Below are 46,638 nucleotides of genomic sequence, written 5' to 3' on the forward strand. Positions count from 1 at the left end.
ACGCCATGGGTGCATCTGGACATTGCAGGAACAGCGACAACGAAGAAAGACAGCGAGCTTGGTACAGCAGGGGCAACCGGAGTCATGACCAGAACACTGGCTTTGCTTGTAGAACGTTTTGAAGTGTAAGGAATCAGATTTTTAAAGATGATATAGATCAAGGCTGGCCATTTGGCCAGCCTTTTATTGTGGTTACTTCTTTAAGGATGCCTCCCTGTGCAGCCCACGCCTTTCCAGCATGCCTGGCATTAACTAATAAAGAAATATCAAGACAAATAAAGAGGAGGTTATTCGCGTGGACTACAGATCTTATTACGGTTCTCCCGGATTTGGCAGGAAGCCATATTACTGGGGAGGAGGCGGCGGCTGGGGAGGCGGCTGGGGCGGCTGGGGTCTTGGGGCGCCCTTTTTAGGAGGGCTTGTAGGAGGCCTGCTTGGCAGTGCGGTCTTAAGGCCGAGACCATATCCATATCCATACGCCGCAGGAGCTTTCCCAGCGGCAGGCTATGGGGCATTTGGAGGCTATCCAGGCATTGCGGGGGGCATTGGAGGAACACCGGCAGCCCCTTTTTATTGACATAGCACAGCGCAAGAAGAAAACATCAGCTGAAACAGTAAAAGACCACTCGTGTGAGGGGAAGAAGGGAGCATTCAGAGGATTGCTCCCTAAATACGAGTCGGGATTGAATGCCGGCAGCCTACAGAAAAGAAAACCTGTATCCGTGCGGGTGTGCCAAACCGGGATGGGGGTATAGAAAGAGACAGCTGTCTTGCATGTTCAGACACCCTGTAACTCAATGGAATTTCCATATTTATATATATATTGACAATGAATGGCCCATGCTTTAATGAAGGGGCAGGACCGGGTGGAGGGAGAGGAATGACTGGCAGTGAAGTATGGAATTTACTCAGTGATTATAGTTATGGAGGCTTGTTTTTATATATCTGGCTTGGGGTCATCGCCCTTCCGGTTCCTAATGAGATCATGGTCCTTTCCCTGGCATATGGTGTATCGGCGGGATACTTTTCAGGCGGGGCCGCTTTTTTTACCGCCTATGGCGGGGTTATTGCTGCTTTCATAACGAGCTATATGGCAGGCAGGTACGCCGGACGAGGCGTATTATCAATCGTTCAAGGCAGGGGAAAGGCGAGGGGTCTGTTTGGAAAATCAGAAAGGCTGATCAAGCGGTATCATGCCTTTTCACTCTTCATTGGATGCTTTATCCCTGGATTGAGGCTTGCTGTTCCCTTTCTATCCGGATTGTATCTCCTTTCTTTTAGGAGATTTTTGTTTTATAGCTGTTCAGGGGTTCTGGCATGGCTCTCTATTATATTTTTCGGAGGATACCGATTCGGCGGACTATTTTTAACCGCCTTGAATGAGAATCTGAAAGAAATTGTGATTTTATCTATCTTTTTGGCTTTGAGCTATATTATTCTAAAGATACAGCGTGGGAAGAGGCAGGCAGAAGAAAAGTCGGCCGCCCAAGAGCCGCTTCAGTCTATGGACCAACAGAAAGGATGAAGAATATGAAAGATACGTTAATGGAGTCACTGGGGATATCCATTCTTGAGCAATCCCCTGGATATGTGAAGGCATCTATGCCCGTTGATGAACGGACACGTCAGCCATTCGGCCTGCTGCATGGAGGAGCATCCGTTGCTCTGGCGGAAACAGCCGCCAGCCTTGGCGGCTATGAATTAGTCGATAAAGAAACGGAAGCGGTGGTGGGACTAGAGATCAACGCAAACCATATCCGGGGAAAAAGAGAAGGGACCGTTTATGCGGAAGCCTCTGTTTTGCATAGGGGCAGGACCACCATGGTCTGGGAAATCAAAATCACAGATGAACAAGCTAAGCTGATTTGCATTTCACGATGCACGCTGGCTGTAATTAAAGTGAATAAATAAAGGACTATTCTTTAATAATTTCTGTTCCTGGACAGCCCTGAAGTGATAGAATAGCCAGATCAAACCAGGACGGTGGATTGTACAATCATGAAAAATACATATTTGGCGGGATATTTTCCGTTTATTTCAGTTATATTATTTAGTTTATCCTTTGCCGTTTTTGTTGAGAAAACGTCGCTTAATTGGCTGCAGGCAGCAGGTATCTACGATGGCATGAAAGAGGTCTTCTCAGAGGCAGGTATGAAGCTTGTTCTGCTTTTAGCCTTTTTTCTGGTCTTTTTTATGCTTTTTGCTGCCTTAAAACTGATAGCCGATACGATTCTCGGGATTTCCCTGCTGTTTTTTTCAAAGAATCACAAGCTTGATGTAAGGGAATATCTCCGGCTGTGCTCGGTGATCTATTTTGTCGGCGGAATCCTCTCCATCCTGTGTTCTTCCTGGATGGCGGGAATCTTCTTCAGCTTTTTAGGAGCCGTAATTTCCGCCTTTATCTATTTCATTTATAAGATAAGCCCTGCTTTAACTCTTGCAGGGCTGGTCGGTATTATTTTTTTTCATACGCTGATCTGGTCATCGTTATTGTCTGTAACAGCTTTTTCGATTCTTAAGCTGTATAACAGCATTCTGGCCAGCCTTCCCATCTAAAACCGGCTTAGTTAGATATATCATGAAAAAGGCTGCCTCATTCGAGCAAGACCCTGCCTTCAGGGACCCGTCCGGATGAGGCAGCCTTTGTTATGGTTCCAAAGTATCCTTCCAAATCAATAGGTGTGGAGCTTTGGTTTTTTGGGATTCAATGCTTGAGGGCAGATCTTTCCCGACCCATACCCCTCCAGTGTATTGATCGGTGAGGCCGATAAACCACAAATCCTTGTAATCGTTGGTCGTACCAGTTTTTCCCCCGATAAAGTCTGAGGGAAAATACGCCTTGCGTGCTGTGCCATCCGTCACGGTCTTTTGAAGAAGAATCCTTATTTTTGAAACCGTGCGGCTGCTCCACACTTTGGCGGCCTTGTCATGCCATTTATATAATAGTTCCCCATCTGCTCCGGTTACCTCAAGGATGGCTCTCGGAGGCTGATAGTAGCCATTTTCGAAGGAGGTATAAGCTCCTGTCAGTTCAAGCGGACTCATTCCAAAAGTAAATCCCCCCACAGCCGCTGGAAGACGGTGATCCTCTTTCGTCACTTTGCTAAAGCGGAAGGGGGTGATATAGGAAAAGGCTTTTTCAATTCCGGCAGCATTGAACAGCCTCACTGCAGGTGTGTTATAAGAGTGGGCAAAAGCCTGCTCGAGTGTTACCATCCCATGCTCTTTATTATCATAATTATGCGGGCAGTAGCCTCCGCTGCAAAACTGGTTCGCACTCACCTTCTGCTGGAGGGACGGCTGGCGGGTTTCAATGTACGGCGCGTATACAAGCAAGGGCTTGATCGCTGAACCAGGCTGCCTGAAACTTTGAAATCCGCGGTTAAAAGAATAATTTTTATAATATTTTCCCCCAATCAAAGAGACAAGCTTATGCGTATGATGTTCTATAACTATCACTGATCCTTCTATATTTCTATCAGGGAGATGTGTTCTAATAGATTTCAATGCTTTATCCTGAATTCGGGTATTAAGGGCAGTATGGATGACAATGCCGGAATCAAGCAGTTTCTTTACCCGCCGGTTCAGTCTGGCAGCATACGCATTCCGGACTTCAGTATCCGGGCTCTCTAGAAAACTAGTATATCCTTCTTCCTCAGCTACTAAATCTGTAAATTCCTTTCGGACATAAGACGTGTAATCCGGGTATAGATCCGCTTTTTTTCTTTCAGGCATTAACACGACAGGCGCAGAAATGATGCTCTTATATTCCGCTGCTGAAATCAGCCCCTGGCTGTACATTTGCTTTACCATTCGTTCCTGCCGCTTTTTAGTCAGATTGAAATGAGTGAATGGATCGTACAGCGAAGGATTATTAGGGATAGCTGAAAGGAAAGCCAGCTCAGCTTTAGACAGGCTTCCGGTGCTTTTACCAAAATAAAGCTGTGAGGCAGCTTCAATGCCATAGGCGCCATTTTGAAAATAAATAGTATTGATATATAATTCTAGAATTTTTTGCTTAGAAAAATGTTTCTCAAGAGCTTGCGAATAAAGTAATTCAGCAAGCTTTCTATTAAATGTTTTTTCCTGTGTTAAAAATAAATTCCTGGCGAGCTGCTGAGTGATGGTGCTGCCTCCCTGGCCGCGTGAGCCGGATCTTGAATCGGCAATCACCGCCCTGCTGATACCCATGGCGTCAAAACCATGATGCGTATAAAAATGCCTATCTTCTGTGGCAACAAAAAGCTGCTTAAGAAACACAGGTATCTGCGGGTCAGTTATGTAAATACGGTTTCCAGCTTCGTGAAACTCGGTAAAGATTTTCCCGTCAGCAGCCATCAATTTGCTGTTTTGGGGAAGATTTATATTCTTAATATCCAGCTTTTTCTGGATCTCCTCCTGAGCATGCTGTGTGTCTGTGAAGGCCCTGTCTGCCATGATAAGAAGAAACAGCAGGATAGGCAGAAGCAGAAGGAGAATAAGATAACCTGTAAACGTACGCACATTCAACTTCCTTACTATAAAAAGATAAAGAATATCTTACCATGAGAGAGAGGGATTTACAGCAAATTTTTTGGAAGCACCTGAGCTTCTTTGAAAAAAACATGAGATTCTTAGAAAAACGCCTATATTGATGCTCTAAATTTGTTATAATATTCTAAAAAGTCCGGTATATAAGCATTTTTGTGAAGACATAGAAAATAAAAAAGGAGGGTTGTCAGTGGGAATCGATCATCCATATCTATTTATTGATTTTGAGTTCACCATGCCGGAGGGCAAAGCAAAGCCTGAAGGTTTTTATCCGGAGATTGTTGAAGTAGGTCTTGTATCGGTTGTTAATGAAAAAATCACCCATAAATTTTCCTCATTTGTATCTCCAGAACGTTTTCCCGCTTTAACTGAAAGATGCAAGACATTTCTTAATATATCCCAAGAACAGGTTGATGGGGGGATTTCTTTCAAGGAGCTGGTGGCTTTCCTCCAAAGACTTGAAGCGGAATACCCGCGTGTCACCGTGGTGACATGGGGGAATATGGACATGAAAGTCCTGAAGAATACGTGTGCAAAAGCAAACCTTCCTTTTCCTTTCTGCGGTACCTTACTGGATTTGTCCATGGAGTATAAGCGCTTTTTTGGCGACCAAAACCAGACTGGCTTGTGGAAAGCCGTGCAGGAATACGGCAAACAGGGCACTGGCAAGCACCATCGCGCCCTGGATGACGCTTTAACCACATATAATATCTTTAAGCTGGTAGAAAAGGACAAAAAGTATTTAGATAAGCCCGAGCCTACAACCATAGGGGACCGGATTGATTTATCCAAGGTGTTGGATAAGTTCGCCTAAAAAGCCAAATCTGCATGTTACAGATTTGGCTTTTTAATTGATCTTTAATCAGCATCCGCGCCGTCTTACTTGAAATAATCTGTTTCAAGCTCCTCAAGGGAAGAAAGGCTCTTTTTGCTCCAAGGGTCCTCCTTGTCTTTTAAATCTTTCATCGCCAGTGTAAGGGCAGCCTTTAGAGACTCCGTATAGGAAGGGACTTCTCCAGTAAATTCCTTGACCATGTTATTGGGTACATTGGTCTGCTCTCTGTAGGCAAGAGCCCTCCTTTGATGGAAAAACTGTACGTCCGCCTGCTTGGGGTTGTGGAGATCACCCTGGATGGGGTGCTTTACTACGGCCAAAATTTTGACCAGATAGCCCTGCGGCCGGATATCGGTTATTTCTCCGATATACGTTCCAGTTTTATAAAATGCCTTTACAAGCTTTCCGATAGAAAATGGTTCAGCTGTCATCATTCCATTCCTTTCCTTTTTACATTTGTTGGTTTAGTTTATCATAAAAAAAGCAAAGGGATCTGTCTACCAAACGATTCTTGGGCAATGATAGGGAGGAATAGGTTATTAGTGATTTTTGATGGATATTCATGTAAAGTGAAGGATGGAGGTGTACATTCATGAAGAACATTCTGCTCTTTATTTCCTGTCTGCTGCTTCTAGCAGGATGCGGCGGAAATGGGGATTCAGGCACAAAGACATCAAAAGGCAAAGAAAATGCTCAGCCAAAATCAGAGCAGCCTGTTTCAGCCAAGGATCTCCCTCAGCTTACAGCAGAGGTCCAGGAAAACGAAAAAGTGGTTGAAATGGAAACAAACAAAGGGAATATCAAGATTAAATTATTTCCGAAATATGCTCCAAAAGCGGTAGAAAACTTTATTACGCATAGTGAAAAAGGATATTATGACGGACTTACTTTTCACCGCATCATTAAGGATTTCATGATCCAGGGCGGAGATCCGAAGGGTGATGGCACAGGAGGAGAAAGCATTTGGGGGAAACCCTTCAAAGATGAAATTTCCAATAAGCTGTATCATTTCCGCGGGGCACTTGCCATGGCTAATGCCGGACCCAATACCAATGGAAGCCAATTTTACATTGTCCAGAATAATAAAATAGATCAGAAGCAAGAAGATGGAATGAAAAACGCCGGCTTTCCTGACGCTGTGATTAAAGCGTATAAAGAGAGAGGCGGAGCTCCGTGGCTCGACGGAAAATACACGATTTTCGGACAAGTCATTGAAGGCATGGATACCGTTGACAAGATTGCATCTTTCCCTACCGACAAGCAGGGACGCCCTGATGGGAAGATCAAGATTAACAAAATAACAGTCATTAAGGATTAAGTTTTTTATACGGGGCAGCAGCTGCTGCAAGAAAGGATGCTGTTTATGTTATCTCTACATAGCATGCTAGGCTTATTTCTTTATTTTCCTGACGATAAATCTGAATATATCCCTGCAGCCATTACGTGTATCATCTTTCTTATTGCCGCGTTATTAACCATGCGCCTGATCATCAAGGTCTCTAAGCATGAAGCAGCCAAGGCTAAAGAAATGGAAGACAGCATCATGAAAAAAAGGAAGGCCCAATAATCCCGGCTGTTCCTACATTCTCCTTTTTAGAAAATGGGATGGGCTGCCTCGTGATAAAAGCATAATCTTAGGTCTCTGACGGCAGTTGAACTCAAGGGAAGTCGAGTTTGTCTGCCGTTTTTAATTAGGTCTGTTTTGAAAATGAGGCTGCCTGAGTTCCGTTCCAGGTGCTTCGCTTTCCGCGGGGCGGGTGGTGAGCCTCCTAGGCTTCGCCTGTGGGGTCTCACCTGTCCCGCTAATCCCGCTTAGAAAAGCGGAGAACGGTGCTTTTCAGACCACATAAAAGTTAAGCAGAATGAGCCGCATAATTATTCAAGAGACATTACTCGTTGAAAAGCAGAGGCCTGACAAGCATAAGGCGAGCAGGCCGTGGGAAGCGCTATTCTTCCCATGGCCTGCTTGACTTATGTCTCGAGGGGCTCAGTTCGCAGCTGGATCAATGAGTCTTCACACCTGGAACGTAGCACAGGCAGGAGTGGAAAATTAGTGTGGCAGTATAAGAAATCTCTTTAGGCATACTAAGCAGTCCTATATAAATGAATTTAACTGTGTGGCAAGAAATTTGATTATTTAATCATCGAAAAGAAAAGCATTTCTTCGCTTAAGAAACTTTCTGGCATCTTGTTAATTCATTCCAAAACAGCTAACTTTAAAGATAACAATTAAGGAGTCCATCGTGTCTAAATATAAAATGATGCGACAATTGCTAAGAAATGTTTGGAATTAGTGGGATTTTAATATAAAATCCAACTTAAGTAAACAAGGGAAGGGTGCTTGCAGTGAAGTTCTAATCTTATGATCTGGATGCATTTTTATTAAGGCTTTTACCTGAGGCTGGTGAGAAGCCTGTAAAAAGGATGCTGGAGAAATAGGATTAGTGCTCCCATTTTTAGCCCTTCTATGTGACATTCATGTGAAACCTTGAACAAGGGCGATCTGCGTTATGATTAATCCTTCGAGACCTCTCCGGCATCAGAGAGGTTTTTTGTTTTACAACAAAAGGATTGGAGGGCAAAGTTTATGGCAGTAAAATTGATTCTGGTTGAAGGAATTCCCGGATCAGGGAAAACTACCATTTCAAAACTTATCCATGAAGAACTTAAGCTTCATTCTATACATTCAGTCTAATGTCAGGAGGGGAATCTCGATCACCCCGCAGATAAGGAGTTATGTTCGTGAAAGTATCATCTCAAAAAAGAATACACAGCTAAGACGAGTAAAATCATCAGGATAAAAGCAATGGCAGCCTTATTAAAGAAATCCACCTTGTCACGGGGCATGAAAATTCCTCCTATGTTTTTTCCGTTAGCTTATGTAAGCGTCTGTTTAAAACTCTGGTAAAAAACGGAAAAGTCTTGTGTATGCCCATGCTTGACTGGCATTCACAAGACTTTAAAAATTGAGTTTAGATGATCACATAAATGCCGATCCCGGCTAAAAGTACGAGTGCCAGAATCACATACAGCCATGTCAGTCTGGATAAGTTTCCCCGTGTTGCCGTACTGTAATGTTCATCGCTTTTCCCGCCAAGCATAAAAGTTCCGACCAGGGAAAAGACTCCTATAATAATCACCAATATAAAAGCCAGCTTCATTCGGCCCACTCTCCATATTCACTCGTTTATGAATGTTTTTTTAGTCGGTCAGGGCTGTCTTTAACCGGTTTAAGCCTTCAGTCAGTGTCCCGCGGGGACAGCCGATATTCATGCGGATAAAGCCTTCTCCGCCCGGGCCGAACTTCGTACCCGGATCAAGGGCGAGCTGGCCTTTTTCGATCAGAAGTTTCTGAAGGGCAGTATCGCTCATATGTAAATCTCTGCAATCAATCCATAATAGAAAGGAGGCCTGAGGCGCCATGCAGGATACATGTGGAATCTCGTTCTTAATGAACTCCATTGCAGCTATCGCATTTTCCTGAATGTAGCCGGTTATAGAATCAAGCCAGTGCGCCCCTTTTTGATAGGCTGCTTCCATAGCGGTCAGGGCAAAAATATTTAATCCGTCAAAGCCCCGTGCATCCTGGATATCCTGGAATTTCTGGCGGAGTTCTTCATTCTCTGAAATGACAACAGAAGCTTGAAGGCCAGCGATATTAAAGGTTTTGCTTGGAGCCATGGCAGTGATTGTAATCTCTGAAATTTCCCTGCTTAGAGAAGCAATCGGGATATGAACCCGGTCTCCAAGAGCCAGATCTGCATGAATTTCATCAGAAACGATGATAACCCCATGTTTACGGCATAGCTCCCCGATCCTGTTCAATTCAGCGGCACTCCAAACCCTGCCTCCGGGATTATGGGGACTGCATAAAAGGAAAAGCCTGACACCGGTCTTCAGCTTCTCTTCAAAGTCCTTGAAGTCTATCGCGTACTGGCCGTTCTCATAGATTAGCTGATTGTTTACAAGCTCGCGGTCATTTTTCTTAACCATGTTGAAAAATGGTGCATAAACAGGTGACTGAACTAATACTTTATCTCCCGGCTTAGTCAATGCCTGGATGCAGATACCTAAAGCGGACACTACACCTGCGCTGAACTGGATCCATGAATCTTCAATTTTCCAATTATGGCGTTTTGCCATCCATTCAGTAATAGTCTGGTAGAGTCCTTTCCTTGGCATGGTATATCCGTATACGGGGTGATTCACCCGATGTATTAATGCCTCTGCGATTTCTGCAGGTGCCGGGAAATCCATGTCTGCTACCCACATAGGAAGAAGACTGGAATCGCCGAATCTTTCGCCCACTGCATCCCACTTTAAGGATGAGGTATTTTTTCGTTCTATAATTTCCTGAAAATCGATGTCCAGCATGTATACCACCCCATTAAAAATGATTATTTATTTATGATACTATATAATGGACGTTTATTATTGTTAAAAACACTAAATGGAGTGAATTTTTTGAATAAACAGCCTAAATCCATACAATTAACTCAGTGGTTGGAAGAATGGGATCCATTAAACATCGGGAAAGCCTCTTATGATACAGAAAAGGCAGACATCATGGGGATTCTGTATGTAACGGATAATCCGCGGATCGTAGCCCAGAAAATAAAGGAAACTCTCGACTTCTCATTTGGTGAAGCACCCAGTACGGAAAAGTGCCTGGAAGCCGCCCATACACTTATCCTGTTGAAAAATGATATATCCTGTTCTTTATAAACTTTTCTAATTGATACCTCCATCTATAAACTCTTTTATGCAGGTGAATACTTTTTCCGGTTCTTCTTCTGGTAAAAGATGGCCTGCATGATTAAATACAATCAGCTTTGCATGTGGAAGATCACTCTCCAGGCGCTGGCCGACCCTAAGGGGAACAATCTTGTCCTGCTCTCCCCAAATAAGAAGGCAGGGAGTCTGGATCTGCTTTAAATCCTCTGTGTTAAGATCTTCTTCACGGTCCCTTATCATTTTTGTAAGCCCCTTAAATATTTGGTCATCAAGAAATGGCTCCATATATCCATCAATCATATCCTGGTCGATCATTTCTTGATTGAACACGACACTTCGAAGATTTTCTTCAACGCCTGACTTTTCGAGCCAGCGCTTTACAAGCAGGTGAAAAAAAGGGAGGCGGCTGCTCATTACGAGGAGTCTGCCTAATTTCTGCATATACCCCGAGCTGCACAAAAGGACTGCCCCTTCCACTCTTTCAGAATCCTGCTGCATCATATTCAAGCAGATTTGGCCGCCCATGGAATGGCCTGCCAAAAGTACTTTTTTGATACCCAGGCAGTTTAATAGCTCAAGGGCAAGAAGAGCCTGGTTGCGGCTTGAATACAGATACTTTTGGCTTTTTCCGCTGCTTCCAAAAGGAGGGAGATCCATAGATAGAATATTATATTCCTGCCGGAGGTAAGGGATCAGCCTGCGGAAGCTGAAGGAGGATGATAAAAAACCGTGGATTAGCATGATGGTTGGTGCAGAAGGATTCTGTGGATAGTATTCATAATAAATGTCGTGGCCTAAGATGGTCATCCTCCTGCCCGTGTTTTCCGAAGTTTGTAAGGCTTTCATAGTTACCCCTCCTTGTTTTACAAATATTTTACCCTTCCCGTGATAAAAACTCTCTCTAATAGGCAAGAATGGTTTAATAAAAAAATCCCAGGCGGCCTGCCGGGGACTTCTGCATTTTTGTATTATTCACTTAGCTATTTCTTTTGGTCAAACTTTCTTGAGCCATCCTGACTAAATCCTTTACCATGCTTCCGCCGAGCCTTCCTCCCACTTTACCTGCCTGTTTGGAAGTAAGTCGGCCATTATAGCCCTTTTCTAAAGGTACACCCATTTCTTTAGCTGCTTCGTATTTAGCATTCTCTGGAATATCGGCGTGGACAGTTCTTGCCTTCAAGTCGTCAAGTGCCCGCCGGGCTTCGGGCACAAGAATGCGGTTCCTTCTTCGGGACATCGATTTTCTCCTTTCCTTCTAGTTTTAAAGGCTCTATATAGAGGGTATGGATGAATGACTTCTTAAAAATTTTGAAGTCTTTCATAATGTTCCTTTTGATGATGGAATCATTCTCTCATATAAATTGGAAGAAAAATAAAAAGAAATGGAGCCGAAAGATGAAACTCAAACAAAAATCTCCATTAATCATAGGTCTTGTATTAATGGCAGTTTCCACATTAATTTGGTGTTTTCCTTTTATTGTTCCCTTTTTAGACCTTTCTGGAAGAGGGAAAGCAGGCTTATCGGCGGTTTTGATCGTGACAGCAGAAATTTTGTTTTGGATAGGGGTGCTGCTAGCTGGAAAGGAAGCGGCAAAGTCGTATAAACGCTGGGTTAATCCGGCCAGCTGGTATCAAAAAATAAAAGGGCGGCCTTGAAACCAAAAAAAGGAGGCTGTCTTCCAAGTTCCTTCGCTGGGACCAGCTTCCTGGAATTTTCATTCCAGGTGTCAAATAGACAGAAACTAAAAGAAAGCCTCAAATAAAGGGGGGGAATACTAGAAAGCTAGAAAGCCTTATCACACATTATTTCCAGTTCATCAATATTTATACAAAAAATCTGAAACATTTGAAGAAATTCAGAGGAGAAATATCCTGGATGATTATCGTGAGGCTCATACATAAGGGACCGTGCCGCTTGTGTAAAGCTCACTTGCGGGGATTTCAAGTACATTGGACAATCGTAATAGTGCAAGCAAATCAGGAACCTTTTCTCCCGATTCATATTTTTCCACTACATGAGTCCCAACCTGTATTTTCAAGGCTAACTCCTGTTTCGTTAACTTTCTCATTTCCCTTAAAATTTTTATGTTTTGACCCAGCTGTGACATAGGCATTCCTCCAATATACCAGACGTGTGTACTATTTTATTAGCGGAACCCAGGAAAGGTGCAGTACAATCTAAGATAATTTTGATTAAAGGACGGGCTTGTGTTATAATTTTTAATTGCGTATATAAGGAGAAAAAATATAAATATATAGGAGTGTTTTCATGTCTGAAAAATACGAAGTAGGTTCAGTAGTTAAAGGTAAGGTAACGGGAATTCAATCTTATGGTGCATTTGTTGCACTCGACGATTCTACACAAGGTTTGGTTCATATTTCTGAAATTACTCACGGTTTTGTAAAAGATATCAACGAGCATCTTAAAGTGGGCGATGAAGTAAATGTAAAGGTCCTATCTATTGATGAAAATGCCGGTAAAATCGGCCTTTCCATCCGTGCGACAGAGGAAGCCCCTGAGCGTCCTCAGGTACAGAAAAAAGCACCGAAGAAACGCCAGGCAACAGTTAAGTCTTCAACTGTTGCTGAAAGCACAGAAGGCTTCAACACTCTAAAGGACAAGCTGCAAGAGTGGATTGATCAGTCACAGCGCGAGGACTTGATCAAGAAGTAATAAGCTTACATGAATTCCGGCTGTACAGCACGGGCCATGCTCTAAGGATGGAACGATCCATAGACATGAGTCCTGCTGAAACAGCCGGTTTTTTGTTTGCATCCACATTTTTAAGGATTATGAACGTTACCCACCTTCCGCCTCAATTAAATGAGAAAGGGAATATCAGTCTCTTTTCTATATTCATAAATTGAAAAACATAAATATGCGGCATACCTTTTTATTCCTCGAAAGCGCTTTTAACTTTTGGTTTTTTTATCCCTGATGACCATGTACAATAAAGGAGAAGTTTCGGAATGGAGGAATAAAAGATGACAGTGCAGACGAAGTCAAATCGTGTGATTGAGCAGACTGATAAGTACGGAGCCAACAATTATCATCCCCTGCCGATTGTTATTTCAGAAGCGGAAGGAGTTTGGGTGAAGGATCCGGAAGGAAACAGGTATATGGACATGCTGAGTGCCTACTCCGCGGTTAACCAGGGACACCGCCATCCGAAGATCATCCAGGCGCTGAAGGACCAGGCAGACCGGGTAACCCTGACTTCCCGTGCCTTCCATAATGACCAGCTGGGACCATGGTACGAAAAAATCTGCGGTCTTACAAACAAAGATATGGCCCTTCCGATGAATACCGGGGCAGAAGCAGTGGAAACGGCGATCAAGGCTGCCCGGAGATGGGCTTACGACGTAAAGGGAGTGGGCGATAACCAGGCCGAGATCATTGCCTGTACTGGAAACTTCCATGGACGGACGATGACAGCAGTTTCGCTCTCATCCGAAGAGGAATATAAGCGTGGTTTCGGACCTATGCTTCCCGGAATTAAACTGATTCCATTCGGCGATCTTGATGCTTTAAAGAATGCAATCACTCCTAACACAGCTGCTTTCCTGATTGAACCCATTCAAGGGGAGGCAGGCATCATAATCCCTAAGGAAGGCTTCTTGAAGGCAGCGAGGGATTTATGCCATGAACATAACGTTTTATTCATTGCAGATGAAATTCAAGCCGGTTTAGCGCGATCAGGCAAAATGTTCGCCTGCGAGTGGGAAGATGTCGAGCCGGATATGTATATATTAGGAAAGGCATTGGGAGGAGGAGTGTTTCCGATTTCCTGCGTAGTTGCAGACAAAGACATTCTGGGAGTTTTCAATCCTGGGTCACACGGTTCAACCTTTGGAGGAAATCCTATGGCATGCGCGGTCTCGATTGCGTCACTTGATGTAATTGTCGAGGAAAAGCTTGCAGAGAGATCCCTTGAGCTTGGCGAGTACTTTGCCGGGAAACTAAAAGAAATCAACAACCCGATGATTAAGGAAGTCCGGGGAAGAGGCTTATTCATCGGTGTTGAACTTAGCGGGCCTGCACGGCCTTATTGTGAGCAGTTAAAGGAGGAAGGTCTTCTTTGCAAGGAAACACACGATACGGTCATCCGGTTTGCCCCTCCTTTAATCATCTCCAAAGAAGATTTGGACTGGGCAATCGAGCGAATCAAAAAAGTACTGTCTTAATCCCCAGCCAGGCAAATATTTATGCATTTTAGATAGAATAACAAAACATAGCCCAAATGCTTGGGCTATGTTTTGTTTAAACAAGGCTTTTTTTAACGGGTTGGTCTTGCTTCCGGGTCTCTTGCAGTCCGTTCCTGTGGATCTCGTACAAATAAAAGACCGATATTTACCAGACCAGCAATTCCCACAAGACCATAAATGATCCGGGAAAGTGCTGAATCCTGGCCTCCGAAAATGGCAGCAACAAGGTCAAACTGGAAAAAACCCACCAATCCCCAGTTGATGGCACCTATTATAGTAAGTACTAGGGCAACTCGTTGAATAGCACTCATGTTATACCCTCCTTTAATTGATGGTTCATTTTATAGATTGTATAACATGACGGAAATTATTCTCCTCCACTGAATTTAGAATTTAGAACTGAGAGATCGAAAAACATTCTTTTTTCAATCTAATTTTTTGATATTGTCCCGCAAATTTAGCATAATAAAGAGCGAAGGAGGCTGAAAAATATGTTAAATTTTACTTTTAAAAATCCTGTTAAATTGATATTTGGCAAGGATCAGCTGGATCAGCTCAAAAACGAAGTACCGGCTTACGGAAAAAAAGTTCTTCTTGTGTATGGTGGAGGAAGCATTAAAAAGAGCGGTCTTTACGATAAAGTCATGACGATTCTTAAAGACATCAACGTAGAGGTTCATGAGCTCTCCGGCGTTGAGCCTAATCCCCGGATTACAACGGTCCGGAAAGGTGTAGACATCTGTAAAACTGAAGGAATCGATTTTATCCTCGCTGTTGGCGGAGGAAGTGTAATCGATTGTACGAAAGCCATTGCTGCGGGTGCTAAATATGATGGAGATGCATGGGATATTGTCATTAAAAAGGCAGAAGTAAAAGCGGCCCTTCCATTTGGAACAGTCCTGACTCTTGCGGCTACAGGCTCTGAAATGAATTCAGGATCCGTTATAACGAACTGGGAAACTCAGGAGAAATACGGCTGGGGCAGCCCGCTTACATTCCCGCAATTTTCTATCCTGGATCCGGAAAATACATTTACCGTGCCTAAGAATCATACGATTTATGGTATGGTCGATATGATGTCGCATGTTCTTGAAACTTATTTGCATCAGGGAACGAACACAGTTCTGCAAGACAGAATGTGTGAATCCATCTTGCAGACGGTTATTGAAACTGCACCTGTTTTGCTTGAAAACCTTGAGGATTATGAGGCCCGGGAAACCATTCTTTATTCCGGAACCATTGCATTGAATGGTATGGTTTCTATGGGGATCCGCGGAGATTGGGCTACTCACAATCTGGAGCATGCTGTCTCGGCGGTTTATGACATTCCGCATGCAGGCGGTCTGGCCATTCTGTTCCCTAATTATATCCGCCATGTGATGAATGAAAATGTCGGCAGAGTCAAACAGCTTGCAGTCCGGGTGTTCGGTGTTGATCCGGAAGGTAAATCTGATGAAGAAGCAGCTCTTGAAGGCATCCAGAAGCTCAGCGATTTCTGGAGCAGCTTAGGAGCTCCTTCACGCCTTGCTGACTATGATATTGATGAGTCAAAAATTGAGGTTATGGCAGATAAGGCTATGGCTAACGGGGAATTCGGCAACTTTAAAAAGCTGAACCGTGACGATGTTTTAGCGGTATACAGGGCTTCTTTATAATACAACCGGGTAAGAGCACACATTTTTTATAAAATGTGTGCTTTTTTTAAAACATAAGAATTCGGAAGACTAAACAGGGTAACTTATATTATTAGGGCGGCCATTCAAGACAGCCGTTAAAAGGAGGATTAAGATGGGGCATATAAAATTCGACTATTCAAGCGCACTCTCTTTCTTCGGGGAGCACGAGGTCTCTTATCTAAAGGATGCAGTTAAGACGGCTCACAAAACTCTTCATGAGGGAACAGGTGCGGGAAGTGACTTTTTAGGATGGATTGATCTTCCTGTCGATTATGACAAAGAGGAATTCAGCCGGATTCAGAAAGCAGCGGAAAAAATTAAATCGGATTCCGACATTTTAATCGTGATCGGGATCGGAGGTTCTTATCTGGGTGCACGTGCAGCCGTGGATATGCTTCAGCACAGCTTTTATAATGCATTGCCGAAGGAAAAGAGAAAAACTCCCCAGGTTCTGTTTGCCGGAAACAATATCAGCTCTACATACATGAGAGACTTGATGGACCTGCTGGAAGGAAAGGATTTTTCCATTAATGTGATTTCTAAATCCGGTACGACAACAGAGCCGGCCCTCGCTTTTCGTATTTTCCGCAAGATCCTGGAGGATAAATATGGTGCTGATGAGGCGAAAAAGCGGATCTATGCAACAACGGATAAAGCCCGCGGCGCCCTGAAGACTCTGGCAGATGAGGAAGGCTATGAAAGCTTTGTCATTCCAGATGATGTCGGTGGAAGATATTCTGTCCTTACTGCAGTCGGACTGCTGCCTATTGCCGTAAGCGGAGCCAGCATCGAAGACATGATGAAAGGGGCAGCGGATGCCCGCGAGGAGTTCAGCAAGCCAGATATCGAAGAAAATATGGCGTATCAATATGCCGCCGTGCGAAATATTCTCTATGCCAAAGGCAAAACCATTGAAATGCTTATCAACTATGAACCGGGACTTCAGTACTTCTCTGAATGGTGGAAGCAGCTATTCGGAGAAAGTGAAGGGAAAGACCAAAAAGGCATTTATCCTTCCTCCGCTAACTTTTCAACTGACCTGCATTCGCTTGGTCAATATGTCCAGGAAGGACGCAGAGATTTATTTGAAACGGTCATTAAGGTGGAAGAGCCACGTCACTCCCTTAATATCGAAAAAGAGGAAAATGACCTGGATGGCCTGAATTACCTTGCAGGGCAGACGGTGAATTTTGTAAACAATAAGGCATTCCAGGGCACCCTGCTTGCCCATACGGATGGCGGAGTTCCAAACCTTGTTGTTACCATCCCTGCGATGGACGCTTATACATTCGGGTATCTGGTTTATTTCTTTGAAAAAGCCTGCGGCATCAGCGGCTATCTGCTTGGAGTCAATCCATTCGATCAGCCAGGTGTGGAAGCTTATAAAGTCAACATGTTTGCTCTCCTTGGCAAACCTGGATTTGAAGAGAAAAAGGCAGAACTTGAGAAGCGCCTGTAGTCTGATAAAAAGCCCGCGGGATTCTACCTGAGATCCAGCTGGTGTGATAGAGAGAGTTCGGAATGTTCTCGTTCCGGGCTCTTTTTATTGTCCGTTTGTGGGAAAACTGGCTAGAATAAACACCACAGTAAGCACAGATAATCCAGTCCCTTGGGGTATCCTAAGATTAACCTGGAACAAGGGGTGTGTTCTATGATAAAAATTGCTTCCCGAATTGAAGGGGAAATATTTTCGCTTTTCGATTTAGAACAAAGCCTGAAGCCTATAGGTTATACAATCGGCGGAAATTGGGATTACGAACACGGATATTTTGATTATAAAATTGACGATAGTCATGGATATCAATTTTTAAGGGTTCCTTTCCGTACCAAGAGCGGGCAGCTGGACTCAAGGGGAGCCGCGGTTGAAATGGAAAGGCCCTTCCTGCTTGCCCATAGATATGAAGGTGGACTTGATGATCATTCCAACATTGGGAATGTATCTGCCGCATTTAATCAATTCCAGGAACCTGAAGATCCTGATGCAGAATTTCCTGAAAAGTATGTGGGGCTGGGAAGATCGCTTGTCCAGGAATTAGAGTCGCTATTACTGGATTGATGCCGATTGGAGGATGGGGGGAGATTTCCTCCCTCAGCCTCAACGCTGCCTAATGTACATACAAAAAATATGCACCTGTTTTCTTTCTTAAAAATACTCTTCTAGTAAATGAAGCTATGCAAAATCAGACTTATCCATTAAAATGGACATGAACTGAATATCTTTGAGAGTGCCCTCATGATAGGGATAATAGGGAAACCGGTGCAAATCCGGTGCAGCCCCCGCTACTGTAAGCGTGTTAAAGAATGATAAAGCCACCGGGCCAAACCGGGAAGGCTTTTAGGCTTTGGAAAGAAAGCCGCGCTGAGCCAGGAGACCTGCTTTTAAAGAAAGAAGTACTTATGCTTCGGTGGGAAGAATAAGCCAAGACGCGGGATATTCATTTTGCAGGCCGGCCCTTGACTTATGTCAAGGGCTTTTTTGTCTTTATGGAGAGGCGAAAAACATCCATACATGCTGGCGCTTATATACCATCAGGCATACGGAAGGAGGAGAAAAATAGGAGTGAGGGGAGAATGACATGTGCAGGTAATGGAAGCTAGTCAAGCCAATAAATGAATATAGAACGGAGATTAAACGAATGAAAGCGAACAAGTTAGTCAGTATAATTGCAGCTCTACTGTTTTTAACCTTAAGTATCCTGACCGGATGCGGCTCAAATGGCGCAGGCCATGACGAACATAAAAAGTCTGAGACGGCCACAACAAAAGATACATATCCCGTTACTCTTACAGACGATGAAGGCGAGAAGGTAACAATTGAGAAGAAACCGGAGAAAGTCATCTCTGTTACTCCAAGCACCACGGAGATTGTATATGCTCTCGGGCTCGGAGACAAAGTTGTAGGGGTATCAGACTATGATAATTACCCTCCGGAAGTAACGAAAAAAGAGAAGGTAGGAGCAGTCGACATCAATCTGGAAAAGGTATTGTCACTGCAGCCGGACCTGGCTTTACTTGATGATACTCATTATAAATCACATAAGGATGTTATAAAAAAATTGCAGGATGCGGGAATTGCCGTTTTCATTATTAACAGCAGCAAAAATTCTTTTAAGGAAGCCTATGATTCCATCAAGCTGGTAGGAGAGGTGACCGGCACAACTAAAAAGGCGGACGCCATTGTAAAAGATATGCAGAATCAATTGGCTGAAATCAAGGAAAAAGCAAAAGCCGTCAAAGAAAAGAAAAAGGTTTGGGTGGAAGTATCCCCGCAGCCAGAGATTTATACAACAGGAAAAGGCACGTACATGCAGGAAATGCTTGATGCCATAGGTGCGGAAAATGCCGCCCAGGACCAGCAGGGATGGGCAAAGGTAAGTGAAGAGCAAGCAGTCAAATACAATCCGGATGTTATTATTACGACGTATGGATATTATGTGAAAAACCCTGCGGAGCAGGTCATGAGCCGCAAAGGGTGGGCCGCAGTTCCAGCGGTGAAAAATAAACAGGTTTTTGATGTGAACAGTGATACGGTCACGCGTCCGGGGCCCCGCCTTATAGAGGGAGTGGCGGCACTTGGAAAAGCGGTTTACCCGGATGTATTCAAGTAAAAGTAAAAGAATCACGCTTTTGTACATCGGGAGCATCATCTTTGTGATAGCTTCGATGATTATCGCAGTGTTCGCAGGAACGGTTTCAATAACCGTTCCTGATATTATTAGGATTATTATTCAGCATCTTACGTCACTCTCTGTCTATCATGGACCAAAGAGCACAGAAATGATCATTTGGGAAATACGGTTCTCGAGGGTGGTTCTTGCTTTCCTGGTCGGAGCTTCTTTGTCGCTGGCCGGAGCGGCCTTTCAAGGACTGCTCCGAAATCCGCTGGCAGATCCTTACACGATTGGAGTTTCATCAGGTGCTTCGCTCGGAGCTGTGCTGGTTATCTATTTTCAGCTGGATTTTGTCTGGCTGGGAGGATTTACGCTTCCTTTTTTCTCAATCGGAGGAGGGGCGGCTGCGCTGCTTCTGGTTTTTGGAATCACCAGACTGGCAGGCAGTACACTGGCCAATGAAACCATTATTCTAGCAGGAATTATTTTGACTTCTTTTACAGGAGCCCTTGTATCCCTATTGATGTCCCTGTCCACAAGAGAAGATGTCAAACAGATTTTTTATTGGCTGATGGGCAGTGTGTCTATGCGGGGCTGGGATGATGCAGGTCTGCTCGCTCCATTTTTCATTGTAGGAGCTCTTATGCTGCTGACACAGACCCGAGAGCTCAATGGAATGGCATTAGGCGATCAGGCTGCCCAATTCAGCGGAATAAATGTTCAGCAGAGAAAAAGACTGATATTAATCGGAGCCTCGCTTTTAACGGGGGGTGCAGTAGCAGTTTCAGGTGCAGTAAGTTTTGTGGGCCTCGTTATCCCTCATTTGGTCCGGCTTATTTCCGGAGCCGATCATAAACATTTACTTCCGCTTTCCATGTTAATAGGAGGCGGCTACCTGGTCCTTGCTGATCTGACGGCAAGGACGATTATTTCGCCTCAGGAGCTTCCGATTGGAGTGGTCACCGCGTTGATTGGAGCGCCGATTTTCACCGTGCTCCTGATTAAAGAACGAATGAGAAGAAGGGGATTATAAATGCTGAAGGTTCAGAGCCTGACAGGTGGATATGATAAAAAGCATCCTACAGTCAGGGAAGTCAGCTTTTCGATTACGAAAGGCAGCTTCTTTGCCCTGATAGGGCCAAATGGGAGCGGGAAAACCACGATTATCAGGCTGTTGATGGGAATAATGCCAACAGAGAGCGGCAGTGTCCTGCTGGACGGCCGGCCAATTTCTGAATATACGCCGCTCGAACTTGCAAAAAAGGTGAGTGTACTCAGCCAGGAAAACCAGGTTGGGGTCGACTTCACTGTCGAGGAAATTGTCGCACTCGGCAGATATCCCTACCAATCGAGACGGTTCTTTCAGGAAGAAACCATACAGGACAGGGCTGCAATTGATGAAGCACTCTCACTGGCCAGTATCCGGCATCTTAGGCATAAGCTATTTATGTCCCTGAGCGGCGGAGAAAAACAAAGAGTGCTCCTGGCAAAGGCACTCGCACAGGAGCCTGAATTAATCATCCTGGATGAGCCTACCAATCATTTGGATATTAAGCATACCCTGGAAGTTTTAAATGTGATTAAAAAGCTTCAGAGAGAGAAAGAGCTGACTGTACTCGCCATCCTGCATGACTTAAACATTGCCAGCCTGTATGCCGACCAAATAGGTCTTCTCCACAAAGGGAAAATGGCTGGCGTGCAGCCGGGCTTTGGGATGGAAGATAACAGGATCCTGTCAGATGTCTATGAAACACAGCTGTATGTTTTCCCCCATCCTGAGCTGGATCGTATGCTGGTAACGTATATGCCCGGCCAGGAGGAGACCCTTCTGGCCGGAAGCCCAACACATCCTTTCAGCATTGAGAGGGATGAGTACTCAATTACTATCCACTTCCACGGCTCTTTTAGAGCACTCACACTGGGGGATAAGGGCAGTGGTCTTGCATGGGCAGAAGGAATTTTCTGCGGCACTCAAAAAGAGCCTGATAGGGATTTCATTTGCTGGGAAACTTCCCGATTATCTGACACATGTATTAACGCTCAAAACCTTTCAGGAAGTCATTGTCTCCTATTGCTGTCCTCTTCCTCAGGCAAAATGAATATATTCTTTAGTACCGATTTCCCGTTAAGCGATGTGGATCTCATGAATCTTTCAGTCTTTATTGCCGAACAAAGGGGAAGGAACACAATCTGTGGGGGCGAAATAGGTACCGCTTCCCAAAAAGAAAGCCGGATGAGCCCTCCGGATGAAGTGAAGCATGTTTTTTTAGAAGATGCCTGTAAATGGGTGAGCCAAATTCTTCAAGAGCATAGTCACACCGTTAAGGGGAGTCTGTAATAAAATCCTGGATAGAAACCAGTTGAACAAAACAAAAGCAGGTGGAGAAATATTTCGTTTTCTCCGCCTGCTTTATTTTATGGACTTATTTGGACAGTCCTTTTTGTTCGCATTATTGCTGCAATGAAACCCAGACGCTCTTCACCTCAGTATAGTTATTCAATGCATATGAGCCCATTTCCCTTCCCATACCGGAAGATTTATATCCGCCAAATGGAGAAGCAGCATCAAAGGCATTATAGCAGTTAATCCAGACTGTACCGGCACGGATCTTACTGGCCACATAATGGGCTTTGGCTAAGTCCTGGGTCCACAGCCCTGCAGCAAGACCGTATTCACTGGCATTTGCACGGGCAATTACTTCATCGAGATCCTCATACGGCATAGCTGCGATGACAGGACCGAAGATCTCTTCCTTCGCAATGGTCATTTCATCGTTTACGTTAGCAAAAATGGTCGGTGATACAAAATAGCCGTTCTCGTACGGATTGTTTCCGCCGGCAACCACTTCCGCTCCTTCACTTTTCCCTTTTTCGATGTATCCAAGAACCCGGTTGTGCTGCTCCTCTGAAACCAGCGGACCGATCTGGGTAGAAGGATCCAGTCCTGCACCCTGTTTGATTTTTTGGGCATGGGACGTCATGTCTGCTACGACATTATCATAATGCTTCTTCTGGATAAAGACACGGGAGCCTGCACAGCAGACCTGGCCTTGATTGAACATCACCCCTGACAGGGCGCCTGGAATAGCACGAGTCAGATCGGCATCCGGCAGAATGATATTCGGAGATTTCCCGCCAAGCTCCAGTGTGACACGCTTCAATGAGCCGGCAGCAGATCTCATGATCAGCTTTCCAACCTCAGTTGAACCAGTAAATGCAATTTTATCAACCAGCGGGTGGTTTACGAGAGCCTGTCCTGCTGTTTCCCCGAAGCCTGGAACAATATTGACCACACCTGGAGGGAATCCTGCTTCTTCAATAAGTTCTGCAAGGTAAAGGGCTGAAAGCGGAGTTTGTTCTGCCGGTTTCAGCACCACGGTACATCCGGTCGCAAGTGCGGCACCAAGCTTCCACATCGCCATCAAGAGCGGGAAGTTCCATGGGATAATCTGGCCGACAACACCGACCGCTTCATGACGGGTGTAGTTAAAATAGTTACCGCTGACCGGAATGGTCTGTCCTGTAATCTTGGTAGACCAGCCGGCATAATAGCGCATATGCTCGATGGCCAGAGGAATATCAGCATTAGTTGTTTCTGAAATAGGCTTTCCGTTATCGAGGGTTTCCAGCTGTGCAAGTTCTTCCTTGTGCTCCTCCATTAAATCCGCAAGCTTATACATGAGCCTGCTTCTGGACGCGGCGCTCATTCTGGACCATGCTCCTTTATCAAAGGCGTTTCTGGCTGCGCGGACAGCGCGGTCTATGTCCTCCTCGCTGCCTTCAAAAACAGTCGCAAGAACTTCTCCTGTGGCAGGATTTGGGGTAGTAAATGTCTTTCCTGAGGCGCTTTCTACAAACTCACCATTCACATAAAATTTTTTGGATCCCTGTAAAAATCGGCTGAGCCTTTGGTTAACTTCAAGAGTAGCGTTGGACATTTTTATTCCTCCCTCTTAAATAGAAAATGACTATGTAGAAATGTAAGCGGTTACGAAATTAGTATAATACCTTATTGCAGAAAATTCAAAAAATAACTTTGATAAACTCTTCGACAAATTTCACAGAGTTTTTGCGATGAATTGCATAATAAAACGCCGCACCGGAGCGCAGCGGGTATTTTATCTTTTTGTGACTGTAAAATTATCTTCTATCAGCAGCCAGTTTTGTGGAAAGGAGAGCCCGAGCTTCCAGTAACTCATTCCTCTAAGATTCAATTCCTTCACCAAATCAAATTTAGCCTGAATCGAACGGGCATCCTCAAACCATACTTCATGCCGCTTTCCCGATGGATCATTATAGTAAAAAAATGGTGCCTGTGCTTTGCTGTCATATTGGATTTCTACATTTTCCCGCGCAGCGAGGGAGATTGCCTGCTGAGGGCTCAAAGCCCTTGCAGTGGAGCCCTGCACAAAAGGAAGCGTCCAATCGTATCCATACAGATTCTGTCCCATCATAATCTTTGAAGAAGGCATCTCAGTTAAGGCATATTCAATGACTTTCCTGACAGGGCCGATCGGCGATACTGCCTGTGCCGGCCCGCCGCTGTAGCCCCACTCGTAGGTCATAAGCACGACAAAGTCGGCGATTTCACCGTGTGCCCGGTAATCATGGGCTTCATACCACCTTCCCTGCTGGGTCCTGCTTGTTTTTGGCGCAAGTGCGGTTGACATCAGCCAGCCCTGCTGGCCGAAGCGAGCTTTTGCCTTGCGGAGAAAGCGATTGTAGGCCTCTCGATCCACGGGCCGAAGGAATTCAAAGTCAAAGTGGATATCCCGGAACCCGAGCCGTGTGGCAGTGGATACGATATTATCTAAAAAACGATCCTGAACTTCCATATTATTGAGTAAGATTCTTCCGAGCTCATCACTGAATTGGTCCTGCTCCTGGTTTGTAATCACCATCATTAAAACATTCTGGTTTTCTCTTGCGATTTCCGGAAAATTATCAAGCAGCGGCGGCTTAAGGCTTCCATCCCTCTGTGCCTGAAAACTGAATGGGGCAAGATATGTTAAATGGGGGGCTGCCCTTCTTGCATCGGTTATGAGTGCTTGTGCTACAGAAGTTCCCCTTGGTTCGACATAAGCATTGAATTCTGCCTGCCTTTTGGGGCGGGAAGGAATGTACAGCCGTAAGCCAATGGCAAGCGGCTGTGATTCGGAAAGCGCATTAACCCGGGCCAGCTCGGCCGGACTCAGTCCAAAGCGCCGTGCTATCTCCCAAAGGCTGTCACCCCTCCTGACAAAATAATAGCTCCCCCTTATAGGGATTACCATGGCCTGGCCGACGACTAAATCATCCGGGTTTGGAAGCTGATTAGCTGAAATGATGGCTTGGGCTGTAACTCCATAAAGCCTGGCAATAGAAGATACCGTTTGATTGCGTGAAACCACATGTATTTGCATTTTCCCCCTCCTAAAAGCATGCAGATGCTATCACAATCATATGAAGCAACCTGGCAATACATGTTCATTTAATACACTTCCTTCAATGGGAAAAAGAAAACCTTTTGAAATCGGGAATAGTGGCATATGGGCTTCTTCTGGAGAAAAATATCCGTATAGCAGGGAAATAGGGTGTTTTCTTCCAGTCTTACTGCAGTGCGGGAGACGGACCATGGAACATGATGAATATCTCCCCGGCAGAGCTTTTCCCCGCGCTTTGTGAAAAGAGCATACCGTTCAAGAAGCCACTGATCCAGGGTTCCTTCATCCGGTCTAAAGACTTCATGATCAGGGTGATAAAAGGCAGCAAAATTCTGCAGGTTCCTTCCGGTAAATCTGCGGCTGCTCCTGAAGAAAAAGTCTTCTCCGGACTTAAAGCTCATTTTAGAGAGTTTATACGGAAGGGAAAAAAATGTTTTAGCACCGAATACGGAAGGGAAAAGATCTGCATCCAGGCTAAAAAAGAAAATACCCGGAATCCCATTAAACCTCACATAGGTTCTGACATTCAGTTCGAGATAGCTCGTCATTCCTGGAATGGGGGGCAGACCGTGAAACCTCATGCCGGTCACTTTAAAAGGCGTTAGTGTAAGCCACGCATCCCCTTTAAATACATCAAGCTGGAATTCTTCGGGAATCAAGCTTCTCAGGCTTTCAGAAGATACTGGCCAATGAAGAAATAACAGGTCATTCCATTCCTGCTTTAACAGCCACGGCTCCTCCGGCAGGCTGTAGGGCCGGTGCGAGGTCTGGCTGAACTCTTTATGCATGCAAACCCACCTTCACTTTTAGACGTTCCTATCTATCCCTTACCTCAAAGCTTGGGAAGGCTAACTTCCACACATGGGTTATTAAAGTCCTGCTAAGGACCTAAATACTTTTCGACAATATCATTACCCGGCCGGCTTTTATATAAATTGCAGTTTTTTAATCGTATAAAAAACCAGGACCAGTTCTTTTTTCCTAAATGCAGGGAACTCTCAAAAAAAGGAAGAGTGAAGTCAGGCACCTGCCGGAGTAAGGTTTTTAAGCATTTTCCGTCAAAAAGGGAGTTTCCTTGTTTGTCGATAAAAGAGGACTTCTGAAGGAGAGAGATTTTTCTGAAAAAAATATATAATATTTTAGGTAATTTTATTATATTTTGCATAATTCGCTAAAATAATCCAAATAGCATGTAATAGTTTACGAATTATGTATGAAACTTTTACCCTAGCTTAATGAATAGTGTGTTATATTTTCTATGCTCTTAATCCATTGAAAGGTAGAGATGTATGAAAAAAAACAAAATTAAAGCGATTGTTGCCACAACCGTTGCCGCAGGAGTTTTTTCAACTCAGCTTTCCATCCCCGCGCTTGCCAAGGAAAAAGACAAATGGGTGCATCCGGATTCTTTTGAGCTGCGGATCATGGAAACGACCGATGTCCACACAAATCTACTAGCCTATGATTATTACAAGGACGCTCCCACAAGTGCAGTCGGATTTTCCCGTACAGCCACACTGATCAACCAGGCAAAAAAAGAGAAAAAGAACACAGTCCTTGTTGACAATGGAGACCTGATCCAGGGCACACCTCTTGGTACATACAAAGCGAAAATTGCTCCACTAAAGCCCGGCGAGGTCCATCCGGTCTATAAGGCTATGAATCAGCTGGGATATGATGCAGCGACCCTAGGAAACCACGAATTTAACTATGGCCTTGATTATTTAAACGAAGCCATTAATGATGCGAACTTCCCCTATGTGAATGCAAACGTCTATAAAGATGATCATGATAAAAATCCAAACAACGATAAAAATGAGTTCAAGCCTTATAAAATAGTAGAGAAAAAGGTAGTAGATTCTAGGGGTAAAACGGTAAAGGTCAAAATCGGCTATATAGGATTTGTTCCTCCTCAAATCATGGACTGGGATAAATCAAACCTTGATGGAAAAGTCATTACTAAAGGAATTGTAGAATCCGCGAAAAAGTTCATCCCTCAAATGAAAAAGGACGGTGCTGATGTTGTTATTGCAATGGCACATACTGGATTCAACGGCAATCTCAATAACACTGAGGATGTAGTCTATTCGCTCAGCAAAGTGCCAGGTATCGACGCAATCACTTTCTCCCATACTCATAAGGTATTTCCTGCACCGGATGAGTCCAAGCTTGATGCATTATTTAAAGACAGCAGCGGCAAGCCGCTTCCTGGAGTGGATAATGCAAAAGGGACCATCAATGGTATTCCTGCAGTCCAGGCAGGCTATGGAGGCAACAATCTCGGCCTGATCGACCTGATCTTTGCTAAAGTGAAGGGAAAATGGAAAGCAGCACACTCGCAGTCTTCCAATAGAAGCATTGCCGGTGTGGCAGATGACAAAGGAGTCGTCAACGCTGTAACGCCGGATCATAATGCAACCGTAAAATATGTTAATACGCCGATCGGAAAAACGACTGGCCCGATTCACAGTTATTTTTCCCTAGTGCAGGATGATCCATCCGTACAGGTCGTGACCAATGCCCAAAAATGGTATATCGAAAAATATATCGCAAATAACAAGCCAGAATATCAAAACCTGCCAATCTTGTCTGTCGGCGCCCCATTCAAAGCAGGAAGGAATGGTGTGGAAGAGTATACAGATATTAAAGCGGGCGACCTAACCATCCGCAGTGCTGGAGACCTTTATCTGTATGACAATACTCTGAAGGCCATCAAAGTGAAAGGCTCTGTGGTCAAAGAATGGCTTGAAATGTCAGCCGGCAAGTTTAATACCATTGATCCGAATAAGATTGAAGAACAGCCTCTTCTAAATTCAGGATTTCCTGTTTACAACTTTGATGTCATCGATGGTGTAACCTACCAGATTGATGTAACAAAACCGAATCGCTACGATAAGGATGGCACTAAGGTTTCTGATTCAAGCCGTATTATCAACTTGAAGTATAATGGACAGCCGGTCGATCCCAATCAGGACTTCATCGTGGTTACAAACAATTATCGGGCTGGCGGGGGAGGGAACTTCCCAGGCGTGAAGGGCAGTGAGTTTGTCTATGATTCACCGGACGAAAATCGCCAGATCCTGATGGATTACATTTCAGAAGTGAAGGAAATTAACCCTTCCATCGATAATAACTGGTCAATTGCCCCAATTGACAAGGATGTAAATGTCACATTTACGACCTCTCCAAAAGCAGCAGACTTTACAGCTCCTGGAGGAAAAATCACCTATACCGGAAGAACCGATGCACAAGGCTTTGGAATCTTTAAACTGAAACTATCTAAACCGAACATTAAGCTTCAGCTGCTTGGCATAAACGACCTTCACGGACAGCTGGATACCACATCAGAATTCGGCGGCGTCAAGCAGGGCCGTGCAGACTATTTGGCTGCTTACCTAAAGCAAAGGAAAGCGCAAAACCCAGAAAATACTCTTTTAGTAACAGCAGGGGATGCGGTTGGAGCGAGCGCTCCAGTTTCCTCCAAGCTTCAGGATGAACCGACGCTAGAATTTTTGAATGATATGGGATTCGATATCGGTACAGTAGGAAATCATGAATTTGATAAAGGCGTCGCCACATTGATGGCACAAATAAAAGGAGGGAAATCTCCAACCAATCCTGATGTGACATTTAAAGGGCTGAAATTCCCTTATGTTGTGGCAAACGTGGTCTACAAGGATACGAAACAACCAATCTTAAATCCTTATGTGATTAAAAATGTGGGCGGAGTGGATGTAGGCTTTATTGGTGTCGTTACCAACGCGACTCCTTCAAAGGTAAGTCCTGCAGGCATCGAGGGAGTTGAATTTATTCCCCAGGCTGAAGCGGTTAATAAAGCAGTTGATGAGTTAAAAGCAAAGGGCGTAAAATCTATCGTCGTCGTTTCCCACGATCCGGGTTCTGATAAGAACGGGGTAGTGACAGGGGAAGTGGCGGATCTTGCGAATGCGGTAGACGATGAAGTGGACGTCATTTTTGCGGGCGATAATCACGCTAAGCTGAATAATCTGATCGACAATAAGCTTGTCGTCCAATCTTACTCATACGGCACTGCCTTCTCGGATATCGATCTCGAAATTGATCCAGCCACAAAGGATATTGTGAAAAAGTCTGCGGAAATCGTAACAGTCGATCAATCAAAGATCACCCCTGATCCAGGCACTACTGAATTTATTGATAAGTATCTGAAAATGTTCCCAGAGCTTACCCTGCCGCTTGGAACAACAGATGCAAAGATTACTAGGGAAAATGCCTATACACAGGAAGCCCCGTTAGGTAATCTGATTGCAGATTCAATGAAATGGAGCATGAACTCTGACTTTGCTTTCATGAATCCAGGAGGTATCCGTGCCGATCTTCCGCAGGGAACCATTACCTATGCGGACCTGGCCAAAATTCAGCCATTTGGAAATGTTCTTGTGAAGCTGAATCTCACAGGTGCTGACATTAAAACTCTGCTTCAGCAGCAATGGGTTATCGAGGGCAGCCCGAAAACCCTGCAAATTGCAGGACTTAAATATAAAGCTGATTTCTCAAAACCAGTCTCAGAGAGAGTGGTCGAATTGACTAAAACAGATGGGACGCCTATCGAGGATACGCAAGTGTATACAGCCGTGGTTAATGACTTCATGGCAAGCGGCGGAGACAACTACACAGTGCTGAAAGATAAGGCCCGCACTTATGGAGCAGTAGATCTTGATGCGTTCGTGGATTATGTCAAGACTGCTTTCAATGGAGGCAAAATCACCGCGGGAATTGAAGGACGCATCACGAATATCAAGTAAGGAAAACCTAAGGAAGGATGGCATATGCCATTCTTCTTTTTTTATAAGCGAGGTGAAAAAATGCCAAGAGGAGACGAGCTGAATGCGCTGCCTATGCCGCATACCGCGCCAGGTGCAGGAAAAGACCTTTCAGAATTTGATAGGGAAGATAAAAGCGGGATCACCAGGGAAGAGACTCCCCGTCCTGCACAGGTAAAAAATAGAAGCTGATCCAACAAGCATAGATCATTCTCTTCGAATTTATCAGAGAATGATCTTTTTTTATAAGTGAATAAGTGGAATTTCCCTCCGAATCCTTTCTTTTTTTATATAGTATGCTAATATAATATTTTAGGGATTGTTTTTACTGTTACGTTCAGTATGGTAAAATCATGTTTTGACGTCCCGGCAGGCTGAAAAACAAGTGCTGGATGAATGGCTGTCTCCTGCGGTGAGGCACTTTGCGGGGAAGTTTTCACTTTATATTATTAAATCTATACATCTAAGAGGAGTTTTAAGCTTAAAATGAATGAAATACAAACAATAAACGTTATGATACGATCCAAAAAAAAGAGACACCAAAAGAAAATGCTTAAGAAAGCTGCATTACTTGTTGAAACAAAGGATTTAAACAAACCGGCTGGAGATAGTAAAGCTGAAAGACTACATAAGGCTGAACAAGAAATACCGCAGCTAGATTCACTTCCTGTCACTTTTCTTCTAAAGACAGGAAAAAAATACTTCCCATCGGCAAATTCTGTCCGCTATTATTATAAATCTTCAGAACCTGAGTTCTACAAAAATCGTGACCTCCTTCAAGAGACACTTATCCAGGAATCTGCCCAGCTGTCTGCTTCCCTGCAGCAAGAATTTTGGGAAGAAGTGGGCGCAGCTATAAAATAAACATGTACGATCCAGGCGCCCGTGCCAAAAGGGCGTTTTTTTTGTCTCCGCTAAAACTGCCCGGGAAACACCCATACGACATTTAACCTGAAGGAAAATTCCAATAATTTCAGGAGGGCTTTTTTTAACAAACCATGCATTAAGAATGCCCAGTTTGTTCCGATATAAAAGGTCTGGGGCTTTTTCTCGCCTTGTCTTTTAATTTCTTTTAGGGAGGCCAATTCCATTTTTAATTATCATGACCGTTCCATTGTGGTTCTGGAGGGGAGCTATTCGCCATGGATCGTCCTGCTTTCTATTCTGATAGCCTGCGGATCTTCCTATAACGCTCTTTCTATGAATGAGAGACTTCAGTATCATAGCTTCTTTTCAAAAAACTTTTGGCTCTCCCTTGCTTCTATCGCAATGGGGACGGGCATTTGGTCGATGCACTTTATCGGAATGAGCGCTTTTATGCTTCCGGTAAGGATGGGCTTTAATATTCCGCTGACCATTTTGTCAGTCCTCCCTGCATTGTGCGCTTCTTTTTTAGCTTTCTACATAGCAAACCTGGTCAGAAGGTCCGTTCTTACTTTTATCCTTGCTGGGAGCATTATGGGGCTGGGGATTGCAGCCATGCATTATATGGGAATGGCTGCAATGGAAATGGAGGCGAGGTACACCTATAGACCGCTTTTATTTACGGCCTCTGTTTTGATTGCCGTCATTGTTTCAATCATTGCACTTTATATTTTCTCCACGCTGCAGAAATATATGTCGAATCGCCTGGTCAAAACGGCCACATCCATCATCATGGGCCTGGCTATCGCGAGCATGCATTATACAGGTATGAAAGCCATTGTGTTTTACCAGCTGGAGGACAGCGTACATGTGCATCATTCTCCACATATGAATGTAATGATGCTTGGTATAGGAATTGGAATTGTAGTAGCCATTTTCCTTGGTTTGTCCGGGCTTTCAGGTGTTTTTGATAAATATGTGAATTATCGGTTTAACTATATCGATCCTCTGACGAGACTTCCCAACCGAAGGCTTTTTGAACAAAGTCTTAAGGCCGATTCCCATCAGGCCTTGTCTATCATCCATCTTCATGGCCTTGAAAAATGGAATACAGGCTACGGCTATAATTTCGGGGATGAATTGATTTCCATGCTGGCCGGGATACTGAAAAATTCGGCAGCATCCAGGGCCGAGCTTTACCGCATAGAAGGCAACAGATTTGCCATGCTGGGCAGGCCGGGGGACCTGAAGACTATTATGGAGCGGGCAGGGAAAGCCGCAAAGGAAGACATCATTATCCAGGAGCAGCGGGCTGTACTGGAAATTATCTCAGTTCTGGCTGAAAAACAGCCAGGCGAAACGGCAGCTCACCTATACACAAATGCCATTGCAGTCCTGCATCATCCATCCATTACTTATATGAATCAGATCATCGTGTATGATCCCTCCATCCATACGTATAACCTCGAACAAAAGCTTGTGATGGAGATTGATGAGGCTATGCATAATGGACAGCTTTATCTGGTCTATCAGCCGAAGGTGATGCCGGGGACAGGAGAGGTGCATGGAGTGGAGGCACTGTTAAGGTGGAACCATCCCATCTATGGAATGCTGTCTCCAGCTCTGTTTATACCTGCATTGGAAAAGGGAAAGAAAATGTTTGATGTAACGGACTGGATTATAGAGAAGGTCTGTATACAGGCAGCAGTGTGGAAAAAACAAAACCGTCCTTCAGCCATTGCCGTCAATATTCCGGGTCCCTACATCACTTCGCCAAGGTTAGTGAAGGTTTTATTGGAGGGAATCAATAAAAATGGCATTGAGGCGGAGAATATAGAATTAGAGATCACCGAAACCAGCGTGGTGAATCATATTGAGCAAGCTGCCCGGTCCATCGGTGAGATACGGAGTCATGGTTTTTCTGTGGCGCTTGATGATTTTGGGACCGGAGTGTCTTCCCTCTCTTACTTAAAGCTTCTGCCTATCACTACGTTAAAGATTGATAAGTCCTTTGTGGATGATGTGCCGCATTCTGCGAAAGACGCTTCCATTTTAGAGGCAATAACAGCTTTATGCAGGTCCCTCGATTTACATGTGGTAGTAGAAGGGGTAGAAACCAGGGAGCAGGTGGAGTTTTTAATGAAGATGTCAGATGCAGCCATTATTCAGGGATATTTCTATTCGGCTCCCCAAACTGCCGGCGCTTTTGAGAGCTGGACTGAATCATTCGTGGGTGGGGCCGTTCCTGCTGAAGTGCTTTAACTCAGTTGTCCAACATACAATTCGTGTACCGCTTAGACTGTAAGCAAACTAAGAAATGAGTTTGTTTACAGTCTTTTTTGCTTTCAGCAAAAGCAAATTTAAGCAGTGCATGTTGAATATGATAAAAAATTCCCTGGAGGCGACGGCTTCAGGAGGGAAACTGAGGGTTACTTCATTCTGCAAATCAGGATATGTCCAAATTAAAATCATGGATACAGGAATCGGCATGTCGCCTGAGCAGCTGAAAAGACTGGGTGAACCATATTATTCGACAAAGGGGGGGAATGGGACAGGTCTAGGCATGATGGTGGTATACAGCTGAATGAAAAAAGCGCTCAAGAATGAGCGCTTTTTCATTTTTATCTTTCCGCTACCTTGTTAAGGAACTGAAGGGTTCTTGGGTTTTTGGTTTCATTAATAACTTCATTTGGCGTTCCTTTTTCAACCACAACACCGCCATCCATAAAAATCACCTGATCCGCCGCTTCGCTGGCGAATTTCATTTCATGAGTGACGACTACCATGGTCATGCCTTCCCTGGATAAATCCTTCATGACCTTCAGCACTTCTCCAACAAGTTCAGGATCAAGGGCGGAAGTAGGTTCATCGAATAAAAGCACTTCAGGATCCATAGCCATCGCCCTGGCAATTCCAACACGCTGCTGCTGCCCGCCGGAAAGCTGGAATGGATACATTTCAGCCCGGTCCTTTAAGCCGACCTTTTCCAAAAGACTCATAGCCTTCTCTCTGGCAGCCTCTTTGGACCGTCTGAGAACCGTAATTTGACCCTCCATGACATTTTCCAATGCAGTCAGATGAGGGAACAGATTGTAGCCTTGAAATACCATTCCGGTCTGTTTTCTAAATGCCACTATTTCTGCTTGTTTAAGTTTGGTTGATTCTGTGATCTTAAGGGTTTGTTTCCCCAGCGCGATCGTTCCCTGATCGGGAATCTCCAATAGATTTAAACAGCGGAGAAGAGTGGTTTTCCCTGAACCTGAAGGCCCAATGATGACGGCTGTTTTTCCCTTTTCAATCGATAGGTCTATTCCTTTTAAGACTTCAAGTTTATCAAAACGTTTATATAGATTTTGTATGTTAATCATGGAAGACCCCCGCTTATTTAGCAATCCCGCGTCCATAGCGTATCTCCAGCTTATCCTGCAGATAGGACAGAATTGTACTGAATATCAAATAAATAAAGGCTACTTCTATATACAGCCAGAGCGGTTCATAAGTGACTGCTGCAATCTGCTGCCCTTTTTGAAACAGCTCGGTCACTGTGATGGTGGCAGCCAGCGATGTATCCTTAACCAGGGAGATAAATGAATTCCCGAGGGGAGGCAGAGATACACGGATTGCCTGAGGAAGGATAACCCGCCTCAGAGCCTGAGCCTTAGTCATTCCTATGGAATAGGCGGCTTCCCACTGTCCCTTAGGAATGGAGAGGATAGCTGCCCGGATGATCTCAGAGCTGTATGCCCCTTTATTTAAGGTAAATACAATGACGGCTGCCGGAAATGGATTCAGGGTAATGCCAACACTCGGCAGACCGTAGAAAATAATGAACAGCTGCACAAGAAGGGGAGTACCCCTGAAAATCCACACATAAAATCTTGTCAGAAGAACAAGGGGCTTAAAGGCCGAAAGACGGGCTACAGCTGTAAAAAATGCCAGGATAAGTCCGAGCGCAAAGGTAATCAGTGTTAAAGGGATGGTAAATTGCAATCCTGCTTTTAAAATAGGAAAAAAGGAATCACTAAGGATTCCTATAATTCGATCTGTACGTTCTCCAAACATATTCGTTCTCTTCCTTTACTTTGATACGTCTGTTCCGAACCATTTTTTAGATATCTTTAAATACGTACCGTCTTTTTTCATATCAGCCAGTGCGCCGTTTACAGCATCCACAAGCTCTTTATTATCCTTGCGGAACATGAATGCGTTTGAGGTAGCTTCCTTTTCTTCGTATACTGATTTAATCGGCAGTTCAGGGCGCTGCTTCTTAAGATCTAAATAAGAAAGGCTGTCATTGATAGTTGCGTCAACGCGGCCGGAAGTAATTAAATCGATAGACTGGTTGAAGCCATCCACCACTGTATTTGTCGCGCCGTGAGCCTCAGCAATCTTTCGGTAATTGCTGTCAAGGGACTGTGCAACTTTTTTGCCTTTCAGATCGTTAAGCGATTTGATATCTTTATTATCTTTACGCACGATAAGAATTGCTTTTGAAACAATGTACGGATCAGACATATCATATTTCTGCAGGCGGTCCTTACGTACTGCTACTTCATTTGCTATCATGTCATAACGCTTGGCATCAAGGCCGGCAATCATACCATCCCATTTCGTTTCAACGAATTTAGGCTTAATACCTAAACGCTTGAAAACCTCCTGGGCAACTTCAACGTCAAAGCCGGTTAACTTTCCGGATTTGTCATGGAATGTAAAAGGTGCGTATGTACCTTCTGTTCCAATCGTAACTACGCCTTTATTTTTAATGGCATCATAGGAGCTTTTGCCCCCGTTATCTTTGTCTTTGCTCTTGTCATTGGTTCCGCAAGCGGCAAGAGCCAATACGAGCATAAGGGCAAATAATGTGCCTAAAAATTTCTTCATGATGTAACCCCCACTAATTTTATAGGATTTCTAAACAATGTTAATAGGTTAATTCAGCACGAGGTAAAAGTCAACGAAAACTAATTGTAATATTCCCTATTAAATAAGTGATATTCCATGGATCTCAAAAAAGATGGGAAGGGAAATTTCTTGGGCAATAAAAAAATACAGGAATTCCTTGAAAATTCCTGTTTCTAATGATAAATTCTCAACCTAAATGAATGTTGAGTCTTAAAGGGGCCTTGATTTCCATTCCAGGCAGGTTCGCTTTCCGCGGGGCGGGCAGTGAGCCTCCTCGGCTGCGCATGTGGGGTCTCGCCTGTCCCACTGCTCCCGCAGGGGTTTTCGTGCCTGAAACGTAGATCAACTAAGACTTATAAACATAGTCAGTTTAATTAATTCGGTCGTATACGAAAAACAACAATTATAGGATTTCAGCCTATCCTATCTAATTAAATCAATGATAATAAGTCCGAATAGAGGCCGTTAATTTCCGTTCCATGCACTTCGCTTTCCGCTGGGCGGGCGGTAAGCCTTCGGACAACTTCCATCATCAGCTGATCTAAACCTGTCCGAAGATAGACTCGCTTCGGACAGGTTTAGATCAGCCCCTCGGAAGCAAGCTTCCAGTAATATCGGCCAAGTGCGGTGAGACAGCAGGATTTTCCGTCCCGGGCTGCTGAAAATAGATGGCTGGCTCCAAGAGTCTTTAATAGCCTGGCATTTCTATAGCTTTGAAATATACTGAAGATCTTTTCGTTTTCCTTGTTGTTCATTCCGAAATACTTTTCATAGGAGGGATCTAATTGGTATTCTTCATTAGGACTGTTGAAAAATTGCGGAAGCATTCTGAGGTATTCAGCCGGTATGTCCGGTGCTGACTTTCTTATAGGAGTGAGCTTTGAAACATGTGATTTAAATAAAGGTCTCTGATCCCAGGGGCCGAGTGCCTGGTCTATATAAGCAAACATGCTGGCTGCAGTAATATTGCCTAAAACGTCGGCTGCACCGCCTTCAAGTGCATGATAAATTAATGAAGTAAAAATTCCTCCTTCATCTTCTTCATACGAAGCCTGTGTGGAACGGCTTGAAGTTAGGATAGACACCCCTTCTTTAATCACCGCTTTGTCATTATGGACTGGAGGTGCCTGCCCGAAAGCCCCGCTATAGCAGCAGTCTAATAGCACGACGATTTCTCTGGCGGGTGAGGTGTTGATCATCTTCAGGATCGAATCCATGGAGATTCCTTCATCATAGGCTTCTGCATCCTGGGTAACAAGATATCCCCCCAGATTATTAACGGTTCCATGACCGGAGAAATAGAGTAAAGCCAAATCCGCATCATGCATAAACAGCTCCTGGATCTCAGATTTCAGCCTTGTCCTGGTTACCGGCTCTTTATCTGATAATAAAAGCCGGCAGTGAACGTTCGGCGAACCGTCTTCATTCCTTTTAAGGATATCAGCCATTTTTCTGGCATCATTTATACAGCCTGAAAGAGGTGAGTCTGGATAATCGTTGATTCCCACAAGCAGTGCTTTTCTCATTCATTCTCCCCGCTTTCTTATATCGGAGTGGAGTACCTGATTCAATTTCATTGTAGGTGATGCTTTTAGAAATTAAAGTTTCCTTTGGCCTATTTTCAAACTGTCAAAAATGAGGCGAAAGTAGGAAGGTAGTTTCCGAATCATTATCTAACTATATATGCAAGTAGGTCTGCGTTGAAATTGAAATAGCAAAGGGAGCTGTCTGCATTGGAATTTACTGAATTCGCTGTAAGGGTATTAATCATATTTTTCCCCGGCATGCTGGCGACGCTTGTGTTCAATATATTTACACAGCGTAAAAAGCAGGATTACAATGTATTTATCACCTATTCGTTTGTCATGGGATTCCTCTGTTATTTTACCTTATATATTCTGATAGAGCTTCTCCGCATGGTCAATCTTCCTCTTGCCCAGATCACGTTCCTTACCTATTTATTCGATTCAGCCGCTCCTATCGCAATCAGAGATATTGTGCTGGGCAGTGTTGTTGCACTATGTCTCGCCATTCTCTGGTCATATGCTTATCGGTATAAATGGATGCAGCGGATTGCCAGGCGCCTTTGGATTTCTAAACAGTTCCATGAACAGGATGTATGGTCTGAATTATTCAATATGGAGGGAACACCGTGGGTAGTTATACGCGATTATGAACAAGACCGGATGTATCAAGGGTGGGTAGCCTTTTACTCAGACAGTTACCAGGAAAACGAGCTGTATCTTCGAGACGTCATTGTTTATGAAAATAAGAGCGGAAAGAAATTATATGATGTCCCGGGTTTATATACGACAAGGGATCATACACAGCTTCAGATTGAATTTCAAAGCGGGGGTGAATATTATGGCGAAGGGCCAGCCTAAGCAGGCTAAGATAAAAAAAGGGGGGATTAACCTGCCGCCCAAAACACCGAGACCGCCTGCACCGCCCCCTGCTGATGGACAAACCAGAAGGGAAGAGGGGTCAAATACTCGGCCTTCTCCTTAAGTCTATTTAGGGTACTTAACTTAGATATGATAAAAACTTAACGTTGACGTTAAATGTCAGCAGGAGTAAAATGGAAATTGTTAAAGTTGACGTTTACGTTAACTTCTTAGGGAGGAGGGGTTGGATGAGTAAAAAAGTATTGGCAGCGATTGATGGCGGAAGCCAGACAGCAAAAGTCCTTGATACAGTGATCTCCTTTATAGAGGAATTTGAACACACCCCTGAGCTCACTGTTTTGTATGTAAACAGGAGCATTCCTTTTGTGGATCCCGCAGGATTTACAGAGGTGGATGTAGAGACTGCTCTTGACAAGGAAGGCAGCCAGGTTTTGTCTGATGCCAGGAATCACCTGAATTCTAAAGGGGCAGACTGCCATGTCAAAGCCGTCTCTGGCGACCCTGCAGAAATGATACTTACTGAAGCAAAGATTCATGATTACATTGTAGTGGGTAGCCGGGGGCTAGGTGTGATCTCAGAGGCCGTATTAGGAAGTGTCAGCCATAAGATCATCCAGCAGGCAGAGTGTCCTGTAATCATCGCAAAATAATAACTTCCTAAAGAACAGGAGGGCTAAATGGGTTACTTAAAAATTGACGAAATCGCAACAATGACCGGCTTGACTAAAAGAACCATCCGGTACTATGAAGAAATCGGAATTCTACCTCCTCCCAACCGGACAGAGGGAGGTACTAGGCTCTATACCACAGAGGACGCGGAATACTTAAAAAGAATGATTACAGCCAAGGAAGTATTGGGGTTTTCCCTCCAGGAGCTGCAACGGTTCATCCAGATCAGTGATTCCCTTGAAAATACAAAAAGCAGCTACCGAAGCGCCAAGGGCATGCAGGAGCAGAAGGATAGCCTGGAGCAGCTTGTAGTGGTTGTAGATGAACAGCTTGCACTGCTGGAAGAGAAATTGATCAAGTTTGAACGTGTTCAAATGGAATTAAAAGATTTGAAAGAGCGCGCCTTGAATAAGGTTCGCCAGATTAACGAGAATAAAGGTGAGTAAATGCAAGCACAACAAAAAGATTATAAACAGATGGACGTTAACAAGCCGAAAGCGAAACAGCCCATCGCGGTTTGGGCAGTGGCTTTTGCCTGTGTAATCTCTTTTATGGGGCTTGGCCTGGTGGATCCGATTCTTCCTGCCATCGCCGCCAACCTTCATGCAACTCCGAGCCAGGTTTCCCTGCTATTTTCCAGTTATAATTTAATTACAGGGCTGGCTATGCTGATTACAGGAGTAGTTTCTTCCAGGATCGGCCAAAAGAAAACACTTCTGCTGGGCCTTATTTTTATCATTTTTTTCGCAGCGCTTGGCGGATTTTCAAATGGAATTAACCAGCTTGTCGGATTCCGGGGCGGATGGGGACTTGGTAATGCCCTCTTTATCGCAACGGCTCTTGCTGTCATAGTGGGAGTTTCTACCGGAGGAACAGCAAAAGCCATAATCCTTTACGAGGCGGCGCTTGGTCTTGGTATTTCCGTTGGCCCATTACTTGGCGGAGAACTTGGATCCATTTCTTGGAGAGGCCCATTCTTTGGGGTTGCTGTTTTAATGGCCATCGCTCTTGTAGCCATTATTTTTATTTTGCCGGAAATCCCGAAACCTGCAAAACGCAGCTCCATCATGGATCCCTTCAGGGCATTAAGCCATAGAGGCCTGTTTGCACTTGCTGTAACAGCTTTCCTTTATAACTTTGGATTTTTTACTCTTATGGCGTATACCCCTTTTGTGATGAACCTTGATGAGCATGGACTTGGTTTTGTATTCTTCGGCTGGGGGCTGATGCTCGCGTTTACTTCCGTTTATGTGGCTCCTAAGCTTCAAAAACGATTTGGTACATTAGTATCCATGATCATTGCGCTGCTGCTATTTGCAGTTGATCTGGCAGTCATGGGTACGTGGACGAATTCCCTGGTAACCGTCATTATTGCAACCATTGCAGCAGGTGCGTTCCTTGGAACCAATAATACACTGATCACAACCGCTGTTATGGAGGTATCTCCTGCAGAGCGATCCATCGCATCAGCAGCCTACAGTTTTGTCCGTTTCATTGGAGGTGCAGCAGCACCATTTCTGGCTGGTAAGCTGGCAGAATGGTATAATCCGCACGTACCGTTCTTCTTTGGTGCAGGAGCAGTAATCCTCGGGATCATCGTCGCTTCTACAGCCAAAAATTATTTAAAAAATGTTAGTTCCGCCCATTAGAAGGAAATTCGGGGTGGAACAGAGAAATCTTTATGAGTGCGAAAAAGTCGCACAGGAGGAGTGAGGGTATGTTCGTTTCGGAAGGAGTTTCGATGCTTGAGCTTAAGATGCAGGGAATGGTTATCCATCCAACCTTGATATGGGATGAAACATCTGCCATTTTAATTGATACAGGAATGCCTGGGCAGCTGGATGATATAAAAGAGGCCATGGAAGAGGCTGGAGTTCCTTTTGACCATCTGAAAGCCGTTATCCTCACACATCAGGATTTTGACCATATCGGCAGTCTTTATGAGGTTGTATCCCAGTTTTCGGATATAAAGGTTTATGCCCATGAACTGGATAAACCTTATATTGAAGGAGATATCCCATTGCTTAAGGTCAGAAAAGAAATGGAGGATATCATTAATAATTCTCCTAAAGCAAAAATAACCGATACGCTGGAGGACAAAGAGGTACTCCCTTATTTTGGCGGAATTGAGGTCATTTTTACCCCGGGGCATACTCCTGGACACATAAGCCTTTATTTAAAGAAGAGCAAGATCCTGGTGATGGGTGATGCTTCTGTAAGTGAAAATGGAATAATGAAGGGGCCTGTTGAAAGAGTAACACCTGATAAGGAAACGGCCTTGAAATCACTTGCGAAATTCAAGGAATATGATATTGAGAAAGTGATCAGTTACCATGGCGGCCTTTGTGAGGAGAATGTAAAGGAACAGCTTGATGGGCTTGCAAGCCTGAGCAGCAAATAGAGAATAGAGGGTTATCCCATTTTCTGTTTAGCCGTTATCGATCAAGGGAAAATGGAATATAAATAATTTACATGATTTTATTTTATGATGAGTCACTATTACTTAGCTAAAAAACAACAGGAGGGGAAAGTATGGTATATCTTATTGGGCTGCTTTATATTATTGGAATTGGCGGGGCTATTATGCTCATTAGAAGGAAATCGTACTTTGCTATTCCGGTTATCGTAGCTATTGTCGGACTGGATATGCTTCTTGGAAGTTCAGTCGTCCATTCCCACTTGGAAAGCAGCTCTATCGAGTATTCCGGCCTGAGCTATCTGGGGTTATCAGCCTTTTTATTTATTATGATGGCTTTTGTATAAATTATTTGATGTATGCATTCCCTAAGGTCCGTTCTATTGAACGGGCCTTTTTGCATATAAAGGAGAGTATTTCCTGGGACAGGGAACCTTTCCCCGGTCTGCCGCGTCTAACTCATAGAATAAAAAATACAAGAGTGAGGTATATAGTGAATGAAAACTAAACACCTGTACATTATTGGCGGCTTTCTCCTTATTGCAGTTCTCTTTTTCAGCCAGGGCGGCAGTCTCTTATCTATGTTAGGTGAAACCAAACAGGCTTCTGCAGATTCAAAACCTTCCATGGAAGTAAGAATTAAAGAATTTGGGAAAAAAGAGACGAATCAGGCACCAACTCCTTATACAAGAGCAGAGTCCCTGGAAAATGGTGATATCACACCTTCCAAAATCACAAAGGAGCAAAGGGAAAGAATTAATACGTTTTTGGAAAATGTAAAAAAAGGGAAACCGGATTTCCTCCGTTTTGCTCAATTCACTCACTTGGATAAGGCTTTTATTATTACGGAATACCAATATAATGGAGATTTGATTTATTATTTTCAGGATCAAAGATTGAAAACCGGCAAACATGAGGTTACAGAGGATTATTGCAGAAATTTAGAGGAGAAAACGAAACCATGGAAAGGGAAGTTCCTGACACAATGCTATAAGAGCAAAGGTGTAATCGAATTTTAAAATGGGAATTTAACGTTAAGGGCTGTCTCAATTTTTAGCTGAGGCAGCCTCCTTTGTTAAAAAGGTCAGGCAGAATGAAAGGCTGATAAATCTCCTCTCAGTTTGTAATAACGCAATGACTGGAGTCTGGTTAATTGCGGCTCCAGGTAGGCGGGTTCATCAGGATTACTCCTTCTTAGCTCATTTAGGATATCCATGATTTCCTCCCCCGTTTTTATACCCATTCCATGAGCAAAATATAAATCTTCTTCCAATACTATACAATTTTCTCCGCGCCATTCAGGCGTCTCAGGATCAAAATCAGGGTTGCTGAAATACACACAGTCTCCAGGTAAAAAATCGGTACGTAAGGCAGTGTGTAAATCCAAGTTTTTATCATATTCCCAATCGAATAAAAATAAATCCGAGAAAAGCTTGTCGAAAATGAGGGGAGAAGTTATTTCGAGCACGGCCCTGTAATATACAATTACCATAGCTGTGGCACATTCAAAGGCATACAAAGAGCCGTTCGTAAAAATATCTAAAAGGGCTTCATGAGGGGAAACCTTTGATTTAAGGAGGAAGGCCCCATTTTCTAACCGAGCCCAAAAATCAGGATTGCAGCGTGATTTTTTAAACGGTTCAAAGTCAGCTCCGCTTTTAGCAAGCAGTCTGGCAGCCTTGGTAATGTGAGTTTTAACTTCAAGATCGAATTGAAATTCCTTCACACTATCATAATGGTACTTCTTGTTATATTTCTCCATAAGGTCCGCGATCCTGGACTGTTCGGGAGATAAAGCTGCATCAACGGTGATACTCCATGCTTTATCATTGATAAAGATCATTTACTCCACCCTTCCTGATTAAAGCGTCTACCAAATTATATGTATGAGGAAGGGGAAGTGACTGATAAGCATAAAAAATGTTTTTACGAAGGTTCATTCAGGAAGGGATTCCATTTCTAAAGAGAAGTGACTAATCCTTTAAAAGAAGTGGTCTATTAGGAGGCGGGAAATTTAATGTCTCGGAATAAATCCTATTGTGGAGGGAAATAGAAAAAAACCTTGGCTAATGCCAAGGTTTCTTGAGAGTATGGAGACTAGCGGGATCGAACCGCTGACCTTTTGGCTGCCAGCCAAACGCTCTCCCAGCTGAGCTAAGCCCCCGAAATTAGTATGATGTCCTAAGACATTTTTTATTATATAGGATATTAAATAAGAATACAACCATATTTTTAAAATTATTTTCTTTTTATAGCTATAAAAAAATTTCTGTGGCTGGTAAACAGATTATTATACTGCTGTAATTGTATGTAACATTGAAGAAAACCCTTTGTAACCTGACTCTGATAAGATAGTGGAATGGCTCCTGGCCTTGATTCAATAATAAAAGGGGGATACTTACTTATGGAATTACACGTCAAGAATTCACTTGAAGAATGGAAGCAGGAGATAGGAGTGCTCCTGAATGAAATTGATGATGAATACGACCAGGTGAAAAAAGAACTTCAGGTGTATATGTACAAATTCAGCATTACTAAGCAGGTTGTTCAATCAACCTCCAATGCAGAGCTTAACCGTAAGATTCGGGAACTCTATCATGAACCATTCGAGACTAAATATAATGAGCTGAAAGAATACATAAAAGAATTGGAAGAGAAGAAGAGAGTATTTCAAATGTTTGTTGATAAAATTGACAAGGTAAAGGAAAAAGAAGAAGTACGGCCTTATTCCTTTGCTCAGGCAGATCCAACCTAAATGGAATGATGTTGTTTCAATGCATTTTGATTTTAAAAAGCTGGCTGATGGTTTGCTTTCCACGGTGTAGACCAAGCATAAGGCGGGCAGGACATGGGGCGTATTTCTTCCCATGACCTGATTGACTTATGACTTGACCTCCTGATTAACAACATTTTTGATTCCTGACAATATCACGAAAATATTCTTTATATAGCGGATAGGAGAGAGGGAAGCCATCGGCTTGAGCCCTCAACCAAGACTTTCAATCTCCACAGCTTTTATACCGGGAATTTCTGTAATGGAGGTATATACATTTGTGGTGGAGCGCTTTTGGTGGACTGTGATTTTTAATTGTATCAGGAATTCTTGGTTGCTCAAGTCTTTAATTCGGACATTTTTTATCTCAATTTCCTTGGTCTTGACCTTCTCTATAATTGACTCAATCTTTTTTTGTTCAGACACAGTCAATCGTAAAAGAATTTCTTTCTCTCTAAGCTGTTTGGGGCCAATGAAGTGCATCAGATAGGGGATGAATTCAACGCTGATCATAATCATGATGACCCCTGCGGTGGATTCCCAATAATAGCCTGCCCCTACTGCTATCCCGATTCCTGCAGCTCCCCAGATCATGGCAGCCGTCGTAAGGCCTGTCACGGTATCATTCCCTCTGCGCAGGATAACTCCTGCCCCTAAAAATCCAATACCCGAAACAATTTGTGCGGCAAGCCTTAATGGATCCATCGTAATATTTACCTGCCCGTCCCCGGGGAATTTATAGGCAGATTCAATCGATATGGCAGTAAGCAGGCAGCTGACAATGGAAATCACCAGGCATGTCTTTAATCCCAGAGGCTTTCTCTTTATTTCGCGCTCAAGTCCGATGATTAAACCCAGAATGGCTGCGAAGCCAAGTTTTATAAATATATTATGGTCAATGGGGAGTTCCATATTTTATCATTCACCGCCGCCTCAAGTGTTATAATGGAAGATGGTATATTCGCTCTGTTTAGCACAAATGAAAAAATGGTACAGTTTTTTTATTTACCACGCATTATTTTTATTAAACGAAAGAAATGCAAAACTGGACTTTAATTGGGAGGTATACATGCAAGAGCCAAAAATCAACCCCTACTTTGTAATGGCAATCGGAGTGATCTCTGTATCTGCATCAGCGATCTTTGTTAAATTCTCTAGTGCTCCTTCTGGTGTAATCGCATTTTACAGAATGTTCTTCTCCGCGTTATTGACCCTGCCCGTATTCTTAATGAAGCATAGTCGTGAGATACAGCAGATTACAAAACGGGACTGGATGTTTGTATTGCTGTCGGGAACATTTCTCGCATTTCATTTTATTTTGTGGTTTGAATCCCTGAATTACACATCTGTCGCAAGTTCGACCGTACTGGTCACTTTACAGCCTTTGTTTGCCTTTGTCGGTACCTTTATTTTCTTTAAAGAACGGTATACAAAAATAGCGATACTTAGCGGCCTAATTTCTGTTGGAGGCAGCGTTCTGATCAGCTGGGGTGATTTCAGGATCAGTGGAGCAGCATTATGGGGAGATATTCTGGCGCTGATTGCCTGTGTTCTTGTTACAATATATATGCTGTTTGGCCAGACAGTGCGGAAAAGAGTATCATTAATAACGTATACTTTCTTGGTGTACTCAGTCAGCTCGCTTGTTTTACTTGCTTATATTACAGCTGCCGGTCAGAAGCTTGGGCCATACAGTTCTACAAATTGGATTTGTTTTGTCCTTTTGGCGGTTGTCCCTACTATATTAGGTCATACACTTTTCAATTGGTCCATCAAATGGCTCAGCGCAAGTACAATCTCTATGGGGATTTTATTTGAGCCGATTGGCGCCTCTATACTGGCGTACTATCTTATTGGCGAGAAAATTCTTTGGACTCAGGCAGCAGGCGGGGTGATTGTTCTCTTAGGTATCGTGTTATTTATCAGGGATGACCGTAAGGGAAGAATCCGGACTAAACTAAAAAAAGAACAGGCTGTTCAGACACTTTGAGATGGTTTAATAAAAGCAGTAAAGCGACATGCTTTGCTGCTTTATAATTGAAGTTTTAACTTAAAATAAACGTGAAAATGGTAAATACACATGCAGAAGGAACTGCAAAAATAAGTGTTGTCCCCTCAACCCTTCCTTCTGAATTGCTTATTTTAATTGCTTCTGAATAGGCAAGGCAAATAAGCAGCAAGCACATTGTGAAGGCAATTAGAAAACCAATCAGTCTAAGCTCCATATTATTGCTCCCTCTATGGCAAGTATAGTTACTACTATTCAGTTCAGCAGGTTGTTATTCCAAGAAAATAATGGAGAGAGAAACTTTTCTAGAAAAACTTCCGAAAAGGGTATTGCAATAAAAATACGACCGTGGTATATTATATTTCGTCGCTAAGACAGCAGCCGAATAAACATGAAATATTAAAATAACAACGAATAATTATTTCGGAAAAGTTATTGACAGGTTAACAGGCTGCATGATAAGATAATAAAGTCGCTTATGAGACAAAATGCTCTTTGAAAACTGAACGAAACAAGACGCCAACGTTATTTTCTTTCGAGAAAATACAAAAACAAGTTTTAAACTTTTATGAGCTACATCAAACATTCTTCGGAGAGTTTGATCCTGGCTCAGGACGAACGCTGGCGGCGTGCCTAATACATGCAAGTCGAGCGGATCGATGGAAGCTTGCTTCCTGAGATCAGCGGCGGACGGGTGAGTAACACGTGGGCAACCTGCCCCTAAGATCGGGATAACTTCGGGAAACCGGAGCTAATACCGGATATGACTTTCCTTCACATGAAG

49 protein-coding genes, 1 tRNA gene, 1 rRNA gene and 1 riboswitch (1 of these 52 cut by a window edge) are annotated in these 46,638 nt (G+C 43.8%); of the genes, 33 read left to right on the forward strand and 18 right to left on the reverse strand.

Annotation, left to right across the window (positions count from 1 at the left end; genetic code table 11):
- The 5 genes from H539_RS0117820 to H539_RS0117840 all read left to right on the forward strand — a co-directional run.
- Positions 1 to 129: the 3' portion of a leucyl aminopeptidase gene (locus tag H539_RS0117820; RefSeq protein ID WP_026694636.1), read on the forward strand. Its footprint begins 1,368 nt before the window's first position; the window shows 129 of its 1,497 coding nt (coding positions 1,369-1,497); its start codon lies beyond the left edge, outside the window; it ends in the stop codon at positions 127 to 129.
- A gap of 166 nt (positions 130 to 295) precedes the next feature.
- Positions 296 to 577, forward strand: coding sequence for a hypothetical protein (locus H539_RS28995; RefSeq protein ID WP_035323072.1), 282 nt, complete (start codon positions 296 to 298; stop codon positions 575 to 577).
- A gap of 303 nt (positions 578 to 880) precedes the next feature.
- Positions 881 to 1,525, forward strand: a complete 645-nt coding sequence (locus H539_RS0117830) for a DedA family protein (protein WP_026694637.1) — start codon at positions 881 to 883, stop codon at positions 1,523 to 1,525.
- A gap of 5 nt (positions 1,526 to 1,530) precedes the next feature.
- Entirely contained in the window at positions 1,531 to 1,911 is a 381-nt protein-coding gene (locus H539_RS0117835; RefSeq protein WP_026694638.1) for a hotdog fold thioesterase, read from the forward strand.
- An 87-nt stretch (positions 1,912 to 1,998) separates the two neighbouring features.
- Positions 1,999 to 2,556 carry a DUF5366 family protein gene (locus H539_RS0117840; protein WP_026694639.1) on the forward strand — a complete coding sequence of 186 codons (558 nt, stop codon included), beginning with the start codon at positions 1,999 to 2,001 and terminating at the stop codon, positions 2,554 to 2,556.
- Between the two features lie 90 nt (positions 2,557 to 2,646).
- Here H539_RS0117840 and H539_RS0117845 read toward each other — a convergent pair whose 3' ends face one another.
- Positions 2,647 to 4,503, reverse strand: a complete 1,857-nt coding sequence (locus tag H539_RS0117845) for a transglycosylase domain-containing protein (RefSeq protein WP_026694640.1) — start codon at positions 4,501 to 4,503, stop codon at positions 2,647 to 2,649.
- Positions 4,504 to 4,720: 217 nt separating this feature from the next.
- On the opposite strand from H539_RS0117845, the gene kapD reads away from it, so the two are divergent.
- A complete protein-coding gene (gene kapD, locus H539_RS0117850; RefSeq protein ID WP_026694641.1) occupies positions 4,721 to 5,344 on the forward strand; it encodes a 3'-5' exonuclease KapD in 624 nt (207 codons plus the stop codon).
- A gap of 65 nt (positions 5,345 to 5,409) precedes the next feature.
- Here the strand turns inward: kapD and kapB are convergent, their stop codons facing one another.
- On the reverse strand, positions 5,410 to 5,796 hold the full coding sequence (kapB, locus tag H539_RS0117855; RefSeq protein ID WP_026694642.1) for a kinase-associated lipoprotein KapB: 387 nt from the start codon (positions 5,794 to 5,796) through the stop codon (positions 5,410 to 5,412).
- Between the two features lie 161 nt (positions 5,797 to 5,957).
- Here kapB and H539_RS0117860 point away from each other — a divergent pair, with 161 nt between their 5' ends.
- Together H539_RS0117860 and H539_RS0117865 are read left to right on the forward strand one after the other, a co-directional pair.
- A complete protein-coding gene (locus H539_RS0117860) occupies positions 5,958 to 6,683 on the forward strand; it encodes a peptidylprolyl isomerase (RefSeq protein ID WP_026694643.1) in 726 nt (241 codons plus the stop codon).
- A gap of 45 nt (positions 6,684 to 6,728) precedes the next feature.
- A complete protein-coding gene (locus H539_RS0117865; protein WP_026694644.1) occupies positions 6,729 to 6,932 on the forward strand; it encodes a hypothetical protein in 204 nt (67 codons plus the stop codon).
- A gap of 1,405 nt (positions 6,933 to 8,337) precedes the next feature.
- Here H539_RS0117865 and H539_RS0117880 read toward each other — a convergent pair.
- Positions 8,338 to 8,526 (reverse strand): hypothetical protein, encoded by a 189-nt coding sequence (locus H539_RS0117880; protein WP_026694645.1) that lies wholly within the window; start codon positions 8,524 to 8,526, stop codon positions 8,338 to 8,340.
- 40 nt (positions 8,527 to 8,566) lie between these two features.
- Positions 8,567 to 9,739, reverse strand: coding sequence for a MalY/PatB family protein (locus H539_RS0117885; RefSeq protein WP_026694646.1), 1,173 nt, complete (start codon positions 9,737 to 9,739; stop codon positions 8,567 to 8,569).
- 90 nt (positions 9,740 to 9,829) lie between these two features.
- Here H539_RS0117885 and H539_RS0117890 point away from each other — a divergent pair, with 90 nt between their 5' ends.
- Positions 9,830 to 10,090 carry a DUF1871 family protein gene (locus tag H539_RS0117890; protein ID WP_026694647.1) on the forward strand — a complete coding sequence of 87 codons (261 nt, stop codon included), beginning with the start codon at positions 9,830 to 9,832 and terminating at the stop codon, positions 10,088 to 10,090.
- 6 nt (positions 10,091 to 10,096) lie between these two features.
- Here H539_RS0117890 and H539_RS0117895 read toward each other — a convergent pair whose 3' ends face one another.
- Together H539_RS0117895 and H539_RS0117900 are read right to left on the reverse strand one after the other, a co-directional pair.
- Positions 10,097 to 10,945, reverse strand: coding sequence for an alpha/beta fold hydrolase (locus H539_RS0117895; protein WP_035323083.1), 849 nt, complete (start codon positions 10,943 to 10,945; stop codon positions 10,097 to 10,099).
- 130 nt (positions 10,946 to 11,075) lie between these two features.
- Positions 11,076 to 11,336, reverse strand: coding sequence for an alpha/beta-type small acid-soluble spore protein (locus H539_RS0117900; protein WP_026694649.1), 261 nt, complete (start codon positions 11,334 to 11,336; stop codon positions 11,076 to 11,078).
- Positions 11,337 to 11,494: 158 nt separating this feature from the next.
- Between H539_RS0117900 and H539_RS0117905 the strand changes: the two genes are divergently transcribed.
- The gene (locus H539_RS0117905) at positions 11,495 to 11,755 is read left to right on the forward strand and encodes a transporter suffix domain-containing protein (protein ID WP_026694650.1); all 261 of its coding nucleotides are present in this window, start codon (positions 11,495 to 11,497) and stop codon (positions 11,753 to 11,755) included.
- A 236-nt stretch (positions 11,756 to 11,991) separates the two neighbouring features.
- Here H539_RS0117905 and H539_RS29000 read toward each other — a convergent pair whose 3' ends face one another.
- Positions 11,992 to 12,207 (reverse strand): helix-turn-helix domain-containing protein, encoded by a 216-nt coding sequence (locus tag H539_RS29000; protein ID WP_035323091.1) that lies wholly within the window; start codon positions 12,205 to 12,207, stop codon positions 11,992 to 11,994.
- Positions 12,208 to 12,368: 161 nt separating this feature from the next.
- Here H539_RS29000 and yugI point away from each other — a divergent pair, with 161 nt between their 5' ends.
- Positions 12,369 to 12,773, forward strand: coding sequence for a S1 domain-containing post-transcriptional regulator GSP13 (gene yugI / locus H539_RS0117915; RefSeq protein ID WP_026694651.1), 405 nt, complete (start codon positions 12,369 to 12,371; stop codon positions 12,771 to 12,773).
- A 311-nt stretch (positions 12,774 to 13,084) separates the two neighbouring features.
- Entirely contained in the window at positions 13,085 to 14,284 is a 1,200-nt protein-coding gene (locus tag H539_RS0117920; protein ID WP_026694652.1) for an ornithine--oxo-acid transaminase, read from the forward strand.
- Between the two features lie 92 nt (positions 14,285 to 14,376).
- Here H539_RS0117920 and H539_RS0117925 read toward each other — a convergent pair whose 3' ends face one another.
- The gene (locus H539_RS0117925; protein WP_026694653.1) at positions 14,377 to 14,616 is read right to left on the reverse strand and encodes a DUF378 domain-containing protein; all 240 of its coding nucleotides are present in this window, start codon (positions 14,614 to 14,616) and stop codon (positions 14,377 to 14,379) included.
- A gap of 180 nt (positions 14,617 to 14,796) precedes the next feature.
- Between H539_RS0117925 and H539_RS0117930 the strand changes: the two genes are divergently transcribed.
- From H539_RS0117930 to H539_RS29005, 6 genes are all read left to right on the forward strand, one after another.
- Complete coding sequence (locus H539_RS0117930; protein WP_026694654.1) at positions 14,797 to 15,960, forward strand: iron-containing alcohol dehydrogenase; 1,164 nt, start codon at positions 14,797 to 14,799, stop codon at positions 15,958 to 15,960.
- A gap of 133 nt (positions 15,961 to 16,093) precedes the next feature.
- Positions 16,094 to 17,440 carry a glucose-6-phosphate isomerase gene (locus H539_RS0117935; protein ID WP_026694655.1) on the forward strand — a complete coding sequence of 449 codons (1,347 nt, stop codon included), beginning with the start codon at positions 16,094 to 16,096 and terminating at the stop codon, positions 17,438 to 17,440.
- 192 nt (positions 17,441 to 17,632) lie between these two features.
- On the forward strand, positions 17,633 to 18,037 hold the full coding sequence (locus tag H539_RS0117940; RefSeq protein WP_026694656.1) for a YugN-like family protein: 405 nt from the start codon (positions 17,633 to 17,635) through the stop codon (positions 18,035 to 18,037).
- Positions 18,038 to 18,187: 150 nt separating this feature from the next.
- A riboswitch (cobalamin riboswitch) is annotated at positions 18,188 to 18,376 on the forward strand.
- A 241-nt stretch (positions 18,377 to 18,617) separates the two neighbouring features.
- A complete protein-coding gene (locus tag H539_RS0117955) occupies positions 18,618 to 19,589 on the forward strand; it encodes an ABC transporter substrate-binding protein (protein ID WP_026694657.1) in 972 nt (323 codons plus the stop codon).
- Positions 19,576 to 20,625, forward strand: coding sequence for a FecCD family ABC transporter permease (locus H539_RS0117960; RefSeq protein WP_035323209.1), 1,050 nt, complete (start codon positions 19,576 to 19,578; stop codon positions 20,623 to 20,625). Before H539_RS0117955 ends, H539_RS0117960 begins: the two co-directional genes overlap by 14 nt.
- Positions 20,626 to 21,930 (forward strand): ABC transporter ATP-binding protein, encoded by a 1,305-nt coding sequence (locus tag H539_RS29005; RefSeq protein WP_051348661.1) that lies wholly within the window; start codon positions 20,626 to 20,628, stop codon positions 21,928 to 21,930. It begins immediately after the preceding gene.
- Positions 21,931 to 22,042: 112 nt separating this feature from the next.
- Here H539_RS29005 and H539_RS0117970 read toward each other — a convergent pair whose 3' ends face one another.
- The 3 genes from H539_RS0117970 to H539_RS0117980 form a co-directional block, all read right to left on the reverse strand.
- Complete coding sequence (locus H539_RS0117970) at positions 22,043 to 23,530, reverse strand: aldehyde dehydrogenase family protein (RefSeq protein ID WP_026694659.1); 1,488 nt, start codon at positions 23,528 to 23,530, stop codon at positions 22,043 to 22,045.
- A gap of 180 nt (positions 23,531 to 23,710) precedes the next feature.
- Positions 23,711 to 24,994 carry a glycoside hydrolase family 18 protein gene (locus H539_RS0117975; RefSeq protein WP_026694660.1) on the reverse strand — a complete coding sequence of 428 codons (1,284 nt, stop codon included), beginning with the start codon at positions 24,992 to 24,994 and terminating at the stop codon, positions 23,711 to 23,713.
- A 68-nt stretch (positions 24,995 to 25,062) separates the two neighbouring features.
- Entirely contained in the window at positions 25,063 to 25,803 is a 741-nt protein-coding gene (locus H539_RS0117980) for a YqjF family protein (RefSeq protein WP_026694661.1), read from the reverse strand.
- A 501-nt stretch (positions 25,804 to 26,304) separates the two neighbouring features.
- Between H539_RS0117980 and H539_RS29010 the strand changes: the two genes are divergently transcribed.
- From H539_RS29010 to H539_RS0118015, 5 genes are all read left to right on the forward strand, one after another.
- On the forward strand, positions 26,305 to 29,799 hold the full coding sequence (locus H539_RS29010) for a bifunctional 2',3'-cyclic-nucleotide 2'-phosphodiesterase/3'-nucleotidase (RefSeq protein WP_035323098.1): 3,495 nt from the start codon (positions 26,305 to 26,307) through the stop codon (positions 29,797 to 29,799).
- 24 nt (positions 29,800 to 29,823) lie between these two features.
- Positions 29,824 to 30,009 carry a hypothetical protein gene (locus tag H539_RS32235; protein WP_035323101.1) on the forward strand — a complete coding sequence of 62 codons (186 nt, stop codon included), beginning with the start codon at positions 29,824 to 29,826 and terminating at the stop codon, positions 30,007 to 30,009.
- 294 nt (positions 30,010 to 30,303) lie between these two features.
- A complete protein-coding gene (locus H539_RS0118000) occupies positions 30,304 to 30,681 on the forward strand; it encodes a hypothetical protein (protein WP_026694663.1) in 378 nt (125 codons plus the stop codon).
- Positions 30,682 to 30,933: 252 nt separating this feature from the next.
- Positions 30,934 to 32,943: a bifunctional diguanylate cyclase/phosphodiesterase gene (locus H539_RS29020; protein ID WP_081415940.1), complete on the forward strand. Its 2,010-nt coding sequence runs from the start codon at positions 30,934 to 30,936 to the stop codon at positions 32,941 to 32,943.
- 55 nt (positions 32,944 to 32,998) lie between these two features.
- Complete coding sequence (locus tag H539_RS0118015; protein WP_035323103.1) at positions 32,999 to 33,265, forward strand: ATP-binding protein; 267 nt, start codon at positions 32,999 to 33,001, stop codon at positions 33,263 to 33,265.
- A gap of 37 nt (positions 33,266 to 33,302) precedes the next feature.
- On the opposite strand, the gene H539_RS0118020 is transcribed toward H539_RS0118015, so the two are convergent.
- The 4 genes from H539_RS0118020 to H539_RS0118040 all read right to left on the reverse strand — a co-directional run bounded on the left by H539_RS0118020 (position 33,303) and on the right by H539_RS0118040 (position 37,109).
- Complete coding sequence (locus tag H539_RS0118020) at positions 33,303 to 34,049, reverse strand: amino acid ABC transporter ATP-binding protein (protein WP_026694665.1); 747 nt, start codon at positions 34,047 to 34,049, stop codon at positions 33,303 to 33,305.
- 13 nt (positions 34,050 to 34,062) lie between these two features.
- Complete coding sequence (locus H539_RS0118025; protein WP_026694666.1) at positions 34,063 to 34,743, reverse strand: amino acid ABC transporter permease; 681 nt, start codon at positions 34,741 to 34,743, stop codon at positions 34,063 to 34,065.
- A 15-nt stretch (positions 34,744 to 34,758) separates the two neighbouring features.
- The gene (locus H539_RS0118030) at positions 34,759 to 35,562 is read right to left on the reverse strand and encodes an amino acid ABC transporter substrate-binding protein (protein WP_026694667.1); all 804 of its coding nucleotides are present in this window, start codon (positions 35,560 to 35,562) and stop codon (positions 34,759 to 34,761) included.
- A 599-nt stretch (positions 35,563 to 36,161) separates the two neighbouring features.
- A complete protein-coding gene (locus H539_RS0118040; RefSeq protein WP_026694668.1) occupies positions 36,162 to 37,109 on the reverse strand; it encodes a caspase family protein in 948 nt (315 codons plus the stop codon).
- A gap of 207 nt (positions 37,110 to 37,316) precedes the next feature.
- Between H539_RS0118040 and H539_RS0118045 the strand changes: the two genes are divergently transcribed.
- The 7 genes from H539_RS0118045 to H539_RS0118080 all read left to right on the forward strand — a co-directional run bounded on the left by H539_RS0118045 (position 37,317) and on the right by H539_RS0118080 (position 42,092).
- Positions 37,317 to 37,967, forward strand: a complete 651-nt coding sequence (locus H539_RS0118045) for a DUF6338 family protein (protein ID WP_026694669.1) — start codon at positions 37,317 to 37,319, stop codon at positions 37,965 to 37,967.
- A 248-nt stretch (positions 37,968 to 38,215) separates the two neighbouring features.
- Entirely contained in the window at positions 38,216 to 38,638 is a 423-nt protein-coding gene (locus H539_RS30245; protein WP_051348663.1) for a universal stress protein, read from the forward strand.
- Positions 38,639 to 38,665: 27 nt separating this feature from the next.
- Entirely contained in the window at positions 38,666 to 39,103 is a 438-nt protein-coding gene (locus H539_RS0118060; RefSeq protein WP_026694670.1) for a MerR family transcriptional regulator, read from the forward strand.
- Positions 39,104 to 40,306 carry an MFS transporter gene (locus tag H539_RS0118065; protein WP_026694671.1) on the forward strand — a complete coding sequence of 401 codons (1,203 nt, stop codon included), beginning with the start codon at positions 39,104 to 39,106 and terminating at the stop codon, positions 40,304 to 40,306.
- Between the two features lie 68 nt (positions 40,307 to 40,374).
- Complete coding sequence (locus H539_RS0118070; RefSeq protein ID WP_026694672.1) at positions 40,375 to 41,058, forward strand: MBL fold metallo-hydrolase; 684 nt, start codon at positions 40,375 to 40,377, stop codon at positions 41,056 to 41,058.
- Between the two features lie 131 nt (positions 41,059 to 41,189).
- Positions 41,190 to 41,420 (forward strand): hypothetical protein, encoded by a 231-nt coding sequence (locus H539_RS0118075; protein ID WP_026694673.1) that lies wholly within the window; start codon positions 41,190 to 41,192, stop codon positions 41,418 to 41,420.
- Positions 41,421 to 41,570: 150 nt separating this feature from the next.
- Positions 41,571 to 42,092, forward strand: coding sequence for a DUF4362 domain-containing protein (locus tag H539_RS0118080; protein WP_026694674.1), 522 nt, complete (start codon positions 41,571 to 41,573; stop codon positions 42,090 to 42,092).
- A 65-nt stretch (positions 42,093 to 42,157) separates the two neighbouring features.
- Here H539_RS0118080 and H539_RS29030 read toward each other — a convergent pair whose 3' ends face one another.
- The gene (locus H539_RS29030; protein ID WP_051348664.1) at positions 42,158 to 42,916 is read right to left on the reverse strand and encodes a protein-glutamine gamma-glutamyltransferase; all 759 of its coding nucleotides are present in this window, start codon (positions 42,914 to 42,916) and stop codon (positions 42,158 to 42,160) included.
- A gap of 248 nt (positions 42,917 to 43,164) precedes the next feature.
- Positions 43,165 to 43,237, reverse strand: a tRNA-Ala gene (locus tag H539_RS0118090).
- 240 nt (positions 43,238 to 43,477) lie between these two features.
- Here H539_RS0118090 and H539_RS0118095 point away from each other — a divergent pair.
- Entirely contained in the window at positions 43,478 to 43,828 is a 351-nt protein-coding gene (locus tag H539_RS0118095) for a hypothetical protein (RefSeq protein WP_026694675.1), read from the forward strand.
- 231 nt (positions 43,829 to 44,059) lie between these two features.
- Here H539_RS0118095 and H539_RS0118100 read toward each other — a convergent pair whose 3' ends face one another.
- Positions 44,060 to 44,758 carry an MgtC/SapB family protein gene (locus tag H539_RS0118100; RefSeq protein WP_035323106.1) on the reverse strand — a complete coding sequence of 233 codons (699 nt, stop codon included), beginning with the start codon at positions 44,756 to 44,758 and terminating at the stop codon, positions 44,060 to 44,062.
- Between the two features lie 157 nt (positions 44,759 to 44,915).
- Here H539_RS0118100 and H539_RS0118105 point away from each other — a divergent pair, with 157 nt between their 5' ends.
- Complete coding sequence (locus tag H539_RS0118105) at positions 44,916 to 45,836, forward strand: DMT family transporter (RefSeq protein WP_026694677.1); 921 nt, start codon at positions 44,916 to 44,918, stop codon at positions 45,834 to 45,836.
- A 604-nt stretch (positions 45,837 to 46,440) separates the two neighbouring features.
- A 16S ribosomal RNA gene (locus H539_RS0118115) occupies positions 46,441 to 46,638 on the forward strand; the annotation flags it as partial.

Source organism: Peribacillus kribbensis DSM 17871 (assembly GCF_000430765.1).
Lineage (GTDB): Bacteria > Bacillota > Bacilli > Bacillales > DSM-1321 > Paraperibacillus > Paraperibacillus kribbensis.

What these genes read in the sequence shown, in the direction of transcription:
- H539_RS0117830 (WP_026694637.1), top strand. Translation starts at nt 881, where the DNA reads ATGACTGGCAGTGAAGTATGGAATTTACTCAGTGATTATAGTTATGGA.
- H539_RS0117835 (WP_026694638.1), top strand. Translation starts at nt 1,531, where the DNA reads ATGAAAGATACGTTAATGGAGTCACTGGGGATATCCATTCTTGAGCAA.
- H539_RS0117840 (WP_026694639.1), top strand. Translation starts at nt 1,999, where the DNA reads ATGAAAAATACATATTTGGCGGGATATTTTCCGTTTATTTCAGTTATA.
- kapB (WP_026694642.1), bottom strand. Translation starts at nt 5,796, where the DNA reads ATGACAGCTGAACCATTTTCTATCGGAAAGCTTGTAAAGGCATTTTAT.
- H539_RS0117860 (WP_026694643.1), top strand. Translation starts at nt 5,958, where the DNA reads ATGAAGAACATTCTGCTCTTTATTTCCTGTCTGCTGCTTCTAGCAGGA.
- H539_RS0117865 (WP_026694644.1), top strand. Translation starts at nt 6,729, where the DNA reads ATGTTATCTCTACATAGCATGCTAGGCTTATTTCTTTATTTTCCTGAC.
- H539_RS0117880 (WP_026694645.1), bottom strand. Translation starts at nt 8,526, where the DNA reads ATGAAGCTGGCTTTTATATTGGTGATTATTATAGGAGTCTTTTCCCTG.
- H539_RS0117885 (WP_026694646.1), bottom strand. Translation starts at nt 9,739, where the DNA reads ATGCTGGACATCGATTTTCAGGAAATTATAGAACGAAAAAATACCTCA.
- H539_RS0117895 (WP_035323083.1), bottom strand. Translation starts at nt 10,945, where the DNA reads ATGAAAGCCTTACAAACTTCGGAAAACACGGGCAGGAGGATGACCATC.
- H539_RS0117900 (WP_026694649.1), bottom strand. Translation starts at nt 11,336, where the DNA reads ATGTCCCGAAGAAGGAACCGCATTCTTGTGCCCGAAGCCCGGCGGGCA.
- H539_RS0117905 (WP_026694650.1), top strand. Translation starts at nt 11,495, where the DNA reads ATGAAACTCAAACAAAAATCTCCATTAATCATAGGTCTTGTATTAATG.
- H539_RS29000 (WP_035323091.1), bottom strand. Translation starts at nt 12,207, where the DNA reads ATGTCACAGCTGGGTCAAAACATAAAAATTTTAAGGGAAATGAGAAAG.
- yugI (WP_026694651.1), top strand. Translation starts at nt 12,369, where the DNA reads ATGTCTGAAAAATACGAAGTAGGTTCAGTAGTTAAAGGTAAGGTAACG.
- H539_RS0117920 (WP_026694652.1), top strand. Translation starts at nt 13,085, where the DNA reads ATGACAGTGCAGACGAAGTCAAATCGTGTGATTGAGCAGACTGATAAG.
- H539_RS0117925 (WP_026694653.1), bottom strand. Translation starts at nt 14,616, where the DNA reads ATGAGTGCTATTCAACGAGTTGCCCTAGTACTTACTATAATAGGTGCC.
- H539_RS0117930 (WP_026694654.1), top strand. Translation starts at nt 14,797, where the DNA reads ATGTTAAATTTTACTTTTAAAAATCCTGTTAAATTGATATTTGGCAAG.
- H539_RS0117935 (WP_026694655.1), top strand. Translation starts at nt 16,094, where the DNA reads ATGGGGCATATAAAATTCGACTATTCAAGCGCACTCTCTTTCTTCGGG.
- H539_RS0117940 (WP_026694656.1), top strand. Translation starts at nt 17,633, where the DNA reads ATGATAAAAATTGCTTCCCGAATTGAAGGGGAAATATTTTCGCTTTTC.
- H539_RS0117955 (WP_026694657.1), top strand. Translation starts at nt 18,618, where the DNA reads ATGAAAGCGAACAAGTTAGTCAGTATAATTGCAGCTCTACTGTTTTTA.
- H539_RS0117960 (WP_035323209.1), top strand. Translation starts at nt 19,576, where the DNA reads ATGTATTCAAGTAAAAGTAAAAGAATCACGCTTTTGTACATCGGGAGC.
- H539_RS29005 (WP_051348661.1), top strand. Translation starts at nt 20,626, where the DNA reads ATGCTGAAGGTTCAGAGCCTGACAGGTGGATATGATAAAAAGCATCCT.
- H539_RS0117970 (WP_026694659.1), bottom strand. Translation starts at nt 23,530, where the DNA reads ATGTCCAACGCTACTCTTGAAGTTAACCAAAGGCTCAGCCGATTTTTA.
- H539_RS0117975 (WP_026694660.1), bottom strand. Translation starts at nt 24,994, where the DNA reads ATGCAAATACATGTGGTTTCACGCAATCAAACGGTATCTTCTATTGCC.
- H539_RS0117980 (WP_026694661.1), bottom strand. Translation starts at nt 25,803, where the DNA reads ATGCATAAAGAGTTCAGCCAGACCTCGCACCGGCCCTACAGCCTGCCG.
- H539_RS29010 (WP_035323098.1), top strand. Translation starts at nt 26,305, where the DNA reads ATGAAAAAAAACAAAATTAAAGCGATTGTTGCCACAACCGTTGCCGCA.
- H539_RS32235 (WP_035323101.1), top strand. Translation starts at nt 29,824, where the DNA reads ATGCCATTCTTCTTTTTTTATAAGCGAGGTGAAAAAATGCCAAGAGGA.
- H539_RS0118000 (WP_026694663.1), top strand. Translation starts at nt 30,304, where the DNA reads ATGAATGAAATACAAACAATAAACGTTATGATACGATCCAAAAAAAAG.
- H539_RS0118015 (WP_035323103.1), top strand. Translation starts at nt 32,999, where the DNA reads ATGAGTTTGTTTACAGTCTTTTTTGCTTTCAGCAAAAGCAAATTTAAG.
- H539_RS0118020 (WP_026694665.1), bottom strand. Translation starts at nt 34,049, where the DNA reads ATGATTAACATACAAAATCTATATAAACGTTTTGATAAACTTGAAGTC.
- H539_RS0118025 (WP_026694666.1), bottom strand. Translation starts at nt 34,743, where the DNA reads ATGTTTGGAGAACGTACAGATCGAATTATAGGAATCCTTAGTGATTCC.
- H539_RS0118030 (WP_026694667.1), bottom strand. Translation starts at nt 35,562, where the DNA reads ATGAAGAAATTTTTAGGCACATTATTTGCCCTTATGCTCGTATTGGCT.
- H539_RS0118040 (WP_026694668.1), bottom strand. Translation starts at nt 37,109, where the DNA reads ATGAGAAAAGCACTGCTTGTGGGAATCAACGATTATCCAGACTCACCT.
- H539_RS30245 (WP_051348663.1), top strand. Translation starts at nt 38,216, where the DNA reads ATGAGTAAAAAAGTATTGGCAGCGATTGATGGCGGAAGCCAGACAGCA.
- H539_RS0118060 (WP_026694670.1), top strand. Translation starts at nt 38,666, where the DNA reads ATGGGTTACTTAAAAATTGACGAAATCGCAACAATGACCGGCTTGACT.
- H539_RS0118065 (WP_026694671.1), top strand. Translation starts at nt 39,104, where the DNA reads ATGCAAGCACAACAAAAAGATTATAAACAGATGGACGTTAACAAGCCG.
- H539_RS0118070 (WP_026694672.1), top strand. Translation starts at nt 40,375, where the DNA reads ATGTTCGTTTCGGAAGGAGTTTCGATGCTTGAGCTTAAGATGCAGGGA.
- H539_RS0118075 (WP_026694673.1), top strand. Translation starts at nt 41,190, where the DNA reads ATGGTATATCTTATTGGGCTGCTTTATATTATTGGAATTGGCGGGGCT.
- H539_RS0118080 (WP_026694674.1), top strand. Translation starts at nt 41,571, where the DNA reads ATGAAAACTAAACACCTGTACATTATTGGCGGCTTTCTCCTTATTGCA.
- H539_RS29030 (WP_051348664.1), bottom strand. Translation starts at nt 42,916, where the DNA reads ATGATCTTTATCAATGATAAAGCATGGAGTATCACCGTTGATGCAGCT.
- H539_RS0118095 (WP_026694675.1), top strand. Translation starts at nt 43,478, where the DNA reads ATGGAATTACACGTCAAGAATTCACTTGAAGAATGGAAGCAGGAGATA.
- H539_RS0118100 (WP_035323106.1), bottom strand. Translation starts at nt 44,758, where the DNA reads ATGGAACTCCCCATTGACCATAATATATTTATAAAACTTGGCTTCGCA.
- H539_RS0118105 (WP_026694677.1), top strand. Translation starts at nt 44,916, where the DNA reads ATGCAAGAGCCAAAAATCAACCCCTACTTTGTAATGGCAATCGGAGTG.